Source organism: Streptomyces sp. NPDC047117 (assembly GCF_040643545.1).
Lineage (GTDB): Bacteria > Actinomycetota > Actinomycetes > Streptomycetales > Streptomycetaceae > Streptomyces.
This window is the reverse complement of sequence record NZ_JBEYUN010000002.1, coordinates 343904-400337: the sequence shown is the minus strand read 5'-3', so window position 1 is coordinate 400337 and position 56434 is coordinate 343904. Positions and strand designations below refer to the sequence as shown.

51 protein-coding genes and 1 riboswitch (2 of these 52 cut by a window edge) are annotated in these 56434 nt (G+C 70.4%); of the genes, 27 read left to right on the top strand and 24 right to left on the bottom strand.

Going from position 1 to position 56434, the window contains the following annotated elements:
- From yidC to ABZ840_RS04870, 6 genes are all read left to right on the top strand, one after another.
- On the top strand, nt 1-300 hold the end of the coding sequence (gene yidC / locus ABZ840_RS04895) for a membrane protein insertase YidC (RefSeq protein ID WP_361553356.1). The gene continues 891 nt to the left of window position 1, outside the view; only the last 300 of its 1191 coding nucleotides appear in the window; its start codon lies beyond the left edge, outside the window; its stop codon occupies nt 298-300.
- Nucleotides 301-312: 12 nt separating this feature from the next.
- Nucleotides 313-819, top strand: coding sequence for a R3H domain-containing nucleic acid-binding protein (locus tag ABZ840_RS04890; RefSeq protein ID WP_361553353.1), 507 nt, complete (start codon nt 313-315; stop codon nt 817-819).
- 132 nt (nt 820-951) lie between these two features.
- On the top strand, nt 952-1677 hold the full coding sequence (gene rsmG, locus ABZ840_RS04885; protein WP_361553350.1) for a 16S rRNA (guanine(527)-N(7))-methyltransferase RsmG: 726 nt from the start codon (nt 952-954) through the stop codon (nt 1675-1677).
- A gap of 341 nt (nt 1678-2018) precedes the next feature.
- Nucleotides 2019-3089, top strand: a complete 1071-nt coding sequence (locus ABZ840_RS04880; RefSeq protein WP_361553347.1) for an AAA family ATPase — start codon at nt 2019-2021, stop codon at nt 3087-3089.
- Nucleotides 3086-4180 (top strand): ParB/RepB/Spo0J family partition protein, encoded by a 1095-nt coding sequence (locus ABZ840_RS04875; protein WP_361553344.1) that lies wholly within the window; start codon nt 3086-3088, stop codon nt 4178-4180. Before ABZ840_RS04880 ends, ABZ840_RS04875 begins: the two co-directional genes overlap by 4 nt.
- 308 nt (nt 4181-4488) lie before the next feature.
- Nucleotides 4489-5106: a GNAT family N-acetyltransferase gene (locus tag ABZ840_RS04870; RefSeq protein ID WP_361553341.1), complete on the top strand. Its 618-nt coding sequence runs from the start codon at nt 4489-4491 to the stop codon at nt 5104-5106.
- A 64-nt stretch (nt 5107-5170) separates the two neighbouring features.
- On the opposite strand, the gene trxA is transcribed toward ABZ840_RS04870, so the two are convergent.
- The 7 genes from trxA to ABZ840_RS04835 all read right to left on the bottom strand — a co-directional run bounded on the left by trxA (nt 5171) and on the right by ABZ840_RS04835 (nt 15275).
- Nucleotides 5171-5497: a thioredoxin gene (gene trxA, locus ABZ840_RS04865; protein ID WP_361553338.1), complete on the bottom strand. Its 327-nt coding sequence runs from the start codon at nt 5495-5497 to the stop codon at nt 5171-5173.
- A 45-nt stretch (nt 5498-5542) separates the two neighbouring features.
- On the bottom strand, nt 5543-6535 hold the full coding sequence (trxB, locus tag ABZ840_RS04860; protein WP_361553335.1) for a thioredoxin-disulfide reductase: 993 nt from the start codon (nt 6533-6535) through the stop codon (nt 5543-5545).
- Between the two features lie 142 nt (nt 6536-6677).
- On the bottom strand, nt 6678-7673 hold the full coding sequence (locus ABZ840_RS04855; RefSeq protein ID WP_361553332.1) for a zf-HC2 domain-containing protein: 996 nt from the start codon (nt 7671-7673) through the stop codon (nt 6678-6680).
- Nucleotides 7670-8353, bottom strand: coding sequence for an RNA polymerase sigma factor SigM (gene sigM / locus ABZ840_RS04850; protein ID WP_361553329.1), 684 nt, complete (start codon nt 8351-8353; stop codon nt 7670-7672). The genes ABZ840_RS04855 and sigM overlap by 4 nt, the downstream gene beginning before the upstream one ends.
- 351 nt (nt 8354-8704) lie before the next feature.
- Nucleotides 8705-10405, bottom strand: a complete 1701-nt coding sequence (locus ABZ840_RS04845) for a protein kinase family protein (protein WP_361553326.1) — start codon at nt 10403-10405, stop codon at nt 8705-8707.
- A gap of 108 nt (nt 10406-10513) precedes the next feature.
- Entirely contained in the window at nt 10514-12850 is a 2337-nt protein-coding gene (gene murJ / locus ABZ840_RS04840) for a murein biosynthesis integral membrane protein MurJ (RefSeq protein WP_361553323.1), read from the bottom strand.
- A gap of 46 nt (nt 12851-12896) precedes the next feature.
- Complete coding sequence (locus ABZ840_RS04835; RefSeq protein WP_361553321.1) at nt 12897-15275, bottom strand: DUF6049 family protein; 2379 nt, start codon at nt 15273-15275, stop codon at nt 12897-12899.
- A gap of 198 nt (nt 15276-15473) precedes the next feature.
- Here ABZ840_RS04835 and ABZ840_RS04830 point away from each other — a divergent pair, with 198 nt between their 5' ends.
- Nucleotides 15474-16949: a CCA tRNA nucleotidyltransferase gene (locus tag ABZ840_RS04830; RefSeq protein ID WP_361553318.1), complete on the top strand. Its 1476-nt coding sequence runs from the start codon at nt 15474-15476 to the stop codon at nt 16947-16949.
- A gap of 29 nt (nt 16950-16978) precedes the next feature.
- Here ABZ840_RS04830 and ABZ840_RS04825 read toward each other — a convergent pair whose 3' ends face one another.
- The 3 genes from ABZ840_RS04825 to ABZ840_RS04815 all read right to left on the bottom strand — a co-directional run bounded on the left by ABZ840_RS04825 (nt 16979) and on the right by ABZ840_RS04815 (nt 20210).
- A complete protein-coding gene (locus ABZ840_RS04825) occupies nt 16979-18301 on the bottom strand; it encodes an MFS transporter (RefSeq protein ID WP_361553315.1) in 1323 nt (440 codons plus the stop codon).
- A gap of 99 nt (nt 18302-18400) precedes the next feature.
- Nucleotides 18401-19483: an inositol-3-phosphate synthase gene (locus ABZ840_RS04820; RefSeq protein ID WP_361553312.1), complete on the bottom strand. Its 1083-nt coding sequence runs from the start codon at nt 19481-19483 to the stop codon at nt 18401-18403.
- 49 nt (nt 19484-19532) lie between these two features.
- Nucleotides 19533-20210, bottom strand: coding sequence for a PadR family transcriptional regulator (locus ABZ840_RS04815; protein ID WP_361553309.1), 678 nt, complete (start codon nt 20208-20210; stop codon nt 19533-19535).
- Nucleotides 20211-20575: 365 nt separating this feature from the next.
- Here ABZ840_RS04815 and ABZ840_RS04810 point away from each other — a divergent pair, with 365 nt between their 5' ends.
- Together ABZ840_RS04810 and ABZ840_RS04805 are read left to right on the top strand one after the other, a co-directional pair.
- Nucleotides 20576-23197, top strand: coding sequence for a transglycosylase domain-containing protein (locus ABZ840_RS04810; RefSeq protein ID WP_361553306.1), 2622 nt, complete (start codon nt 20576-20578; stop codon nt 23195-23197).
- Between the two features lie 131 nt (nt 23198-23328).
- Nucleotides 23329-24789, top strand: a complete 1461-nt coding sequence (locus ABZ840_RS04805; RefSeq protein ID WP_361553303.1) for a glycosyltransferase 87 family protein — start codon at nt 23329-23331, stop codon at nt 24787-24789.
- 115 nt (nt 24790-24904) lie between these two features.
- On the opposite strand, the gene ABZ840_RS04800 is transcribed toward ABZ840_RS04805, so the two are convergent.
- The 3 genes from ABZ840_RS04800 to ABZ840_RS04790 all read right to left on the bottom strand — a co-directional run bounded on the left by ABZ840_RS04800 (nt 24905) and on the right by ABZ840_RS04790 (nt 27578).
- Nucleotides 24905-25936, bottom strand: a complete 1032-nt coding sequence (locus ABZ840_RS04800) for an alanine racemase (protein ID WP_361553300.1) — start codon at nt 25934-25936, stop codon at nt 24905-24907.
- A 67-nt stretch (nt 25937-26003) separates the two neighbouring features.
- Complete coding sequence (locus ABZ840_RS04795; protein WP_361553297.1) at nt 26004-27122, bottom strand: peptidoglycan bridge formation glycyltransferase FemA/FemB family protein; 1119 nt, start codon at nt 27120-27122, stop codon at nt 26004-26006.
- Nucleotides 27123-27248: 126 nt separating this feature from the next.
- Entirely contained in the window at nt 27249-27578 is a 330-nt protein-coding gene (locus tag ABZ840_RS04790) for a hypothetical protein (RefSeq protein WP_361553294.1), read from the bottom strand.
- Nucleotides 27579-27808: 230 nt separating this feature from the next.
- On the opposite strand from ABZ840_RS04790, the gene rpsF reads away from it, so the two are divergent.
- The 4 genes from rpsF (at nt 27809) to rplI (ending at nt 29592) form a co-directional block, all read left to right on the top strand.
- Nucleotides 27809-28099, top strand: a complete 291-nt coding sequence (rpsF, locus tag ABZ840_RS04785) for a 30S ribosomal protein S6 (RefSeq protein WP_003978891.1) — start codon at nt 27809-27811, stop codon at nt 28097-28099.
- A 78-nt stretch (nt 28100-28177) separates the two neighbouring features.
- Nucleotides 28178-28768, top strand: a complete 591-nt coding sequence (locus tag ABZ840_RS04780) for a single-stranded DNA-binding protein (RefSeq protein WP_361553290.1) — start codon at nt 28178-28180, stop codon at nt 28766-28768.
- Between the two features lie 122 nt (nt 28769-28890).
- Entirely contained in the window at nt 28891-29127 is a 237-nt protein-coding gene (gene rpsR / locus ABZ840_RS04775) for a 30S ribosomal protein S18 (protein ID WP_003978893.1), read from the top strand.
- 18 nt (nt 29128-29145) lie between these two features.
- On the top strand, nt 29146-29592 hold the full coding sequence (gene rplI / locus ABZ840_RS04770; protein WP_361553287.1) for a 50S ribosomal protein L9: 447 nt from the start codon (nt 29146-29148) through the stop codon (nt 29590-29592).
- Between the two features lie 148 nt (nt 29593-29740).
- Here the strand turns inward: rplI and ABZ840_RS04765 are convergent, their stop codons facing one another.
- Nucleotides 29741-31078, bottom strand: a complete 1338-nt coding sequence (locus ABZ840_RS04765; protein WP_361553284.1) for an MATE family efflux transporter — start codon at nt 31076-31078, stop codon at nt 29741-29743.
- A 476-nt stretch (nt 31079-31554) separates the two neighbouring features.
- Here ABZ840_RS04765 and dnaB point away from each other — a divergent pair, with 476 nt between their 5' ends.
- The 4 genes from dnaB (at nt 31555) to ABZ840_RS04745 (ending at nt 37442) form a co-directional block, all read left to right on the top strand.
- The gene (gene dnaB / locus ABZ840_RS04760; protein WP_361553916.1) at nt 31555-33009 is read left to right on the top strand and encodes a replicative DNA helicase; all 1455 of its coding nucleotides are present in this window, start codon (nt 31555-31557) and stop codon (nt 33007-33009) included.
- Nucleotides 33010-33156: 147 nt separating this feature from the next.
- Nucleotides 33157-34590 (top strand): serine hydrolase domain-containing protein, encoded by a 1434-nt coding sequence (locus ABZ840_RS04755; protein WP_361553281.1) that lies wholly within the window; start codon nt 33157-33159, stop codon nt 34588-34590.
- 157 nt (nt 34591-34747) lie between these two features.
- Nucleotides 34748-35899, top strand: coding sequence for an aminotransferase class V-fold PLP-dependent enzyme (locus ABZ840_RS04750; RefSeq protein WP_361553278.1), 1152 nt, complete (start codon nt 34748-34750; stop codon nt 35897-35899).
- Between the two features lie 640 nt (nt 35900-36539).
- Complete coding sequence (locus tag ABZ840_RS04745; RefSeq protein ID WP_361553275.1) at nt 36540-37442, top strand: helix-turn-helix domain-containing protein; 903 nt, start codon at nt 36540-36542, stop codon at nt 37440-37442.
- Between the two features lie 43 nt (nt 37443-37485).
- Here the strand turns inward: ABZ840_RS04745 and ABZ840_RS04740 are convergent, their stop codons facing one another.
- Nucleotides 37486-37938: a GNAT family N-acetyltransferase gene (locus tag ABZ840_RS04740; RefSeq protein WP_361553272.1), complete on the bottom strand. Its 453-nt coding sequence runs from the start codon at nt 37936-37938 to the stop codon at nt 37486-37488.
- A gap of 167 nt (nt 37939-38105) precedes the next feature.
- Nucleotides 38106-38585: a MarR family transcriptional regulator gene (locus ABZ840_RS04735; RefSeq protein WP_361553269.1), complete on the bottom strand. Its 480-nt coding sequence runs from the start codon at nt 38583-38585 to the stop codon at nt 38106-38108.
- 132 nt (nt 38586-38717) lie between these two features.
- On the opposite strand from ABZ840_RS04735, the gene ABZ840_RS04730 reads away from it, so the two are divergent.
- Together ABZ840_RS04730 and ABZ840_RS04725 are read left to right on the top strand one after the other, a co-directional pair.
- A complete protein-coding gene (locus ABZ840_RS04730) occupies nt 38718-40076 on the top strand; it encodes an MFS transporter (protein ID WP_361553267.1) in 1359 nt (452 codons plus the stop codon).
- 148 nt (nt 40077-40224) lie between these two features.
- Entirely contained in the window at nt 40225-40662 is a 438-nt protein-coding gene (locus ABZ840_RS04725; RefSeq protein WP_361553264.1) for a heme-binding protein, read from the top strand.
- Between the two features lie 51 nt (nt 40663-40713).
- Here the strand turns inward: ABZ840_RS04725 and ABZ840_RS04720 are convergent, their stop codons facing one another.
- Complete coding sequence (locus ABZ840_RS04720) at nt 40714-41325, bottom strand: DUF2269 domain-containing protein (protein ID WP_361553261.1); 612 nt, start codon at nt 41323-41325, stop codon at nt 40714-40716.
- A 225-nt stretch (nt 41326-41550) separates the two neighbouring features.
- Here ABZ840_RS04720 and ABZ840_RS04715 point away from each other — a divergent pair, with 225 nt between their 5' ends.
- The 3 genes from ABZ840_RS04715 to ABZ840_RS04705 all read left to right on the top strand — a co-directional run bounded on the left by ABZ840_RS04715 (nt 41551) and on the right by ABZ840_RS04705 (nt 45393).
- Entirely contained in the window at nt 41551-42186 is a 636-nt protein-coding gene (locus ABZ840_RS04715; protein ID WP_361553257.1) for an HAD-IB family phosphatase, read from the top strand.
- Between the two features lie 390 nt (nt 42187-42576).
- The gene (locus ABZ840_RS04710; protein WP_361553254.1) at nt 42577-44052 is read left to right on the top strand and encodes a globin domain-containing protein; all 1476 of its coding nucleotides are present in this window, start codon (nt 42577-42579) and stop codon (nt 44050-44052) included.
- A gap of 591 nt (nt 44053-44643) precedes the next feature.
- Nucleotides 44644-45393: a pyridoxamine 5'-phosphate oxidase family protein gene (locus ABZ840_RS04705; protein WP_361553914.1), complete on the top strand. Its 750-nt coding sequence runs from the start codon at nt 44644-44646 to the stop codon at nt 45391-45393.
- 199 nt (nt 45394-45592) lie between these two features.
- Here the strand turns inward: ABZ840_RS04705 and ABZ840_RS04700 are convergent, their stop codons facing one another.
- From ABZ840_RS04700 to ABZ840_RS04680, 5 genes are all read right to left on the bottom strand, one after another.
- On the bottom strand, nt 45593-46072 hold the full coding sequence (locus tag ABZ840_RS04700) for an NUDIX hydrolase (RefSeq protein ID WP_030615351.1): 480 nt from the start codon (nt 46070-46072) through the stop codon (nt 45593-45595).
- Nucleotides 46073-46201: 129 nt separating this feature from the next.
- On the bottom strand, nt 46202-47098 hold the full coding sequence (locus ABZ840_RS04695) for a LysR family transcriptional regulator (protein WP_361553249.1): 897 nt from the start codon (nt 47096-47098) through the stop codon (nt 46202-46204).
- A 262-nt stretch (nt 47099-47360) separates the two neighbouring features.
- Nucleotides 47361-48488: a cystathionine gamma-lyase gene (locus ABZ840_RS04690; RefSeq protein WP_361553247.1), complete on the bottom strand. Its 1128-nt coding sequence runs from the start codon at nt 48486-48488 to the stop codon at nt 47361-47363.
- On the bottom strand, nt 48485-49033 hold the full coding sequence (locus ABZ840_RS04685; RefSeq protein ID WP_361553244.1) for a low molecular weight protein-tyrosine-phosphatase: 549 nt from the start codon (nt 49031-49033) through the stop codon (nt 48485-48487). Before ABZ840_RS04685 ends, ABZ840_RS04690 begins: the two co-directional genes overlap by 4 nt.
- A 55-nt stretch (nt 49034-49088) precedes the next feature.
- Nucleotides 49089-49466 carry a phage holin family protein gene (locus ABZ840_RS04680; RefSeq protein ID WP_361553240.1) on the bottom strand — a complete coding sequence of 126 codons (378 nt, stop codon included), beginning with the start codon at nt 49464-49466 and terminating at the stop codon, nt 49089-49091.
- 49 nt (nt 49467-49515) lie between these two features.
- On the opposite strand from ABZ840_RS04680, the gene ABZ840_RS04675 reads away from it, so the two are divergent.
- From ABZ840_RS04675 to ABZ840_RS04660, 4 genes are all read left to right on the top strand, one after another.
- On the top strand, nt 49516-49833 hold the full coding sequence (locus ABZ840_RS04675; protein ID WP_361553237.1) for a cupin domain-containing protein: 318 nt from the start codon (nt 49516-49518) through the stop codon (nt 49831-49833).
- 189 nt (nt 49834-50022) lie between these two features.
- Nucleotides 50023-50244, top strand: coding sequence for a DUF5326 family protein (locus ABZ840_RS04670; protein WP_361553234.1), 222 nt, complete (start codon nt 50023-50025; stop codon nt 50242-50244).
- Between the two features lie 359 nt (nt 50245-50603).
- On the top strand, nt 50604-51380 hold the full coding sequence (locus ABZ840_RS04665) for an IclR family transcriptional regulator C-terminal domain-containing protein (RefSeq protein ID WP_361553231.1): 777 nt from the start codon (nt 50604-50606) through the stop codon (nt 51378-51380).
- A 105-nt stretch (nt 51381-51485) separates the two neighbouring features.
- Nucleotides 51486-51911 carry an SsgA family sporulation/cell division regulator gene (locus ABZ840_RS04660; RefSeq protein ID WP_346096119.1) on the top strand — a complete coding sequence of 142 codons (426 nt, stop codon included), beginning with the start codon at nt 51486-51488 and terminating at the stop codon, nt 51909-51911.
- 16 nt (nt 51912-51927) lie between these two features.
- Here the strand turns inward: ABZ840_RS04660 and ABZ840_RS04655 are convergent, their stop codons facing one another.
- Entirely contained in the window at nt 51928-53325 is a 1398-nt protein-coding gene (locus ABZ840_RS04655) for a YibE/F family protein (protein WP_361553228.1), read from the bottom strand.
- A gap of 70 nt (nt 53326-53395) precedes the next feature.
- Nucleotides 53396-53552: riboswitch (TPP riboswitch) on the top strand.
- Here ABZ840_RS04655 and thiC point away from each other — a divergent pair.
- A complete protein-coding gene (gene thiC, locus ABZ840_RS04650) occupies nt 53547-55328 on the top strand; it encodes a phosphomethylpyrimidine synthase ThiC (protein WP_361553225.1) in 1782 nt (593 codons plus the stop codon). It overlaps the preceding riboswitch by 6 nt.
- A 129-nt stretch (nt 55329-55457) precedes the next feature.
- Here thiC and ABZ840_RS04645 read toward each other — a convergent pair whose 3' ends face one another.
- Nucleotides 55458-56434, bottom strand: the 3' portion of a protein-coding gene (locus ABZ840_RS04645; protein WP_361553222.1) for a hypothetical protein. The gene runs 115 nt beyond the window's last position; only the last 977 of its 1092 coding nucleotides appear in the window; its start codon lies beyond the right edge, outside the window; it ends in the stop codon at nt 55458-55460.

The window sequence follows — 56434 nt, the reverse complement described above, 5'->3', positions numbered from 1 at the left end:
CAGCCCAAGCGCCAGAGCAAGTCCCAGCGGCAGACCGCGGCCCCGGCGGCCGGCGGCACGCAGACCCGTACGCGGGCCCGCGCGGGTGCGCAGGGCGAGGGCTCCACGGCCAAGGACGGCCGGACGAAGCAGTCGCTGGAGAAGGACTCGGGCCAGCAGGCGGACGCGGCGAAGAAGAATGCCGCGCAGAAGTCGCAGGGCGGCAAGGGCAAGGGCAGCTCCGCCGCCGGTTCCTCCCGTAACGCCAAGTCCGGACAGCGCAAGGGCCAGCAGCGGCCCAAGCACCCGTCCAAGAAGTAGAAGGAGTTCTTCGTGACGGACACGACCCCTGCCGCCGAGGGCACCGACACCCTGTCCCGGCTGGAGCAGGAGGGCGAGATCGCGGCCGACTACCTCGAGGGCCTGCTGGACATCGCGGACCTCGACGGCGACATCGACATGGACGTCGAGGCCGATCGTGCCGCGGTGTCGATCATCAGCGACTCCACCGGCCGTGACCTGCAGAAGCTGGTCGGCCGGGACGGTGAGGTGCTGGAGGCGCTCCAGGAGCTGACCCGGCTGGCGGTGCACCGGGAGACCGGCGACCGCAGCCGTCTCATGCTGGACATCGCGGGCTACCGCGCACGCAAGCGCGAGGAGCTCGCGGAGCTGGGTGCCAAGGCGGCCCAGGAGGCGAAGACCTCGGGCGAGCCGGTGAAGCTGAAGGCGATGACGCCGTTCGAGCGCAAGGTGGTGCACGACGCCGTCGCGGCGGCCGGGCTGCGCAGCGAGTCCGAGGGCGAGGAGCCCCAGCGCCGGGTTGTCGTGCTCCCGGCCTGATCCGCCGGCGCTCGCGCGTGTCTTGTGGCCCCGTCTGTTCGCAGGCGGGGTCATGTCTTGTCAGCCTTCTGTGTGGACCGGAATCCGACCGGGCACCGGCAGTATCAGCAGTTCAGAGGAAGGGCGGTAACCGTGACGGAGTCAGCGGCGGAGCTTCCCCCGGCGCCGGAGGCGGCGCGGGAGATGTTCGGTGAGCGCTTCCCGGAGGCCGTACGGTACGGCGAGCTGCTCGCCGACGCGGGCGTGCGGCGCGGGCTGATCGGTCCGCGTGAGGTGCCGCGGCTGTGGGAGCGGCACCTGCTGAATTGCGCGGTGCTCTCCGAGGTGGTTCCCGAGGGTGTCTCGGTGTGCGACGTCGGCTCGGGCGCGGGCCTTCCGGGCATCCCCCTGGCACTGGTGCGCCCCGACCTGAAGATCACCCTGCTGGAGCCGCTGCTGCGGCGCACGAACTTCCTGCAGGAGGTCGTGGAGCTGCTGGGCCTGGACCATGTGACCGTGGTGCGGGGCCGGGCCGAAGAGGTGATGGGCAAGATTCCTCAGGTCCACGTGGTGACCGCGCGTGCGGTGGCACCGCTGGACCGGCTGGCCGGCTGGGGCGTGCCGCTACTGCGGCCGTACGGCGAGATGCTGGCGCTCAAGGGCGACACCGCCGACGAGGAGCTGAAGGGTGCCCGGGCGGCGCTCAGCAAGCTCGGCGTCGTGGAGACATCCGTCGTGCACGTCGGCGAGGGCGTGGTGGATCCGATGTCCACGGTCGTCCGCGTGGAGGTGGGCGAGAGTCCCGGCGGCGTCCGCTTCGCGGCCAAGCGCGCCAAGGCGAACCGCGCCAACCGCCCTGCCAGGGGACGGCGGCGCTAGGCCTCAGCAGCACACAAAACCAGACGCAGACAGGAGCGCTTTCCGTCCGCTGACGGGGAGCGCTCCGGCCGTCCGAGTCCCGTGGTGTCGCTCGAACCGGCCAGGCCCGTGCTCCATACAAACCACCAAAACGACATAAGCCGGAGTGTCGCGGGGGAATGGGACACGGCGCTGGCATCGTGTTTCACGTGAAACGTCGCTCCCTGCTGCATGGAATCATCAGCCGAGGTCGTGCGGCTGCCGCACCGCGAGGCCACCGACCCGGTCGGGTCACGGATGTATCCACAGAGGAGGATTCATCCACAGGAGACAGGGCCTCCCTGGTTCACGACACCGAAACCATGGCAGGCTCTGAGCATTGCGAGCCTGAAGTCGAGGAGAGTGAATCCTTGCGGTCCGACGCCAACATCGCGGGCCCGATGACCGATCCGGTCCCCGGTCCCCGTAGCGAGTCGCTCGGGGACGACGTTTCACGTGAAACGCCGCCCCCTATGGACGACACCCCGATCGGTCGTGCTGCTCAGTTGGCGGTCCAGGCGCTGGGCCGTGCGGGAGAGGGCCTTCCACGCCCCGAGCAGACCCGGGTCATGGTGGTGGCCAACCAGAAGGGCGGGGTCGGTAAGACCACGACCACCGTGAACCTGGCCGCCTCACTCGCCCTGCACGGGGCACGAGTGCTGGTGGTCGACCTGGACCCGCAGGGCAACGCCTCCACGGCCCTGGGGATCGATCATCATTCCGAGGTCCCCTCCATCTACGACGTGCTGGTGGACAGCAAGCCACTCTCCGACGTCGTGCAGCCGGTGCCGGACGTGGAAGGGCTGTTCTGTGCGCCCGCCACGATCGACCTGGCCGGCGCGGAGATCGAACTGGTCTCGCTGGTGGCGCGGGAGAGCCGGCTGGACCGGGCCATCAAGGCCTATGAACAGCCGCTGGACTACATCCTCATCGACTGTCCGCCCTCCCTCGGTCTGCTCACGGTCAACGCCCTGGTGGCCGGTGCCGAGGTGCTGATCCCGATCCAGTGCGAGTACTACGCGCTGGAGGGCCTGGGCCAGCTGCTGCGGAACGTGGACCTGGTCCGCGGCCACCTGAACCCCAAGCTGCATGTGTCGACGATCCTGCTGACCATGTACGACGGGCGTACCCGGCTTGCCTCCCAGGTCGCCGACGAGGTGCGCAGCCACTTCGGCAGCGAGGTACTGAGAACCAGCATTCCCCGCTCGGTGCGTATTTCCGAGGCGCCGAGCTACGGGCAGACGGTGCTCACCTATGATCCGGGCTCCAGCGGATCGCTGTCCTACCTCGAAGCGGCGCGGGAGATCGCGCTGCGCGGGGCACCGGGGACGGCAGGCCAGGGGCTCAGCGTGACCTATGAATCACAGCACAGCATGTCGGAGGGGAATCAGTGAGCGAACGACGTAGAGGACTGGGCCGCGGGCTCGGTGCGCTGATCCCCGCGGCACCGCAGGGTTCGGACAACGCCGGCCCCGCGGTGGGCCGGGGAACGACATCGCCGTCGGCAGTGCCGGTGATGACGTCGGAGCGAGGCGTGGCCGCGGCGAAGGTGGCAGCGATCCCGGACGCCGCCGTTTCACGTGAAACAGAGGCACCGGCCGAACCGACGGCGGAGGCTCAGGAGGCCGAGGTCGCCGGCGCGCACTTCGCCGAACTGCCGCTCGACGCGATCACGCCCAATCCGCGACAGCCGCGCGAGGTGTTCGACGAGGACGCCCTGGCGGAGCTGATCACCTCCATCCAGGAGGTGGGCCTGCTCCAGCCGGTCGTCGTGCGGAGCACCGGCTCGGATCGGTACGAGCTCATCATGGGCGAGCGCCGCTGGCGGGCCTGCCGTGAGGCAGGGCTGGAGAAGATTCCGGCGATTGTCCGGGCGACGGACGACGAGAAGCTTCTCCTGGATGCTCTCCTGGAGAACCTCCACCGGGCGCAGCTGAACCCGCTGGAGGAGGCGGCGGCCTACGACCAGCTGCTGAAGGACTTCAACTGCACGCATGACGAGCTGGCGGACCGGATCGGTCGGTCGCGCTCGCAGATCTCCAACACGCTGCGGCTGCTGAAGCTCTCGCTGCCGGTGCGGCGACGGGTAGCGGCCGGGGTGCTCTCGGCCGGTCATGCGCGGGCGCTGCTGGCCGTGGAGGACTCCGAGGAGCAGGACCGGCTGGCTCACCGCATCGTGGCCGAGGGGCTCTCCGTCCGGGCGGTCGAGGAGATCGTCACGCTCATGGGGTCCGAGCCCAAGAGCACGTCGCGGGCGAAGGGGCCGCGGGCCGGTACCCGCGTCTCGCCCGCGCTGACCGATCTGGCCTCCCGGCTCTCGGACCGCTTCGAGACGCGGGTGAAGGTCGACCTCGGCCAGAAGAAGGGCAAGATCGTCGTGGAGTTCGCCTCGATAGACGATCTTGACCGCATCCTCGGCTCGCTGGCCCCCGGTGAGGGGAAGGTGCTGGAGAAGCAGCTGGAGGAGGACAGCGACGAGGCGTGAGTGGCGCCGCCGTCCGCCAAGGGCGGGTCGCGTGCCGGTCTGGTGGCCGGAACGCGGCCCGCCCTTTGCCTTTGCGCGGTACCCCGGTAGGTGTGTCCCGGTTACGATGCGTTCGGGTATGGCACACATCCACTCGGAGTCACCTCACGACGAGGAGAGGCCATGCGATCGGTGAGCCGCACCGGATTGATGGCAGCGGGGTTCGGTCTGGGCGCAGTCGGCGGCTTCGTCGGCGGTCTGCTCAGTGAGCGCACTCCGCTGACCGGGCCGGGAGGTGCGGTGGGCGAGGGAAGTGAGGACCTGGCTTCATGGGGCGTCGGCTCGTACCGCTCACGCTGGACAACCTTTCGGATGTCCCAAAGCGCTGCCGCTCGTGTGTTTTCTGGGAGCTCGACCCCGTCAGCGGCGAGGCCGCGGTAAAGGGTGGCCGGCCCGAGCTGGAGAAGGAAGCCTGGATCTCGGCCGTGCTGCTGGAGTGGGGCTCCTGCGGCCGGGTCGTCTATGTGGACGAGGTTCCCGTCGGCTTCGTGCTGTACGCGCCTCCGGCCTACGTGCCACGTTCCACCGCCTTCCCGACGAGCCCCGTCTCCCCCGATGCCGTACAGCTGATGACCGCCTGGCTCATCCCCGGCTACCAGGGCCAGGGGCTGGGCCGGGTCATGGTCCAGACGGTGGCGAAGGACCTGCTGCGCCGGGGCTTCAAGGCGATCGAGGCGTTCGGCGACGCGAAGTGGACCGAGCCTGCGTGCGTGCTGCCCGCCGACCATCTGCTCGCGGTGGGCTTCAAGACGGTACGGCCGCATCCCCGCTATCCGCGGCTGCGCCTGGAGCTCCGTACGACGCTGTCCTGGAAGGAAGACGTGGAGCTCGCGTTGGACCGGCTGCTGGGCGCGGTCCAGAAGGAGCCCGTGCTGCGGCCGCTGTAGGCGGACAGCGAAACGGGCCCGCCCCGAAGGGCAGGCCCGTTTCACGTGAAACAGCGTGCGGAGATCAGGCGAGGAAGTCCGCCAGGTCCCGCTCGATCGCGGCCTTGGGCTTGGCGCCGACGATGGTCTTCACGACCTCGCCGCCCTGGTAGACGTTCATGGTCGGGATCGACATGACGCCGTACTTGGCGGTGGTCCCGGGGTTCTCGTCGGTGTTGAGCTTGGCGATGACGATCTCGTCGTGCTCCGCGGCGATGGCCTCCAGGGAGGGGGCAACCTGGCGGCACGGGCCGCACCAGGTGGCCCAGAAGTCGACGAGTACAGGCTTGTCGCTCTTGAGGACGACCTCTTCGAAGTTGTCGTCCGTCACGGTCACCGTGGCACCGGCCATGGCGTTCTCCTTACTGGGTGGGTGTGAACAGCTGACGTTCAGGGCTCAGGCGGTGGGGGTCTGCTCCGGCTCGGCCGGGGTCTGCTCGGGCTCGGCCGGCTCGCTGTCGGACAGCGAGGCGAGGAAGCGCTCGGCGTCCAGGGCGGCGGAGCAGCCGGTGCCGGCGGCGGTGATCGCCTGGCGGTAGGTGTGGTCCACGACGTCGCCGGCGGCGAAGACGCCCTGGATGTTGGTGTGGGTGCTGGGCGCGTCGACCTTGAGGTAGCCCTCGTCGTCCAGCTTCAGCTGACCCTTGAACAGCTCCGTGCGCGGGTCGTGGCCGATGGCGATGAACAGGCCGGTGACCGGGAGCTCGGAGGTGTCGCCGGTCTGGACGTTGCGCAGGGTCAGGGCGGAGAGCTTGTTCTCACCGTGGATCTCGGCGACCTCGCTGTCCCACACGAACTTGATCTTCGGGTCGGCGAAGGCACGCTCCTGCATGGCCTTCGACGCGCGCAGGGTGTCGCGGCGGTGGACGATGGTGACCGACTTGGCGAAGCGGGAGAGGAAGGTCGCCTCCTCCATGGCCGTGTCGCCGCCGCCGATGACGGCGATGTCCTGGTCCTTGAAGAAGAAGCCGTCACAGGTGGCGCACCACGACACGCCACGGCCGGAAAGCTCGTCCTCGCGGGGCAGGCCCAGCTTGCGGTGCTGGGAGCCGGTGGTGACGATCACGGCGCGGGCGCGGTGCACGGTGCCGGCGGAGTCCGTGACGGTCTTGATCGGCTCGGAGAGGTCCACGGCGGTGACATCGTCGGGGATCAGCTCGGCGCCGAAGCGCTCGGCCTGGGCCCGCATGTTGTCCATCAGGTCCGGCCCCATGATGCCCTCGCGGAAGCCGGGGAAGTTCTCCACATCGGTGGTGTTCATCAGTGCGCCACCGGCGGTGACGGCGCCCTCGAACACCAGCGGCTTCAGCGAGGCACGGGCGGTGTAGAGCGCGGCGGTGTAGCCCGCAGGCCCGGAGCCGATGATGATCACGTTACGGACGTCGCTCACGGGTGTCTTCCTTGTCTCTGCCGACTGCGTTGGGTGGGCTGGAGGAACTCTCACCCCACCCAACGGATCCTACGGGGCGAGCATTCCCGCAGTGTTCCAGCGCTGCCGTACCGGCTCTGTGCCCGCCGCGTCAGCCGTCGACTCAGCCGCGGGGGTAGGTCCCGCTGAGCAGAATCTTCCCCGGAGCGGGCGGTGACGCCGAGACGCAGCCCGCGGAGACCACGTAGGCAGAGACCCGGGAGGCGTCCGACGGGTGCGGCAGCACGACGAGGTACGCCTCCTTGCCCCGGTAGGTGTCGCGGGTCGCGGCCAGCGGCTTCTCGGAACGGGCGAGACCTTCCCGTACGCAGGAGGGGATCGTGTCGTCCGCGCCCCGCAGCGGCGTGTTGGGCGAGCTCTGGGTGCCCACGTCCGGCGCCTTGCTGCGACGTGGCTCGTCGAGCAGATCACGGACATGGCTGCCCAGTGTCGCGGAGCTGAGAGACGCGTCACCGTTGTTCGTCTCGGTGGCGTTCACCCCGGGGTCCTGCTCGTGTCCCGGGTTCGCGGAACCATTCTGCAGAAGGATGCCACCGATGCCGAGTACGGCTGCCGCGGCCGCTGTGCCGAGAAGTACCTTGGGCCAGCGGTGCGCGCGCGTGGTGCGGGTGCCGGGTGCCTTCCGGCCGGGGCCCGTGGCGGAGCGGGGATATCCGGCCGGGCGATCGGCGGAACTGCCCCCCGAGCGGGTCGGCGCTGTTTCACGTGAAACACCGCCGCGGCCCGTCTCCGATGTTTCACGTGAAACAGCGCTGTCGTCCGGCCCTGCCGATTGCTGGGCGACGATCCGTGCGCCGTCGCCGGCGGTCGTCGGCACCAGGGCGGGCTCACCCGCGGGGGCCGTGGCATCGAGCAGAGCCTCTGCTGCCAGGGCGGCGTCGATGCGCCCCACGACGTCGTCCGGCATCCGTACGGGCCCGGGCAGCGTGCCGAGCAGACTGCGGATCTCCTCCAGCGAGCTGTGGACGTCCTCACACAGCGGACAGCCGTCGAGGTGCGCGCGGAGATCCGCCGCGCGGCCGGGTGCAAGCAACCCGTCCGCGAGCGCAGAGATCTCCGCGACCTCCGGATGCCCGCCCGTGTCGGTCGTGGATGTCACGCTCGCCCACCTCCGCCCTTCACGGCCCCTGAGTCGTTGGGTCCTGCCGTCTGTGGGACGGATGTCCCCTGCGCCCGGTTCCTTCCCCCGCCTGAGGTGCCCTTATCCCCGTCTTCGGCGCGCAGATGGGTGAGCATCGGGAGAAGCCGGGCCCGGCCGCGCGCGCACCGGCTCTTCACCGTTCCGGTGGGAACGCCAAGTACTTCGGCGGCCTCGGCGACGGGGTAGCCCTGCATGTCGACCAGGACGAGGGCCGCGCGCTGTTCGGCGGGGAGTGTGCGGAGGGCACCGAGCAGTTCGCGGTGCAGATCCTGCCGCTCGGCGGGCACGGCTGCGGACTCGTGCGGCTCGATGAGCTGCTCCAGCCGCTCGGTCTCCGCTACCGGCGAGGTGCGCCGGGAAGCCGCCTTACGTGCCCGGTCCAGGCAGGCGTTGACCGTGATGCGGTGCAGCCAGGTGGTCACGGCCGACTGGCCGCGGAAGGTATGGGCGGCGCGGTAGGCGGACACCAGGGCGTCCTGCACGGCGTCGGCCGCTTCCTCGCGGTCGCCGAGGGTGCGCAGCGCCACCGCCCACAGCCGGTCACGGTGGCGCCTGACGATCTCCCCGAAGGCGTCCGGGTCGCCCTCGACATGACGGGCGAGGAGCGCCTGGTCGGAGGGGCGGGAGTTATCTGTCATGGCCCGCCCCGCAGGAGCCGGCCCGGCGCGGTCCGGGGAGCCAGGACCGCGCGGACGGGATCGCGGGACGCCACCGGTCCGGCGCCGCGCGGGCACGGGCGTCGACCGGGCCAACCGGGTCACCGGCCGAGCCGGTCTCTCCTACGACGGTGGGCATCACTGCGCCATCACGCATAACCGAACCCCTGGCGTCAAGCTGTAGACGGGAGCTTACATACGGGTGCTCGGTGGAACCAGACTCCAGGACGACGGCCGTTGCAGGCGGCCACGGACGCCCGAGGAGGCCCGGGGAGCCCCAGTACGTGCCGGCCGTTGTCCGTGTCGACATCTGGAGCCCCCTGCTGCCCACCCCTAGCTGAGGACCTGGATCTCCTTGATCTGGCCCCGGTAGTTGCCATCGTCCTTCAACGGGAGGTCGGTGAGCCAGACCAATACGTAACGTGTCTTGATCGGCTCCTTGGCGCGCAGGGTGACGGACTCCCCGTTGCCGCTGGCGATCTTCTTGTAGCCGTCCAGGGTCGTGGGCGCATCGCCGCTGTCCTCGGGCGCGGCACGGAAGTCGAGTGAGGTGTCCCCGAGGAGATCGACCTTGATGCTGCCGACCTGCTGGACCTTTTCGAGGTCGAGAACCAGCCCCACGCCGCTCTTCAGACCACCGAAATCCGAGCGGCCGTAGTAGTTCCGGGTGGGCCAGTAGGTGTCGGCGTTGCCATCGGCGGCCTTGGTGGCTTCCTGGGGGTTCTCCGTACCGTCCCCGGCGGGCGGCGGGTCGAAGTCCATCACCTTGTCGATGTGCACCGGCTTGCCCGATGCCGCCTCAGCGTTGCCCCCGGTGGTCTGGGAGCTCCCCGAGTCGTCCTGGTTCCGGTCCTTCAGCAGGGTGTCGGCCAGCTGCCAGCTGCCCAGGCCCAGGGCGGCGATCAGCAGCGCGGAGACGCACCACTTGGCCGCCCTGCCGGTACGGCTCTGCAGCGGGGCCGGCGGTGCGGGAACCGGGCGGGTGGCCGTCGGCCCGGTCCGTCCGGTGCCGGACGTCTGCGCGTACGAGCCCTGCTGGTAACCGGTGCGCTGGTAGGGCGGCGGGGTGGTGAAGGAGGTCTCCGGCGGGCGGATGCGCGGCATGGCGCCGACGGCCTTGGCCAGCTCCTCCGGAGTGGTGCAGGGCTGCTCCTGGCGGGAGGCGGTGGCGCCGTCGTTCACCAGGGCGCGCATGGCCAGCTCGGACAGACCGCGGTGCACTCCGGCCCGCACCTGGTCGGGAGCGATCAGACCGACGCCCTTGGGCAGCCCGGACAGGCCGTACGCGTCGTTCTCGTACGGCCAGCGCTGGGTCAGCGCCGCGTACAGCAGCGCGCCGATCGACTCGGTGTCGGTGCGTTGCGGGTGCTCGCTGGTCAGGCCGCGCAGTGCGGCCATGATGGCCAGGCCCCGGATGCGGTACTGGCCGGAGGAGGTACGCAGGACAGAACCGGGAGTCAGCCGGAGGTGGGCCAGGCCTTCACGGTGGGCGGCGGCCATGGCCTGGGAGACCTGGGTCACGAGCTGGTAGGCGTCGTGCGGTTCGAGGGGGCCGGAGGCGAGGACGGTGGTCAGTTCGGTGGCGTCCGGGAGCCACTCGTGCACGACGTAGACCAGGTCGTTCTCCTCGACGGCGTCGAGGACCTGGACGAAGCGCGGGTCGCCGAGCAGCGCGGCGGACCGTGCGGCGGAGAGCACGGGGCGGGCACGCGGGTGGTCTGCGGGCAGGAGGTGGACACCGACGGCGCGGCGCAGTTTCTCGTCGACGGCACGCCAGCTGCTGAAGCCGTCCAGCCGGGTGACGCATTCCTCCAGACGGTAACGCCTGGCCAGCTTGTGACCGCTGTGCAGTTCGAGCGGCTCAGCCTCGGTTGTCGTGGCACTCTTCGCGCCGCTGTCCGCGGTGTCCTGCGCCGCGTCGGCCACCTTCTCGGCCTTCGTGCCGTCGGTCGTGGCCTCGTCCGCCTTGGCGGCGAGCGGTTCTCCACCGCTCGTGTCGGCCACGTCGACGGCAGCCGTGCTCCGTTCCGCCACCGTCGTTCCTGCCTCCCCATCCGTTGCATGCTCAAAAGAGCCAAGTCAATTGTGCCCACAGACCGCCACTATGCACGACACACAGTGGCGGACGAAGGTTGTGCTCGCTCAGCGCCCCAGCTTGCCGCGCACCATGCCGACCAGGGCGTTCAGTTCTTCGATGCGCATCTTCTTCGCGGCGGCGTAGAAGACCACCAGAAGGACGGCACCGCCGCCGACCAGCGCCACGAGCGATCCCAGAACGCCGGTGCCCAGCCCCTGCATGATCCCGTAGACCGCGGCGCCGGAGAACAGGGTGGCGGGAACGCTCGCGCCGGCCAGCCGGGCGTACGTACGCACCACGTGCGCACCGTCCAAGTCGCCGCCCATCCGCTTGCGCAGCCGTCGCCACGCCACCCCGACGCCGGTGATGTAAGCCAGGCCGTAGGAGGCGGCCATGCCCAGCACCGCCCACCGTTCGGGCAGAAGGAGGTAGCACAGCGCCGAGGCGGCGGCGTTGAAGGCGGCGACGATGAGTGTGTTGTAGAAGGGCGTGCGGGTGTCCTCGTACGCGTAGAAGGCGCGCAGCACGACGTACTGGACGGAGAAGGGGATCAGGCCGAGACCGAAGGCCATGAGCATGTAACCCGTGGAGACGCCGGCTTCGGAGCCGGTGCCGGTGAAGATCAGGGTGCACATGGGGATGCCGAGGGCCAGGAAGCCGAACGCGATCGGCACGATGGCCACGGCGGAAGTGCGCAGGCCCGAGGAGATGTCGTCGCGGACGGCGCCGACGTCACCGTCGTGCGCGGAGCGCGACAGGCGCGGCAGCATGGCGGCCATCACCGAGACGGTGATGATCGCCTGCGGCATGTTCCAGATCAGCTGGGCGTTGGAGTACGCCATGTAGCCGGTGCCGGGGTGGCCCTGCCCGGCGGCCTTCTCGCCGGCCAGGGTGGAGAGCTTGGAGACGACCAGGACGCCGGCCTGGTTGGCGAGCACGAAGAGGACGGTCCACTTGGCGAGCTTGGCGGCCTTGCCCAGGCCGTGTCCTCGCCAGTCGAACCGCAGCCGCAGCTTGAACCCGGCGTCGCGCAGGTAGGGGATCATCGCCAGGGCCTGGACGACCAGGCCGAGCAGCGTGCCGATGCCGAGCAGCCGGATGCCGGCCTCGGGGATCGTCGTCACGCCGATCTGCGAGGAGCTGGCGCTGCCGTAGACCCAGATGAACAGCCCGAATGTGCTGATCATGACGACGTTGTTGAGGACCGGGGTCCACATCATCGCGCCGAAGCGGCCGCGGGCGTTGAGCACCTGGCCCATGACCACGTGGACACCCATGAAGAAGATCGTGGGCACGCAGTACCGGGTGAACGATACGGCGACCTCGAAGCTGGCCGAGTCGGGAGCGAAGCCGGACATCGCCCGCACCAGCCAGGGCGCCGCGAACACCGCCACGACGGTGAGGGCGCCGAGGATCACCATGACCAGGGTCAGCAGGCGGTTGGCGTACGCCTCGCCGCCGTCCTCGTCCTCCTTCATCGCCCGCACCAGCTGCGGCACGAATACGGAGTTCAGGCCGCCGCCGATGGTCAGGATGAAGATCATCGTGGGCAGGGTGTAGGCGACCTGCCACGAGTCGCCGAGGACGGCCGCGCCGAGCGCGGAGGCGATCAGCGCTGATCGTACGAAGCCGGTGAGCCGGGACACCATGGTGCCCGCGGCCATCACTGCGCTGGACTTCAGCAGATTGCCGGCCTTGCCGCCGGTGCGCCCCGAGGGCTCCGGCGACTCCGGTGCGGACACCGGCTCGGGCTCCGCCGGAGGTACGGCCTGCGGCCCGCTCGCCGGTACGTACTGCCTGCCCGTGGGCCCGTACTGCTGACCGGCGGACGGGTACTGCTGACCGTCGGACGGCCGGCCGGGTCCCTGGTACGGGTCCGGGCCGCCGTTCTGGGCCGGCGGCCGCTGCGGCTCCGGTGCCCGCTGGTCGCGGTAGAGGTGCGCGAAGGCGTCGGGCTCCGCGGGCCGGTCGACGGCCTGGGTGATCAGGTCGTCGACCCCGACGAACTGGGTGGTGGCTGTGATGTCGCCGTACGACTGAGGGCGCGCCGGGCCCTGCGCCTCGGGGGCCGGTGCGGGCCAGGCCTGTGGGTCGGCAGCGGGTGCGGCCCAGGCCTGCGGGTCGGCCGCCGGTGCGGGCCACGCCTGCGGGTCGGGGGTGAGCCGGGGGGCCGGCGGCTGCTGGTACGGCGGCTGGGCGGGCCCGGCCTGCGGCGGATGGGCCGCCCGGTCGTGCAGGGCGTCGGCCACCGGGTCGTGGGCCGTGGGGTCCTGCGACGGGAAGGGCGACCGGGAGTACGCGTCCTGCACGTAGGGGTCCGGTGCCTGCGGCGGCTGTGGGGACCGGTCCGCGGCGTCGTCGCCCGCGGCCCGGCCGCGGTCACCGTCGTACGGCGCATTCATAGCTGCCCCACCTCATCCGTCGCCGGCCATCCGGCCCCGCCATGTATCAACGGTCCACTTTCTCACCTGAGCCGGACCCGCCCGTGCTTTCCGAACCGGTGTCCGGCCCCGGGTCACCCGGCTGCCCGTTGCCGCCGTCCGCGGGCCGGCCGTCCCGGCCGGTGCCGTCCTGGTCCGTGCCGTCGCGGTCCGGGGCGCCGTCACCGCCGTCCGAGCCGGCCCCGCCGTCGTCCGTACCGGATCCGCCGTCCGTGCCGCCGTCGTCCTCGCGGGCCGCCGCGCGCTTGCGCTGGAGGTAGATCCGTACGCCGGCGAGCACGAGCAGCAGCACACCGCCCGCGATGACGAGCATGACCGTAGCGGTGATCTCGGTGACGTTCACCTCGAAGGTCATCGCCCGGCCGTACCGCTTGCCGTCCGCCGTGAACAGCTGCGCGGTGACCTGCACCGGTCCGTTCGCGTTCGCGGTGGTGTCGAACTTGAAGGACTGGCTGTGGCCGCCCTCGACGTCGATCGTCTGCGGCTCACCCGTGTCCAGGCGGTTGGGCTGCGACGACGTGAGCCGCAGCGTCATGCCCTTGACGCCCCGGACGAGGTTGTTCTGCACCGTGACCGGAATCGTGGCGCTGCGTCCGGAGAGCGTGGCGTCCGACTTCTGGATCAGATGGACCTTCGTCGTCAGACCGTCCAGATAGCTGCGCACGGACTTGCGGAAGGCCTCGGCGCCCTTGGCGTCGCCGCGCCACTCCGTCGACATCATGCGCATGATCGCGTTGCCGAAGGGCGTCTCCACGCGCCACGGCTCGGCCAGGATGACCTTGAAGTCGTCCAGGGCGGTACGGGTCTCCTGCGCCTGCCGGAAGGCGGCCGCCGGCAGTTCCTGCTTGCGCAGCGAGGCCGGGTAGGAGGCCGCGCCGGGCACCTGGCGGGTGGCGTTGGGGTCGGGCTTGGCCTTGGCCGCGTCGCTGAGGTCCTGCGCCTCGGCCCAGCCGCTGTCGTTCACGGCCCGCACTGCCTTCGCCATCGCCTGGGCCTGGCTCGCGGTGGGCATCCGCTGCGGTGCCACGACGATGCTGCGCTGCCGGGACGGGTCCTGGAGATTGACCATCAGGCTCTGGGCGAGGAAGTTCTGCACCGCCAGGTTCGCGGTCCCGGCCTTGGTCAGGTCGCCGGTGAAGGCGGTGGACAGGCCGGCGTCCGCCACGACGGCGGTGTTGCCGCCGCCGATGGGCCGGGCGGAGGTGGGGGTGTACGACAGGCCGCTCTCCCGCATGCTGTCGCTGCGGGCGATCACGTTGTGGGCGCCGGCGGAGGTGGCCACGTCCACGATGGAGGAGTCCACGGCGCCCTCGACGGGCCAGGTGAAGTCGGTACGCGCCTTCACGCCCGGCAGGACGGTCCCGACGGTCCTCGACGCGAGGTCGGTGGCCGGGCCGAGGTGGCTCAGCGCACTGGGCACGACCTTGCCCTTGTGCGCCAGCGAGGCGATGTCGGGGTCGGCGAACGGCAGCGCGACGACCTCGTGGGCCTGGACGGCCTGCTCCAGGTCGCTCAGCCACTGCTTGGCGACTTCCTGGTTCCGGCCCGCCCTGGTGGTGCCGTTCGGCCCCTCGACCTTGTAGCGGCCCGTCATGGCGTCGACGGTGGCGAGCAGGTCGGGGTCGACGACGAAGGTGACCGGAAGATCCTTGCCGAGCGCGACGAGCTGCTGCAGCCGGCCACCGGGAGCGATCTCGGCCGCCAGCTTGTCGTCGCGGAAGATCGGCGTCTGCTGCTCGTCGCCCTCGGTCTCTGCGGTGAGGTGCGTCTTGGAGATCAGCGGCCACATGTACGTGAGCTTGGTCTTCTTCGACGCCTCGGCCTCCTGCCAGGGCAGGAACGTGCGCTCGATGCCGAGCACCTGCTCGTACGGCGCGCTCTTGGACCGGCCGGAGAAGGAGACGCCGAGCTGGTAGACGCCGTCCTTGCTCAGCCGCAGCTTCTTGACCGGCACACGCAGCGAGAAGGGCTGCGAGACGCCCGGTGCCAGCTTCTGGACCTTCTCGGCCTTCCCGCCGACCTCCTGGCCGTCCAGGCCCGCGGAGTAGCCGGAGCGCCGGGCGACGTTGTCGATGGAGCTGCGGTTGTTCAGCACGGGGCCGCGGCGGAGTCCGACGTGTCCGTCGGTGATCGTCGCTCTGCCCTTGTTGGTGATGCTGCCCGTGACGGTGACCGCATCGTCGCTCCGGCCGGCCGCCGGCGGGCTGAGCGAGTCGATGTCGACGTCGACGGTGCGGGAGCCGGAGGGCGCGGCGTGCGCCTCCTGCGCGGGCGGTACCAGCGCCAGTCCGGCCAGCAGCGGTGTACCGGCGACCAGCGCAGCGGCACGTCGCAGCCATCGACCACGCGGCCGTTCGGTTACCGGAAACCCTGCCGCCTCGGCCACGCGCTCGCCCGTCCCTCGTCGTCGTCAGTGGTCGTCGCTATGTGCGTCCACGCATGGTAACGATGACTGCTGTGGCGAAGTGCTGCGGACTGCTCCACCTGATCGTGCGGTGCCGGTCTCCGCGGGCTTGTCCCCTTTATTCGCGTCCGCTGTCCGCGCGTCCGCCTGCCGCCGCGCGGGCACGTACCCTGTCCTGTTGTGCCGAACGCCAACAATCACACCCACGCCCCGCAGACCGAGCGCAGCGCAGAGACGACGCAGGCGCTGAACCAGGTACAGCGCCGCGCCGTCAGTGAGCTGCTGCGCGTGTCCCCCGTCGCGGACGATCTGGCCCGTCGCTTCCAGGAGGCCGGGTTCACACTTGCCCTGGTCGGCGGTTCGGTACGGGATGCCCTGCTCGGCCGGCTCGGCAACGATCTGGACTTCACCACGGACGCCCGCCCCGAGGACGTTCTGAAGATCGTGCGGCCCTGGGCGGACGCGCTGTGGGAGGTCGGCATCGCCTTCGGCACCGTCGGCTGCAAGAAGAGCTCCTTCGACATCGAGATCACGACGTACCGCTCGGAGGCGTACGACCGCACCTCGCGCAAGCCCGAGGTGTCCTACGGCGACTCGATCGAGGAAGACCTGGTGCGCCGGGACTTCACGGTGAACGCCATGGCGGTCGCGCTCCCGGAGAAGGAGTTCATCGACCCGCACAACGGCCTGGAGGACCTGGCGGCGCGGGTGCTCCGCACTCCGGGCACCCCGCAGGAGTCCTTCTCCGACGACCCGCTGCGGATGATGCGCGCGGCGCGCTTCGCCGCGCAGCTGGACTTCACGGTGGCGCCCGAGGTGGTGGCCGCGATGAAGGAGATGGCGGACCGGATCGACATCGTCTCCGCCGAGCGGGTGCGTGACGAGCTCAACAAGCTGCTCCTGGGGGTGCACCCCCGCAAGGGTCTGACTCTCCTGGTCGAGAGCGGCATCGCCGACCGGGTGCTGCCCGAGCTGCCCGCGCTGCGGCTGGAGCGTGACGAGCATCACCGTCACAAGGACGTCTACGAGCACTCGCTGACCGTCCTGGAGCAGGCCATCGACCTGGAGGAGGACGGCCCGGACCTGGTGCTGCGGCTGGCGGCGATCCTTCACGACATCGGCAAGCCGCGGACGCGGCGGTTCGAGAAGGACGGCCGGGTCTCCTTCCACCACCACGAGGTGGTGGGCGCGAAGATGACCAAGAAGCGCATGATCGCGCTGAAGTACTCCAACGAGATGGTCAAGGACGTCGCGCGTCTGGTCGAGCTGCACCTGCGGTTCCACGGATACGGCACGGGCGAGTGGACGGACTCGGCGGTCCGCCGGTACGTACGGGACGCCGGGCCGCTGTTGACGCGGCTGCACAAGCTGACGCGCTCGGACTGCACGACGCGCAACAAGCGCAAGGCCAATGCCCTCTCGCGGGCGTACGACGGGCTCGAGGAGCGCATCGCGCGGCTTCAGGAGCAGGAGGAACTGGACGCGATCCGCCCGGACCTGGATGGCAACGACATCATGCAGGTACTGGACATTGCACCCGGTCCGCAGGTCGGCAAGGCCTACAAGCACCTGCTGGAGCTGCGACTGGAGCACGGCCCGATGGGCCGGGAGGCGGCGGTCGAGGCGCTCAAGGAGTGGTGGGCCGCACAGAGCTGACCCCTGAGCGGCCGGGTGAGTCCGGCCGCTCATGTTTCACGTGAAACATCCCGCGCATCGCCTCGGTCGTCCCTCGGCCGGGGCGATGTTTCACGTGAAACACGTGCCCGCGCCATGGCGACGGCGAGGGTCAGATGGATCACGGCCACGCCGATGATCAGTGCGGGCGAGCGCCCGTCGAGTGGCAGTACCAGGGCCGCGACCCCGGCCGCGCCGACGAAGGCGGTGTGGAAGAGGACGTCGTAGAGGGCGAAGACCCGACCGCGGAACACGTCGTCGACGGCGTGCTGCACCTCCGTGTCCGTGGCGATCTTCGCGCCCTGGGTGGCGAGGCCGAGGACGAAGGCCGCGATGAGTACGGGCACCAGGACGAAGGACAGGCTGAGCGCGGGGACCAGTACGGCGGCCGTTCCGGCGCACATCGCGATCCAGCCGGTGGCGGTCAGCCGGGCCACCGCCCACGGGGTCACCACCGCGGCGGCGAAGAACCCGACGCCCGAGGCGGCGACCGCCAGGCCCAATGTGGCCATGCCGTCCGGTCCGTTCTGCGGCCAGTAGGCACGGCACAGCATCAGCACCGTGATCGTCAGCGCGCCGTAGCAGAAGCGCATCAGCGCCATCGCTCCCAGGGCACGCGCCGCTGACCGGCGCTTCCGGAGGTGGGCCAGTCCGGCGGTGAGGCCGCGGGCGGTGTCCAGCAGGGCGTCGGCAATCCGCGGGGACGCCCGGCGAGGGTCCGGACCGAGGAGCCCTGCCGGGATGCGTTGCGCGACGCCGGCGGCACACAGGTAGAGGACGGCGCCGAGAAGGACGGCGGCAACGTCCGACTCCCCACCCGCGAGCTGTACGGCGAAGGCGAGCCCACCGCCCGCGGTGGCGGCCAGCGTGCCGGCCGTGGGGGACAGGGAGTTGGCCACCACCAGGGCCTCGGCGTTGTCGACGACCCGGGGCAGTGCGGCCGACAGCCCGGCCAGGACGAAGCGGTTGACCGCGGTGACGCTGAGCGCGGAGACGTAGAAGAGCCAGTCCGGAGCACCGGCGAGGAGCAGCAGAGTGGTCGCACCGGCCAGGACGGCGCGCAGCAGATTGCCGTGGAGCAGGACCTGGCGGCGGCGCCAGCGGTCCAGGAGCACACCGGCGAACGGCCCGAGTACGGAGTAGGGAAGCAGCAGCACCGCCATGGCGGAGGCGATGGCCGTGGGGGAGGCCTGCTTCTCGGGCGAGAAGACGACGTAGGAGGCGAGGGCGACCTGGTACACGCCGTCGGCGGCCTGAGACAGCAGCCGGACGGCCAGCAGCCGGCGGAAGTCGCGGCGGCGGAGAAGTACGCGGAGATCACGCGCGGCGGGCATGGGCCACAGCTTCACACAGGCCGCGGGCCCCTGGGGAGACTTCCCAGGGGCCCGCGGGTCAGGACGGTGCGGTCGCGGCGGCGTCCGCCGGTCGCTGGATCAGCGCTCGACCTCGCCCTTGATGAACTTCTCGACGTTCTCCCGGGCCTCGTTGTCGAAGTACTGCACCGGCGGGGACTTCATGAAGTACGAGGAGGCGGAGAGGATCGGGCCGCCGATGCCACGGTCCTTGGCGATCTTCGCGGCGCGCAGCGCGTCGATGATGACGCCGGCGGAGTTCGGGGAGTCCCAGACCTCGAGCTTGTACTCCAGGTTCAGCGGGACGTCACCGAAGGCGCGGCCCTCCAGGCGGACGTAGGCCCACTTGCGGTCGTCCAGCCAGGCGACGAAGTCCGACGGACCGATGTGGACGTTGTCCTCTCCCAGGTCGCGGTCGGGGATCTGGGAGGTGACGGCCTGCGTCTTGGAGATCTTCTTGGACTCCAGGCGCTCGCGCTCGAGCATGTTCTTGAAGTCCATGTTGCCGCCGACGTTCAGCTGCATCGTGCGGTCCAGGATGACGCCCCGGTCCTCGAAGAGCTTGGCCATCACGCGGTGCGTGATCGTGGCGCCCACCTGGGACTTGATGTCGTCACCGACGATGGGGACGCCCGCCTCGGTGAACTTGTCCGCCCACTCCTTGGTGCCGGCGATGAAGACCGGAAGAGCGTTGACGAAGGCGACCTTGGCGTCGATGGCGCACTGGGCGTAGTACTTCGCCGCGTCCTCGGAGCCGACGGGGAGGTAGCAGACCAGGACGTCGACCTGCTGGTCCTTGAGGACCTGGACGATGTCGACGGGGGTCTCGTCGGACTCCTCGATGGTCTGGCGGTAGTACTTGCCGAGACCGTCGAGGGTGTGGCCGCGCTGGACGTTCACGCCGGTGCGCGGCACGTCGCAGATCTTGATGGTGTTGTTCTCGCTGGCGCCGATGGCGTCGGCGAGGTCGAGGCCGACCTTCTTGGCATCGACGTCGAAGGCAGCCACGAACTCGATGTCACGCACGTGGTAGTCACCGAACTGCACGTGCATCAGACCGGGCACGCGGCTGTCCGGGTCGGCGTCCTTGTAGTACTCGACGCCCTGCACCAACGAGGCGGCGCAGTTGCCCACGCCGACGACGGCTACGCGAACCGAACCCATTCCGGTTGCTCCCTGTTTGTTCTCGACGCGGCTCCGCGGCTGCGGAGCCTCATGTGGCGGTGTCATCGGACGGATCCGGCCGGGATCCACCCCGGTTGCGGGGCAGGCCGCCCGTCTCTCCTGACTCGTTACGGTCCGGGTCTGCGGGGTCCGGGGCACGCTGGTCGCGCCCGGCCCGCTCGCTCTCGATCAGCTCGTTCAGCCAGCGCACTTCGCGCTCCACGGACTCCAGGCCGTGTCGCTGCAGCTCGAGGGTGTACTGGTCGAGCCGCTCACGTCGGGTCAGCGAGGCGCGCATCCTCTCGAGGCGCTCCTCCAGGCGGCTGCGCCGGCCCTCCAGTACGCGCATGCGGACATCGCGCGAGGTCTGCCCGAAGAAGGCGAACCGGACACCGAAGTGCTCGTCCTCCCAGGCGTCGGGTCCCGAGTGGGCGAGCAGCTCTTCGAAGTGCTCCTTCCCCTCGGCCGTCAGCCGGTAGACGATCTTGGCTCGGCGCCCCGCGAGCGATGACGCGGGGGTGCCGGGAGCCGTTCCTCCCCCGGTCTCCTCGGTCAGCCAGCCATGTGCGACCAAGGACTTCAGGCAGGGATAGAGGGTGCCGTAGCTGAACGCTCGGAAGACACCCAGCGAGGTGTTGAGCCGTTTCCGCAGCTCGTACCCGTGCATGGGGGACTCGCGCAACAGACCGAGCACGGCGAATTCGAGGATGCCGGACCGTCTGCTCATCCTCCGCCTCCTCGGTCGTCTGCGTTCTTTATGCCGAGCTGATGTATCGACTCGATACATCCAGACGATAGAACGGCACACCGGGTGGGACAAGGGCGAGAACGGTGAACGGGATCACATCGTCGATTCGACGTAGCCAACGTGACTGATTTGGAGTGAATTCCGAGCCTGGGCAGGTTTTGGCCGTGCGTAGTCTGTGCGGCATGCAGACTGCCGGGAACCAGGTGGCGAGAAGTGGCGTCTCCGTCCCCGGTGTAGTGCGGCCCGCGCGAGAGACCAGTGCGGGCCGTGTTGTCGGGGGGACCTGAAGTGAATTGCCGCCTTCAGGCGATGAATAGCGCGCCTGCCCGAGGAGTAACCGTTCCATGAGCGAGCACCGTCGCAAACCGCCGCAGCCGCAAGGTGGCGGACGTGCCGCGGCCCGACGCGCCGCACAGCAGCAATCAAGTGGCCGCCGCGCTGCGCGCGGCCCGGCGCAGGGGTCTGCCTCCGCCGCCTCCCCGTCCGGCGCGCCTGGGCAGGAGCCTCCGTATCAGGGGCGGGCGGCGGCGCGCAGGGCCGCGCAACGCGGCGGGCGCCGGCGGGCGCCCGAAGCCGCGGCCGGTGCGGGCCGCGGCCGCCGGGGCGGCGGCGCCGGAGGTGACGGCCGGCCGCCCAAGAAGCGTTTCATCGACTACCCGCGCGCGGGCAAGGACGGAGCGCGTCGTTGGGTGCCGTCCTGGCGACTGGTGCTGGGCAGCTGCCTGGGCTTCATCGCCTTCGTGCTCGGGCTGTCGGGCATCGCGCTGGCGTACGTCGACGTTCCCGACCCGCAGAAGCTCTCGCAGGTGCAGAAGAACGTCTACTACTGGAGCGACAACAAGCAGATGGTCGTCGCGGGCGGCGGTGAGCTCAACCGCACGATCGTGCCGATCAGTCAGATCCCGACGGAGATGCAGGACGCGGTGATCTCCGCGGAGAACGCCTCGTTCGAGACGGACTCCGGCGTCGACCCGATGGGCATCGCCCGTGCGGTGGTCAAGATGGCCATGGGCGGCGACACCCAGAGTGGCTCGACGATCACCCAGCAGTACGTGAAGAACACGTACCTGAATCAGGAACAGACGCTCAAGCGCAAGATCACCGAGCTGTTCATCTCGATAAAGGTGGGCACCTCGGAGCCCAAGGACAAGATCCTGGCCGGGTACCTCAACACGGCGTACTACGGGCGGGGCGCCTACGGTATCCAGGCCGCGTCGCGCGCCTACTACAACAAGGACTCCGAGGACCTCACCAGGAGTGAGAGCGCCTTCCTCTCCTCGCTGCTCAACGGTCCCAACCTGTACGACCCGTACGTCACGACGGAGAGCAAGGGCGCGAACCTGAAGCGGGCCAAGGCGCGCTGGTCGTGGACGCTGGACCGGGAAGTCCAGGTGGGCCGGCTGTCCAAGGCCAAGCGGGCTCAGATCACGGACGACGACTTCCCCATGCCGCGGCCGCCGAAGAAGGCGATGGACCTGCGGGGCCAGAAGGGTTACCTCGTCGACCTCGCGAACAACTACATCACCGCCAATACGAACATCTCGGAAGCCGAGCTCAAAAAGGGCGGCTACGCGATTCACACCACCTTCGACCGCAAGAAGATGGGTCAGCTGACCAAGGCGGTCGAGAAGGTCTCCAAGAAGGCGCTGAAGCCCGAGCAGCGTGCGGTCGACAAGTACGTGCAGTTCGGCGGGGCCTCGGTGGAGCCGAAGAGCGGCAAGATCCGTGCGATCTACGGCGGCAAGGACGCCACGGAGCACTACACGAACAACGCCGACTACACCGGCGTCCAGGTCGGCTCCACGTTCAAGCCGTTCGTCCTGGCCGCGGCCATGGACAAGGGCGTGCGGAGTCCGAGCAACCCGGCCATCCGCACCCCCGTGTCGCCGAGCAGTATGTACAACGGCGACAACAAGCTGCGCCTGCTCAACTACGACCGGACCGTCTGGCACGACAAGGACGGCAACGAGTGGCGCCAGGCCAACGACGGCAACGAGGACAAGGGCCGGGTCAGCCTGCGGACCGCCATGCAGTACTCGGTCAACACGCCCTACATCCAGCTGGGCATGGACGTGGGCCCGGAGGTGGTCAAGCAGGAGGCGATCGCCGCCGGTCTGCGGGACGACAACAGCATGGCGCGGACGACACCGACCTTCTCCCTGGGTACCTCGGCGCCCAGTGCGATCCGGCTGGCTGGTGCATACGCCACCTTCGCGGCCAGCGGTCAGCAGACCGACCCGTACTCCGTGGAGTCGGTGACCAAGGACGGCGTGGAGAAGTTCAACCACAGGGAAGTGGCGAAGACCAAGCAGGCCTTCGACCCGAATGTGGCCGACAACGTCACGGATGTCCTCAAGAACGTCGTCAAGAAGGGCACCGGTTCTGCGGCGCAGCTGCCGGACGGCCGGGAAGCGGCCGGTAAGACCGGTACCACCGACGACAACAAGTCGGCGTGGTTCGCGGGCTACACCAAGCAGCTGGCCACCACGATCGGCATGTGGCGCGTCAACGACCAGGCCAAGGTCCAGAAGTTCCTGAAGATGTACGGCGTCGGTGGCCAGGACAAGATCCACGGAGCGTCGTTCCCCTCGGAGATCTGGCGCGACTACATGATGGAGGCCATGCGAGGGGAGCCCATGGAGGCCTTCCCGCCGCCGCAGCAGATCGGCAAGGTCGTCTACGGCGAGAGCGCCAGCCCGACTCCGACGCCGACGAAGACGGAAGAGCCGTCGGAGGAGCCGTCGGAGGAGCCGTCGGAGACCCCGAGCGACGACGCCTCCCCGAGCGCCACGCCGACCGAGACCTGTTCACCCTGGGACATCGGCTGCAAGGACAACGGTGGTCAGAACGGCGGGCCCTCGGGCGATCCCGGTGACCCCGGCGACGAGCCGTCTCCGCCGGAGACCGAGACACCAGGTGGCGATGACGGCGGCTTCTTCGGAGGCCCGAACGGCATGGACAACTGATCGCACGCTGTTTCACGTGAAACGCTCGACCGGTTTCACGTGAAACAGCGAGCAACACGACAGCCCCCGCCCGGCATGCCGGGCGGGGGCTTCGCCGTCTCCGGCACAGGGACGTGCGGCAGGATGACCCCATGACGAGCGTGCGACAGGACGAGCCCGTACGGCCGACGCAACGGGACGAGGTGGCGGCGGCCGGCAGCGAGCTGATCGGAGGCCCCTCCGGCCGCCGCGTACTGCTCGGCGCGAGCTGGTGGACGCCGGTCCGCATCATCGCCCTGGTCGCCCTGGGGATGTTCGCCCTGGGGATGGTGCAGAAGCTGCCCTGCTACAACGGCGCCTGGTTCCTCGGCGCCACCAGCCAGTACACCCACGCCTGCTACTCCGACATCCCGCACCTCTACGTCGGACGCGGCTTCGCCGAGAATCTGGTCCCCTACTTCGACCGGATCCCCGGCGACATGCAATACCTCGAATACCCGGTACTCACCGGGGTGTTCATGGAGGTGGCCTCCTGGGTGACGCCGCACGGCGGCACGATGCAGCACCGGGAGCAGATCTACTGGCTGGCCAACGCCGGGATGCTCATGGTCTGCGCCGCCGTCATCGCGGTCTGCGTGGCCCGCACCCACCGCCACCGCCCGTGGGACGCGCTGCTTGTCGCCCTGGCGCCGGCCTTCGCGCTGACCGCCACCATCAACTGGGACCTGCTCGCGGTCGCGCTCACCGCCGTGGCGATGCTGCTGTGGTCGCGCAGCCGCCCGCTCGCCGCCGGAGTCTTCATCGGGCTGGCGACGGCGGCCAAGCTCTACCCCGTCCTCCTGCTGGGCCCGCTGTTCGTCCTGTGCTGGCGGGCCGGCAAATGGCGTGCTTTCGGAGCGGTGACGGGTGGCGCGGTCTTCTCCTGGCTGGCGGTGAACCTGCCGGTGATGCTGCCCGCCTGGGAAGGCTGGCAGAAGTTCTACACCTTCAGCCAGGAGCGCCCGATCGACTTCGGCTCCGTCTGGCTGCTGATCTCCCAGCGGACCGGCAACGCGCTGGAGCACGCCAACACCTACGCGACGCTGCTGATGATCGTCGGCTGTGGCGCCGTCGCGCTGCTCGCTCTCTACGCGCCGCGCCGTCCGCGCCTGGCCCAGCTGGCGTTCCTGGTCGTCGCGCTCTTCATCCTGACCAACAAGGTCTACTCCCCGCAGTACGTGCTCTGGCTGGTCCCGCTGGCGGTGCTGGCCCGGCCGCGCTGGCGGGACTTCCTGGTCTGGCAGGCCTGCGAGGTCATGTACTTCCTCGGGATCTGGCTGTACCTCGCCTACAGCGGCAGCGGTGACAAGCATCAGGGGCTGCCGCCGGAGGGCTACCAACTGGCGATCACCCTGCACCTGTTGGGCACGTTGTACCTGTGCGCGCTCGTGGTCAGGGACATCCTGTTGCCGGACAGGGACGGGGTGCGCAAGGACGGCACCGACGATCCCTCGGGCGGCGTCCTGGACCAGGCGCCGGACGTGTTCGTCCTCGGACGGCAGCACCACGCCCCGCCGCACACCGTCACGTACGAGGGCGTGCCACGGGTCGAGTGGGGACCGGCGCGGGACTGAGCGCCGGGGCGGGAACCCCGTCGGCAAGAACGGCCGGCGAAACGCGGCGGGCCCGGACGTACGGCAGGAGTGCCGTGCGTCCGGGCCCGGAGTTTTGGTGCCCGAAGACCGCGGGTCAGCGGTCCACGATGCGGTCGAACTGCGTGGTGGTGTGGCGGAGGTGGGCCACCAGCTCCTCACCGACCTTGGGCTCGGGAGCGTCGCTCGGCACGAACAGGATGGAGACCTGCATGTGCGGCGGCTCGGCGAACCAGCGCTGCTTGCTGCCCCAGACGTACGGCGAGAGGTTGCGGTTCACCGTCGCCAGGCCCGCCCGTGCGACGCCCTTGGCGCGCGGCATCACACCGTGCAGCGCCTTCGGAGACTCCAGGCCGACGCCGTGCGAGGTGCCGCCGGCCACCACGACCAAATAGCCGTCGGAGGCCGCCTTCTGCTGCCGGTAGCCAAAGCGGTCGCCCTTGGCCACACGGGTGACGTCCAGGACCGAGCCGCGGTACTCCGTGGCGTCGTGGTCGCCGAGCCAGAGGCGGGTACCGATCCGGGCCCGGAAGCGGGTCTGCGGGAACTGGGCCTGCAGCCGGTGCAGCTCGTCGGCCTTGAGGTGGCTGACGAACATGGTGTGCAGCGGCAGCCGCGCGTTGCGCAGCCGGTCCATCCAGCCGATGACCTCGTCGACGGCGTCGGTGCCGTCGGTGCGGTCCAGGGGCAGGTGGATGGCGAAGCCTTCCAGCCGTACGTTCTCGATCGCCGAGGTCAGCATCGGCAGCTCCTCCGGCGTGACGCCGTGCCGCTTCATGCTGCTCATGACCTCGATCACGACCCGGGCGCCGGCCAGGCCGCCGAGCCCCTGGACGGAGGAGACCGAGCGGATCGCCCGGTCCGGCAGCGGCACCGGCTCCTCGCCGTGCCGGAACGGCGTCAGGACGAGCAGGTCACCGCTGAAGAAGTCCTTGATGCGGGCTGCTTCGTAGGTGGTGCCGACGGCCAGCAGGTCGGAGCCCAGGCGGGTGGCCTCGTCGGCGAGGCGCTCGTGCCCGAAGCCGTAGCCGTTGCCTTTGCAGACCGGGACCAGTCCCGGGAACTGCTGCAGCACCTGCTGCTGGTGCGCCCGCCAGCGCGCGGTGTCGACGTAGAGGGTGAGCGCCATGGCCGGCCCGTGAACCTTTCTCGTGGCTGTGGTGCGTGGATCTGTGGGGAACGTCGCAGGCGAGTGGTCAGCGCCGCGACATGTAGATGTCCAGCGCCTTGTGCAGGAACTTGTTCAGCGGGAAGTCCCACTCGCCCAGGTACTCCGCCGCCTGCCCGCCGGTGCCGACCTTGAACTGGATCAGACCGAAGAGATGATCCGTCTCGTCCAGCGAGTCGCTGATGCCGCGTAGGTCGTAGACGGTCGCGCCGAGCGCGTAGGCGTCCCGCAGCATCCGCCACTGCATCGCGTTGGACGGGCGGACCTCACGGCCGATGTTGTCGGACGCGCCGTAGGAGTACCAGACGTGCCCGCCGACGACCAGCATGGTCGCCGCGGAGAGGTTCACCCCGTTGTGGCGGGCGAAGTACAGCCGCATGCGGTTGGGGTCCTCGCTGTTGAGGGCCGTCCACATGCGCTGGAAGTAGCTCAGCGGCCGCGGGCGGAACTGGTCACGCACCGCGGTGATCTCGTACAGCCGCTGCCACTCGGCGAGGTCCTCGTAGCCGCCCTGGACGACCTCGACGCCGGCCTTGTCGGCCTTCTTGATGTTGCGGCGCCACAGCTGGTTGAAGCCCTTGTGGACGTCCTCCAGCGAGCGGTTCTCCAGCGGCACCTGGTAGACGTAGCGGGGCTGTACGTCACCGAAGCCCGCGCCGCCGTCCTCGCCCTGCTGCCAGCCCATGCGGCGCAGGCGGTCGGCGACCTCGAAGGCGCGCGGCTCGATGTGGGTGGCCTCGACGTCCCGCAGTCGCTTGACGTCGGGGTCCTGAATGCCGGCCTTGATCGCGGCCGCGTCCCAGCGGCGGATGATGACCGGCGGGCCCATCTTCACGGAGAAGGCACCCTGGTGCTTCAGATGCGCGAGCATCGGGCGCAGCCAGTCCTCCAGGTTCGGGGAGTACCAGTTGATGACGGGGCCCTCGGGCAGGTACGCGAGGTACCGCTTGATCTTGGGCAGCTGGCGGTAGAGGACCAGCCCGGCGCCGACGAGCTGCCCGGTGGAGTCGAACCAGCCCAGGTTCTCCGAGCGCCACTCGGACTTCACGTCGGCCCAGGCCGGAACCTGCATGTGACTCGCCGCGGGCAGGCTCTGGATGTATGCCAGATGCTGCTCTCGACTGATGGTCCTCAGGGTCAGGCTCATGCGGGGCGCTCCTCGGCAGGTTTGTCCCCGTGGTCGGGGCTCCGGCTCTCGCGCCGAAGCCTACTGCGCCAAGGGAGCGCCCCGTCTGGGCCTACGGGCGCACACGCCCGTACGTCATCGGTGCGGTCAGCCCAGTACGCCTCCGAAGAGGCCTCCGTGCGCCATGCCGAGGAAGAACCCGAGCGCCGCAGCGCCGAGGCCGATGATCAGCAGGAAGCGCTCTCCGGTGGTCACGGAGATGAACTGTCCCCAGGCGCCCGTGGCGATACCGGCGAGGCCGGCCCAGGAGCTGAGCAGGTGCAGATGGGTGAAGGCGGCGGAGATCACGGCGATGAGCCCCAGTACGAGGGTGGCCGCGGCGAGGGTGTTCTCGACCGGATGCGCCTTGCCGTCGCTGTTCAGCACGGAGAGCAGGCCGTGCTGCTGGGACTTCTGGGGCTGTACTGCATGTGCCATGCGGCACCTCCGTAGACAGGGCGGCGCACTGTAACGCCGCTCACACCCGTTGTGTTCCAGATTGAGGGGATCCCCGGCCTGATTTCAACCGGAAGCCTTCCGGCAGGTACTCTGTACGGTCTGCGCCCATGTCTGTCCGCATTCGCTGTACGGGCCGGGCGCGGAACGCATCACGACCCTCCTGCCACGGAACGACCGTGGCCGCTGAGTCCAAAGGAGGTGGGTTCCACATGCGTCACTACGAGGTGATGGTCATCCTCGACCCCGATCTGGAGGAGCGCGCTGTCTCCCCCCTGATCGAGAACTTCCTTTCCGTCGTCCGTGAGGGCAACGGCAAGGTCGAGAAGGTCGACACCTGGGGCCGTCGTCGTCTCTCGTACGAGATCAACAAGAAGCCCGAGGGCATCTACTCGGTCATCGACCTCCAGGCCGAGCCGGCCGTCGTCAAGGAGCTCGACCGTCAGATGAACCTGAACGAGTCGGTCCTCCGGACCAAGGTCCTCCGTCCCGAGACCCACTGACCGCGTAAGCGTTCAGCGGACATCGGGTTCGAGTAGCAACACAGCAGCCAGCAGCACACCCGCCGAGAGGTTCCCCTAATGGCAGGCGAGACCGTCATCACGGTCGTCGGCAATCTTGTCGATGACCCCGAGCTGCGCTTCACCCCGTCCGGTGCGGCGGTCGCGAAGTTCCGCGTCGCGTCCACTCCCCGCACCTTCGACCGTCAGACCAATGAGTGGAAGGACGGCGAGAGCCTGTTCCTGACCTGCTCGGTGTGGCGTCAGGCGGCGGAGAACGTCGCCGAGTCCCTCACGCGGGGCACCCGCGTGATCGTGCAGGGCCGCCTCAAGCAGCGGTCGTACGAGGACCGCGAGGGCGTGAAGCGCACGGTCTACGAGCTCGACGTCGACGAGGTCGGCGCGAGCCTGCGCAATGCCACGGCCAAGGTCACCAAGACCAGCGGCCGGGGTGCCCAGGGCGGCGGCTTCGGCGGCGGCCCGCAGGGCGGCGGCCAGGGTGGCGGCGGCTGGGGCGGCGGCCCCGGCGGCCAGCAGGGCGGCGGGGGCGGGGCTCCCGCCGACGACCCCTGGGCGACCAGTGCTCCTGCGGGCGGTGGCCAGCAGGGTGGCGGCGGTGGCGGCTGGGGCGGCGGCTCCGGCGGCGGCTACTCGGACGAGCCGCCCTTCTAGGCACGTACGTCTGGCACGTACACGCGGGGCTGTTTCACGTGAAACACGGTTTCACGTGAAACGTGGGCCCGGCGGCCTGAGGGCGCCAGCACAAACTTCTTGAAACTCACTGGAGAGAGACAATGGCGAAGCCGCCTGCTCGCAAGCCGAAGAAGAAGGTTTGCGTGTTCTGCAAGGAGAAGATCTCCTACGTCGACTACAAGGACACGAACCTGCTGCGGAAGTTCATTTCCGACCGCGGCAAGATCCGTGCCCGCCGGGTCACCGGCAACTGCACCCAGCACCAGCGTGACGTCGCCACGGCCGTGAAGAACAGCCGTGAGATGGCGCTGCTGCCCTACACCTCCACCGCGCGATAAGGGAAGGGTGACCGAAACATGAAGATCATCCTCACCCACGAGGTCTCCGGCCTCGGCACCGCCGGCGACGTCGTTGACGTCCGTGACGGTTACGCCCGTAACTACCTGGTCCCGCGCGGTTTCGCGATCCGCTGGACCAAGGGTGGCGAGAAGGACGTCGAGCAGATCCGCCGCGGTCGCAAGATCCGCGAGATCGCGTCGGTCGAGCAGGCCAACGAGATCAAGGGCCAGCTCGAGGGCGTCAAGGTGAAGCTGGCCGTCCGCGCCGGCGACGCCGGCCGCCTGTTCGGCTCCGTCACCCAGGCCGACATCGCCTCGGCGATCAAGGCCGCCGGTGGCCCGGACGTGGACAAGCGTCGCGTCGAGGTCGGTTCGCCGATCAAGACCCTGGGCGCGCACCAGGTCTCCGTGCGTCTGCACTCCGAGGTTGTCGCCAACCTCGGCGTCGAGGTCGTCGCTGCCTGAGGCAGTCCGATCGCACGGCCTGATCACCGGCCGCGGGCAGCAGCCCGCTGACGCGGCACGGTGAGCGAGTCACACAGCAGGGGCCGCATCCTTCCGGGATGCGGCCCCTGCTGCTGTCCGGCGGGCCGGTGGGCCCTGCGGCCCGTACTCAGCGGGCGGCGCCCGTCACGATCCAGCGGCCGGAGCGGGTACGGATCCACAGGGTCAGCATGCGGACCAGCATCATCAGCGCCATCGACCACCACAGGGCCGTCAGCCCGCCGCCGAATGCCGGCACGGCCAGGGCCACCGGTGCGAAGACCGCCAGCGTGACCAGCATCGCCCCGGCCAGGTACGGCCCGTCCCCCGCACCCATCAGCACGCCGTCGAGGACGAAGACGATGCCGGAGAAGGGCTGGCTCACCGCCACCACCAGCAGGGCCGGCAGCAGGACGTCCTTCACGGCCGGGTCGGCGGTGAACAGCGGGATGAACAGCGGCCGGGCCAGCGCGACCAGGACGCCCAGCACCACTCCCGCGGCGATCCCCCACTCGACCATGCGGCGGCAGGCGGCCTTGGCTCCGTCCACGTCTCCCGCGCCGAGATAGCGCCCGATGATGGCCTGGCCCGCGATGGCGATCGCGTCCAGCGCGAAGGCCAGCAGCGACCACAGGGTCAGGATGATCTGGTGGGCGGCCACATCGGCGTCGCCGAGCCGTGCGGCCACCGCCGTCGCGATCATCAGGACGGCACGCAGCGAGAGGGTGCGCACGAGCAGCGGCACGCCGGCCTGAGCGGAGGCGCGGATGCCGGCGGCGTCGGGGCGCAGCGAGGCGCCGTGGCGGCGGGCGCCGCGTACGACCACGGTGAGGTAGACGGCCGCCATGCCGCACTGGGCGATCACGGTGCCCCAGGCGGAGCCGGCGATCCCCAGGCCGGCGCCGTAGACGAGGCCGATGTTGAGGACGGCGTTGACCGTGAAGCCGCCGATGGCGACGTAGAGCGGGGTTCTGGTGTCCTGCAGACCGCGGAGCACGCCGGTGGCGGCGAGCACGACGAGCATCGCCGGGATGCCGAGGGCGCTGATGCGCAGGTAGGTGGTGGCGTACGGGGCCGCGGTGGCGGAGGCGCCGAACGCGTCGACCAGCCAGGGGGCGGTGGGCAGTACGACGACGATCACCGCGGCGCCGAGGAGGAGGGCGAGCCAGATGCCGTCCATGCCCTGGCGGATCGCCGCGGAGAGATCTCCGGCGCCGACGCGGCGGGCGACGGCCGCCGTGGTGGCGTACGCGAGGAAGACGAAGACGGAGACGGCCGTCGTGAGGAGGGCTGCGGCGACGCCGAGCCCGGCCAGTTGCGGGGTGCCGAGGTGGCCGATGACGGCGCTGTCGACCATGACGAAGAGCGGTTCCGCGACGAGCGCGCCGAACGCGGGAAGGGCGAGTGCGATGATCTCGCGGTCGTGCCTGCGGCCGGTGCGCCGGGGCTTCGCGGGAGCCTGTGTCATGCACCCAATCTAATCTTCCACAGGTAAGAGACACAACTGCATAGTGCTCCTTACTTTCCGCAGTGCGGAGTACGTGTCTCCACACCGATCGTGGCGATCTTGAACGGGTTGCCGAAGTTTTTCTCCCCCACAGGCTATGGATGAGAAAACCGCAGGTCAGGACCGGTGGAAAGGGGTGATTGTGTGTTTGTCCACACTGATTTCCCCCGCGCCGTGCACAGGATCCGGGGGGTTCTCCACAGGTTGGGGGCGATCATCCACATGGCCTGTGGATAACCAGATTGGCGGACGGTGCCCACAGGCCTACCGTTATGCGGCGCCCCTTCCCCGTGCCGGTCCCTGGATTCATCCGAACTCGTCGCGCCGTAAGCGGAGTCGGGTGACTCGTTTGTCAGAGCAGTGCCGTAAGAAAGAAGGGCACAGCAAGGTCCGCACCGCGGACGGGAAGAGGTGGCGTGGTGAGCATGCCCGAGGCCATGGAGGACCCCTGGGCCGACTCCGGCCCCGGCGACCGGCTGCCCGCTCCCTCCCGCCGGAACGACGGCAAGGGACGCGGCCGCGAGGACCGGTTCGACCGCGAGGACGGCGGCGCGTGGTCCGGCGGTGGCTTCGAGCGGGTCCCGCCGCAGGACCTGGACGCCGAGCAGTCCGTACTGGGCGGCATGCTGCTCTCCAAGGACGCCATCGCCGACGTGGTGGAGGTCCTCAAGGGCCACGACTTCTACCGCCCCGCGCACGAACTGGTCTACCAGGCCGTCCTGGATCTGTACGCCAAGGGCGAGCCTGCCGACCCGATCACCGTCGCCGCCGAGCTGACCAAGCGCGGCGAGATCAGCCGGGTGGGCGGCGCGTCGTACCTGCACACCCTTGTGCAGTCCGTGCCGACCGCGGCCAACGCGGAGTACTACGCCGAGATCGTTCACGAGCGGGCGGTGCTGCGCCGGCTGGTCGAGGCCGGTACGAAGATCACGCAGATGGGATACGCCGCCGACGGCGACGTCGACGAGATCGTCAACAGCGCGCAGGCGGAGATCTACGCCGTCACCGAGCAGCGCACCAGTGAGGACTACCTCCCGCTCGGCGACATCATGGAGGGCGCGCTCGACGAGATCGAGGCGATCGGCTCCCGCCAGGGTCAGATGACCGGCGTCCCCACCGGCTTCTCCGACCTGGACTCCCTGACGAACGGCCTGCACCCCGGCCAGATGATCGTCGTCGCGGCCCGTCCGGCGATGGGTAAGTCCACGCTCGCACTGGACTTCGCCCGGGCATGTTCGATCAAGCACAACATGCCAAGTGTGATCTTCTCGCTCGAAATGGGCCGCAACGAGATCGCGATGCGTCTGCTGTCCGCCGAGGCGCGGGTGGCGCTGCACCACATGCGCTCCGGCGCGATGACGGACGAGGACTGGACCCGGCTGGCCCGCCGTATGCCCGACGTCTCGGCCGCGCCGCTCTTCATCGATGACTCGCCGAACCTCTCGATGATGGAGATCCGGGCGAAGTGCCGTCGCCTCAAGCAGCGGCAGGACCTCAAGCTCGTGGTCATCGACTATCTGCAGCTGATGCAGTCCGGTGGCTCCAAGCGCGTCGAGAGCCGCCAGCAGGAGGTCTCGGACATGTCCCGTAACCTCAAGCTGCTGGCCAAGGAGCTGGAGCTGCCGGTCATCGCGCTCTCGCAGCTGAACCGTGGTCCCGAGCAGCGTACGGACAAGAAGCCGCAGGTCTCCGACCTCCGAGAGTCCGGATCGATCGAGCAGGACGCCGACATGGTCATCCTGCTGCACCGCGAGGACGCCTACGAGAAGGAGTCCCCCAGAGCCGGCGAGGCGGACATCATCGTCGGCAAGCACCGTAACGGCCCCACCGCCACCATCACCGTCGCCTTCCAGGGCCACTACTCCCGCTTCGTGGACATGGCGCAGACGTAATGCGGTAGCGAGCGGGGCGAGGTGCGCCCCCATGTCCCTGCCGTCGGTGCGTCGATGCGTCGGCGGCTCACGTCGTTCATGGCCCCGGGCTCGCCGAATGTCTGTGCTGGGCAGGGGCGTTGCGTGGTGCTCTGCGAGCATGGGGGCATGACGGAGTGGGGTGGCGTGGTGGTGTCCTCGGACGCGGAGCGCGAGGGCGCGGAGCTGTTGGCGGGCACCCGGCGGGAGCTGTGGCGGCGGCTGGCCGTGGGGCAGTCCGAGGGGCGTGCCCCGTCGATGGCCGGTGCCGTCGTACGGGACGGGCGGCCGGTCTGGCTGGGGCTGCGGGGGACGGTCGACGGCGCGGTGCCGCACGGCGATGTGCAGTACCGCATCGGCTCGATCACCAAGACGTTCGTGGCGGTGCTGGTCATGCGGCTGCGCGATGAGGGGCTGCTCGACCTGGCGGACCCGGTCGGCAAGCACCTCAAGGACACTCCGGTGCCGGACGCGACGGTCGCGCAGCTGCTCGCGCACAGTGCGGGCCTGGCGGCCGAGGCGCGCGGGCCGTGGTGGGAGCGCACACCGGGCAGGCTGCGGCCGGGCCCTGGTGACCTCTTCGGCGAGCGGCCGCGCCGCCACCCCGCGGGGCGGCGGCACCACTACTCCAACCCCGGGTACGCGCTGCTGGGCGCGCTCGTCGAGGGGCTGCGCGACGGTACGCACTGGGGCGAGGCGCTGCGGCGTGAGGTGCTGGAGCCGCTGGGGATGACGCGTACGACGCTCGACCCGGTGGCGCCGCACGCGACGGGCTGGGCGGTGCACCCGTGGGCGGACGTGCTGCTTCCCGAACCGGCCGAGGACACCGGCCTGATGGCCCCGGCAGGCCAGCTGTGGTCCACGGCGGCGGATCTGTGCCGGTGGGCGGCGTTCCTGTCCCGCGGCGACGAACGGGTGCTGAGCGCGACGAGCGTCGCCGAGATGCGGACGCCCGCGGTGCCGGCGGAGGGCGACTGGACCACGGGCTACGGCCTGGGCCTGCAGCTGCTGCGGACGGACGACGGCCGGGTGCTGGCCGGGCACACCGGCTCCATGCCGGGCTTTCTGGCGTCCCTGTGGATCGGCGCGGATCCCCATAAGGACGAAGGTCTGGCGGGTCTCGCGCTGGCCAACTGCACGTCCGGCCCGGCGGTGAGCGGCATCGCCGCCGACCTCGTACGGATCGTGGCCGAGCGGGAGCCGCGGATCCCCGCGCCGTGGCGGCCGCTCGCAGGCCCCCTCGACGAGGAGCTGCTGGCGCTGACCGGCCCCTGGTACTGGGGCGCCAACCCGTTCGTCCTGCGGCTGCGTGCGGACCGGGAGCTGGAGCTGGGCCCGGTGTCGGGCGGCGGCCGCAGCTCGCGGTTCAGGCCGTCGGAGGACGGCACCTGGACGGGGCTGGACGGCTACTACGCGGGGGAGACCTTGCGCGCCGTGCGGGCCGGGGACGGCTCGGTGAGCCACCTGGACCTGGGTACGTTCGTGTTCACCCGCGCCCCGTACGAGCCGGCGATGCCGGTGCCGGGCGGCGTCGACCAGGGCGGCTGGCGCACGGAGGGCTGAGACGCCGGTCGAGGCGTCAACGGGAGGCCGGTAGCGGGGTGCCCGTGGGCAGCGGGTGCCGGAGGCCGCGTGGCGGGGCGGACGTACAGTCGAGCCAGATATCAGGAGTGCCCGGGAGCCGCCGTCGTGCGGGGCCCGCTACCGCTGGAAGGCCACTGTGACTGCCGTGAACGATGCGACCGCGACCGCGAACTCCGACTCCCCGGCGCTGCTCGACCTGCCGCCGCTCACCGCGGCGCACTTCGCGCGGATCGAGGACAAGGTCGCCGCGCTGATGGGGACCGAAGCGGACGTCGTGACGATGCAGGGCGAGGCGCTGCTGCCGCTGGAGGCATGCATCCGCTCGGCCGTCAGGCCCGGCAGCACCGCGCTGAACATCATCACCGGACCGTACGGCGAGACCTTCGGCGGCTGGCTGCGTTCCTGCGGCGCCGACGTCGTGACGATCAGTGCGCCGTTCACCGGTGCGGTCTCGCCGCAGCAGGTGGCGGACGCGCTGCGGGAGAACCCCGCCATCGACTTCGTGAGCCTGGTGCACGCCGAGGCCGCGACCGGCAACACCAACCCCGTGGCCGAGATCGGCGCCGTGGTGCGGGAGCACGGGGCGCTGCTGATGCTGGACGCGGTCGCGTCGGTGGGCGCCGAGCCGCTGCGGACCGACGAGTGGGGCGTGGACCTGTGCGTGATCGGCGGGCAGAAGGCGCTGGCGGGCCCGGCCGGGGTCTCGGTTGCTTCGGTGAGCGCCCGCGCCTGGGAGCGGATCGCAGCCAATGAGCAGGCTCCGCGCCGCTCCTACCTCTCGCTGCAGGACTGGAAGGACCGCTGGATCGACGGCGGCCGTAAGGCTCTGCCGCACGCTCCGGCGCAGCTGGAGATGCTGGCCCTGGAGCAGGCCGTGGACCGGGTGGCGGCCGAGGGGCTGGAGGCTGTCATTAACCGTCACCGTGCGGCGGCAGCCGCGACGCGTGCGGGCGTACGGGCCCTGGGCGGTCTGACGCCGTACGTGCTCCGCGACGAGGACGCGGCGCCGGCGGCGACGACGCTGCGGGCGCCGGAGGGGCTGGACGCCCGCGAGATCGTGGCTGCTGCGCTGGCCGCCGACGGTGGGGTGCCGCTGCAGGCCGCGGCCGGCGCGCTGGCCACGGAGATGATCCGCCTGAACCACTACGGCCGCGCCGCGGACCGTGGAGTGGTGCTGGCCGCGCTGTCCGCACTGGCCGAGGGGCTGCGCACGCTGGACGCCGAGCCGGACGCGGACGCCGCCGTGAAGGCTGCGGGAGCCGCGTGGGACGCGGTGATCGGGGGCTGAACCCTTCGCGTAGGGCGCCCGGGAGGGGACGGCCGGCCTGCAGGCCGCAGTACCGGCCCTGGCTAGGCCAGTCGGGTGACTTTTGGGCCTGTAGGCCGCGATGAGAGCTGAGTGGGGCCGTGTTTCACGTGAAACACGGCCCCACAGTCATGTGTGGACGACGCGGTCACGTTGGCGGGGGGCTGACGGGTGTCCGCCGGGGGGCTGCACGTCCCGGGCAGTCAGGTCCGCGGAGGGCCCGGCGGGTCCTCGTCAGGCGAGCCTCGGGAGCCCGAGGCGGCCGTTCGGCATCCATTCATCTGAAAACGGAACGCTGAACCCTCAACTCCCTTCATTTAACGATCACTTGAGCGGGTAGTTGAGCCGCCAGGGACACCCGGACGAGGGCAGGTGGCACCCCCTTTTTCTTGAGCCGGCTCGCTCGCTCCTCTCGGGGGCAGCCCAGCGGCTGTCCGATAAACGGAATCAGCAGCCCGGTTTGGCGATCGCTGTGATCGCTCTTCTGGCGCTCCTGCGGCGGCGCGTCGGGCCCCGGGTCCACCGGTCACGCATTTGGCGGTGCTTAGAATCGGAACGTCCGGCCCGTTTATCGACACGGTTTCCGAGACAGTGATGCAGCCGTTTCTGAGGAGGCCGGGGAATGCCGGAGAAAGAGGCCTCGGCATTGCGTGCCGACGCGCGGCGCAATCGGGCTCTGGTGTTGCAGGCGGCCCGAACTGCGTTTGAGGAACGCGGGTTGAGCGTTCCGCTTGGAGAGATCGCTCGGCGCGCGGGGGTGGGGGCCGGCACCGTTTACCGTCATTTCCCTTCGAAAGACGAGCTGTTCAAGGCGACGGTCGCGGACCGGCTGCGGCTGTTCACCGACACCGCACGGGACTTGGCCGATGTGCCGGACCCGGGCGAGGTGTTTTTCCGCTTCATTTCCTCGGTGGTCAGGCTGGCCGCGCAGAACAAGGCGATGAGCGCCGCACTGGAAGGCGCGGAAGTGATCCGTGCGCGCCCGGTGGAGCCGGGGCTGGAGCAGGAATTCTGGGCGGCATTGGAAGTGCTGCTGCACAGGGCGCAGCGGGACGGTGCGGTGCGCCAGGATGTGGTTCTGGCCGATCTCCGGGTGCTGTTGACCGGCTGCATGGTCATGGAAGTACGCCGGTCGGGTGAAGGCCGCACAGCGACGGGGGAAACCGAGGCCGGGGCGGAATATCCCCTGGGTGCGGAGCCCGAGGACGGTGCTGTGGGGCGTATGACGGCGCTGATGTGCGACGCGCTGCGCGCTGGGCGAGACGTAACGAAACTACCGTTCGAAGCGGCTGATAGTAACGAAACTCTGTGCGAAGAATGCGGCGTACCTGTACCTTCGGCGCATACCGGCCGGCCCGCCCGCTACTGCGGTGGGGCCTGCCGGCAGAAGGCGCACCGGGCCCGCTCCAGGGTCCGTTCGGGTGACATTGCCGATTCTCCCGGCCCTGTCGATGACGGTACGGACGTCGAGGGTGGCATGGACGCCGAGGGCGTGGGGGTCGGCGACGTTGCGGAGGCCCCTTAGGGGGCACGACCGCTCGCCACAACTGTCACACCAGACACTCAGGTCACAGCTGGCGTTTGAAGCCCAGGTGGGAGGCCTCGAAGCCGATGCGCTCGTAGAAGCGGTGCGCGTCGACGCGGGTCGCGTCGGAGGTCAGCTGGATCAACTGCACGCCGAGCGCGCGGGATTCCTCCACGGCCCAGTCCATGAGCCGGGTGCCCAGGCCGCTCCCCCGCTCGTCGGAGTGGATGCGCACGCCCTCGACGATCGAGCGGGTCGCGCCGCGCCGGGACAGGCCGGGGATGAGGGTGAGCTGGAGGGTGCCCACGACGCGGCCGTCGTGTTCGGCGACCACCAGGTGCTGGTTCGGGTCGTCGGCCAGGCGCTTGTACGCCGTACGGTACGGAGCCGGGTCGTCGGGCGACTCACGGGTGGCGCCCAGCGGGTCGTCGGCCAGCAGCGCCACGATGGCGGGGATGTCCGCCTCGGTCGCCCGGCGGATCTTGAAATCGCTCATGCGCGCGACGATATGCCGTGTGCGGCCCGTGTCCCAGGGGTCCGGCGCGTAGCGCGCACCACTCTTGATCAGGCAGCGGCCCGGGCCGACCCCGGCCGAGCGGTACGCGCCACGGCGGGCCGGGCGTCGGCCGGTACCGCCCGTACGGCCGTGCCTCCCACCGCGGATCAGGCCTCGGCCGGTACCGCTCCCGTGGCCATGCCCTCCACCGCGGCCACCAGCGGGGCCAGCTCCGGCCGGCGGGCGGCTTCCTGCAGCGCCTCGGCCAGCGCGGCGTCGTGCGTCGGGCGGGCCTGCTCCAGCAGCCGGTGGCCCTGCTCCGTGACATTGGTGTAGATGCCGCGACGGTCGTCGGGGCACAGGTAGCGCGACAGCAGCCCGCGCTCCTCGAGCCGGGTGACCAGGCGCGTGGTCGCGCTCTGGCTGAGGACGACGGCGTCGGCGACCTGGTGCATGCGCAGATGGCCGCCCACTCCGTCGTGCTGCTCGCTCAGCACGTTCAGCACGGAGTACTCGCGCACGCTCAGGTCGTGCCCGTCCTGCAGGGCGCGCTCGATGTGCGACTCGATCCGGCCGTGCAGGGCGGAGAGCGCGCACCACCCCTGGGCGAGGCCGGGCGCGCGGACCGTCTGCTGGCACTGCGTCATGAGAACCCTCCTTTGGGTCGTACATCTCAGGGTAGGTCACCCGCGAAATAGCCAGCGCTTGCAAGTAACCCGCGTCTGCAATTATTGTGGACGCATCCAACCTCCCTCTGCAACGTTTTGAAGGGCCCAGTCATGCCTCTCGCACTACTGGCGCTGGCAATCGGCGCCTTCGGAATCGGCACCACCGAGTTCGTGATCATGGGATTGCTGCCGGAGGTCGCCGCCGACTTCGGCGTCTCCATCCCCACCGCAGGCTTCCTGACCACCGGCTATGCGCTCGGTGTCGTGGTCGGCGCCCCGCTCCTGGCCATCCTCGGCGCCCGCGTCTCGCGCAAGCGGATGCTTATGCTGCTGATGGGGCTGTTCGTCGCGGGCAACCTCGTCTCGGCCGTCGCGCCCGTCTTCGGCGTGATGCTCGCCGGCCGGGTGATCGCCTCGCTCGCGCACGGCGCGTTCTTCGGCATCGGCTCGATCGTGGCCGCGGGCCTGGTCGCGCCGCACAAGAAGGCCGGCGCGATCGCGATGATGTTCACCGGCCTGACCGTCGCCAACGTCGTCGGCGTCCCGGCCGGCACCTTCATCGGCCAGAGCATCGGCTGGCGCGCGACGTTCTTCATCGTGGCCGCGCTCGGCGTCCTCGGGCTGCTGGGCATCGCCGCCCTGGTACCGGCCGACCGGCGCGAACCCGCCCGCGAGGCGGGCTCCGGCACGAACCTCCGGCGCGAGCTGGCCGCCTTCCGCAACCCGCAGGTCCTGCTGGCCATGGCCATGACCGTGCTGGGCTTCGGCGGTGTGTTCGCCGCGATCACCTACATCGCGCCGATGATGACCGAGGCCGCCGGGTACGCCGACTCCTCCGTGACCTGGCTGCTCGTCCTCTTCGGCGTCGGGATGGTGATCGGCAACCTGATCGGCGGGAAGTTCGCCGACCGCGCGCTGATGCCGATGCTGTACGTGGCGCTCACGGCGCTGGCCGTCGTGCTGGGCACCTTCACGTTCACCGCGTACGACAAGGTCGCCGCGGCGGTCGCCATCCCGCTGATCGGCGCATTCGGGTTCGCGACCGTGCCGCCGCTGCAGAAGCGGGTGCTGGACCAGACCGCTGACGCGCCCACGCTGGCCTCCGCCGTCAACATCGGCGCCTTCAACCTCGGCAACGCGATCGCCGCCTGGCTCGGCGGGATGGTCATCTCGGCCGGCTTCGGCGTCACCGCCCCGAACTGGGTCGGCGCGCTGCTCGCGGCGTCCGCGCTGGTCCTGGCCTTCTGGTCGGCCGCGCTGGAGCGCCGGGACCGGGGCGCCGGCGGGTCGCGCGGCCGGGCGGCCGACGCCGGAACCGACCGGATCGTCGCGACCGCGACCGCGGCCTCGGCGAAGCGCTCGGCGGGGGAGCACGCGGCGACGCAGCGGGCGGCCGAGCAGGCCCCCGCGCAGGACGCCCTGGCAGGCGGCCTGGCGCAGGGCAGCCCGGCGGAGACCACGCGGACGTAACGGCGCGGCGGCACGGAGTCGCGGGACCCGCCTCTGAGCAGCCTCTGAGCACTACGAGGCCCCGCAAAACACCCTTCAGCACCACTCAGCCCCACACCGCACAACCTCACACCCCACACCGCAACCCCCACCAAGGGAGCACCACCCCATGAGCACCCCCGAGACCGTCACCGCCGTTCGCCCGCTGACCACCGGTGACGCCGACGCCCTCGTCGAGGCCGCGCGGCGGGCCGCCGACGGCGAAGGCGTACGCGGCAGCGTCACCGTCCTGGACGCGGGCGGCCATCTGCTCGCCTTCCGGCGGGACGACGACGCCGTCCTGATCTCCGGCGAGACCAGCACCCGCAAGGCGTACACCGCGCTGCAGCTGGACGCGCCGACCGCGGACCTGGTCGACCTGGTCCGCCCCGACGGCCTCTTCCACTCGCTGCCGACCGCGCTCGACCGGCCGCTGCTGTTCATCGCGGGCGGCGTACCGCTGCACCGCGACGGCCGGCTGATCGGTGCGATCGGCTTCGGCGGCGGCGCGCCCGAGCAGGACCACCGGATCGCGACCGCCGCCCGTGGGGCCGCCGGCCTGGAGTGATCACTCCCCTGCGGTGATCACTCGCTTGTGACGATCACTCCCTTGCGGTGATCACTGCTTTGCGGTGATCACCGCACGGCCGCCCGGCCCGCCCTCCGGCCGCCGCCCGCGCTCTTCGCGCAGGCGGCGGCCGCGTGCTGTCGGCCCCCAGGGCTTCAGCACCGAGACGGCGGTCAGGAAGACGTACAGCGTGAGCGCGACGGCCGGCGCCGCGACGAGGTCGACCTCCGGCGGCACCGGGCGGCCCGCCGTCACCGCGGCTGCCGCGCCGTTGACCTGCGTACGCAGCGCGAACACGGTCGCGGCGACCGCGCCCAGGGTCAGCCAGAACTTGGTGACCACCCACCGGTGCCGGGCCAGCCCCCACGGCGTACCGAGCGACAGGACGAGGCCGGTCACGAGGGTGAGCAGCGCGAGCGGGACGATCAGCCAGTCGACGAAGATCTTCATCGAGCGGTAGGCGGCCCCGGCGAGGTCCACGGCAGCGCCGGACGTCCCCGTGCCGCCGGACGTACCCGCACCGCCGCCGGACGCACCGTCCCCCACGGCCGCCGCCGCGATGCCGAGCGCCAGGAGGCCGAGCGTGAGCCCGAGCCAGGCGACGGAGACGACGACGTGGACGACGAGGGTGGCCCGCCGTGCGGGCCGGCTGAGCTGCTGCATGCCCCCACCGTCCCGCCCACCGGCCGGCAGCGCGTCTGACGGCGGGAGTATCCGCCCGTACGCGCGGACGAGTACGCCGTACCCGACTCGGCCCGGCAGCCCGACCCGGCCCCGACAGCCCCAACCCGACTCGACAGCCTCAACCCGACCCAAACCGGCCCAACCGATTCAACCCGACCGACCCGGCCCGCCTGCCCAAGACGGCGACGGCCTACCCTCGCCCCCATGGCCAAGCTGCACCTTTTTGACCTGGACGGGACGCTGCTCTACCGATCGGCCGCCGCCGTGGAGATCGCCCGGCAGCTCGGGCTGGAGCGGGAGACCGGCGAGCTGGAGCGCGCGTTCGCGGCCGGCGAGCTGACGCCGCCGCGCTTCGCCCAGCTGGCCTGTGACCTGTGGACCGAGCTCACGCACGCCGATGTCGCGGCCGCGTTCGAGGCGGCGCCCTGGCTGGCCGGTATCCGTGAGGTGTGGGCGGACATCCGTGCACGCGGTGAGCGCTGCGCGGTGATCTCCCTGTCGCCGTCGTTCTTCGTGGAACGGCTGCTGGACTGGGGCGCGGACGCTGCGCACGGCTCGCAGTGGCCGGCGGTGCCGTTCCGGGAGCGGGTGGACCCGGCGGGCATCCTCTCCGCCGGGGCGAAGGTGCGGATCGCCGACGAGCTGTGCGCGTCGTTCGGGCTGAGCCGGGCCGACTGCGTGGCATACGGGGATTCCCGGTCCGACACGGAACTGTTCGCGGCCGTTCCGGCGTCCGTGGCGGTGAACGCCGACCACCACGTCAGCGATCTCGCGACCTTCGCGTACGGCGGCCGGGACCTCCGGGAGGCGTACGCGCTGACGCTCGGGAGCGCCGCATAGGGCATGGAGGGCCGCACCATCGGCCGCTTCACCGTACGCTCACCGGCGCTTCACCGGGGCGTCGGTGGAGTGCGGGGAAACGGGGCTTGTGGATTCGACCGCTGCCGGTATGGTCGAATCCGGATTCAGTGGACGGACACGTCGTGGGAGGCCCGACGGACGTCCGGAGCCCGCCAGACTACCGGCAACGGCCTTGCGGCCAACCGGACTTCGGGCTGTCCGCCAGGGTGTGCGGGTGCGGGCTGACATGCTGCGAAGGCGTGCGGAGACGGGAACTGCGTTGGATGTCACATCAGTCGGAGGTGCCCCGCTTTCTTGGGTATTGCCCGGCTAGCGGTTTCCGATCAAGATTGCGAAGACATTCCCCGACCGTTCGAGGCGAGGCAGACCATGGACGCTCCGACCACCGCGTCGGCCGGTAACGGCGCCGACGGTGACAGTGGCGCATGGAGTTGGTTCACCCCCTCTCCCGCCAAGTCACCGGAGAGGCCCCCGGAATCACCGCAGGGGCCCGAGGAATCCCCGGAGAGGCCCGCGGAATTCGCGGAAGGGCGTGATCCGGAGCCGCCGGCGACTCCGGCCGACAGCCCCGCCGCCGCGCACACGGGCGGCGGCCGCGGAACGGCCACGCTGCCGCCCCGCCGCACGGTCCCGCCGGCGGCCGGCCCCGCGCCCGAGTCCGCCCTGGAGGCGTCCCTCCGCACGCCGCATCCCGCCACGCCCGAGGCGTCCGCCGACGCGCTGCTCATCCGGCGCACGATGGCGGAGATCGAACCGGTGGCGGACCAGGTCACCTCGTACTTCTACGCACTGCTCTTCGTCCGGTACCCCGAGCTGCGGCAGCTCTTCCCGGTATCGATGGACGAGCAGCGCGACCGGCTCTTCAAGGCGCTGCTGACCGCCGCCCAGCGGGTCGACGACGACGCGTCGCTCACCGAGTTCCTGGCGCACCTCGGCCGTGGGCACCGCAAGTACGGCACGCAGCCCGAGCACTACCCGGCGGTCGGCGAGTGCCTGCTCGGCGCCCTGGCCCGGCACGCGACGTTCAGCTGGGACGACCAGGCCGAGGCCGCCTGGATCCGCGCGTACACCAAGATCTCGCAGACCATGATCGATGCCGCCGCCGAGGACGAGGCCACCGCGCCCGCCTGGTGGGACGCCGAGGTGGTCGCGCACGAGCTGCGCACCTCCGACATCGCGGTCGTGACCGTGCGTCCCGACCAGCCGTACCCGTTCCTCGCCGGGCAGTACACCAGCGTGGAGACGCCCTGGTGGCCACGGGTGTGGCGGCACTACTCCTTCGCGGCGGCGCCGCGCTCGGACGGGCTGCTCTCCTTCCACGTCAAGGCGGTACCGGCGGGCTGGGTCTCCGGCGCGCTGGTGCACCGGGCGCGGCCCGGCGACGTCATCCGGCTCGGTCCTCCGGGCGGTTCGATGACCGTCGACCACACCACCGACAACGGGCTGCTCTGCCTGGGCGGCGGCACGGGCATCGCCCCCATAAAGGCGCTGGTCGAGGATGTCGCCGAGCGCGGCCGCCGGCGTCCGATGGAGGTCTTCTACGGCGCGCGCAGCGACCACGACCTCTACGACATCGACACGATGCTGCGGCTGGAGCACGCCCACCCGTGGCTGTCCGTACGCCCGGTGATCTCCAGCGGGCCGACCGGCGGCACGCTGCGCAGCATCAGCGGTCAACTGCCGGACGCGGTACGGGAGTACGGGCCGTGGGGTGAGTACGACGCGTACGTGTCGGGGCCGCCCGGCATGATCCGCAACGGTGTGGACGCGCTGGTCGGCGTCGGGGTCCCGTCGGACCGCATCCGGCACGACGCACTGGACGAGCTTGTCGCTGCGGGGGAGTAGTTCTTGAGCACCGAAGACAGCAACCGCTGGGGGTACCCGGCGGAGTACGGCGGCTGGGATCCGGCTGTCGGCCACCCGGCCCGGCAGCCGGACGAGCGCCCGGGAGGCCATGCGGGCCACTACCCGGATGCCCATGCCGTTGACTACCCGGGCGGGCCCACCGGCGGCTACGCGGACGAAGTCCTTCTCCCATACCCGGGCGAGCCCGTCCCCCGGTACCCGGGCGAGCCAGTCCCCCGGTACCCGGACGAGCAGTCCGTCGGCCGGTATCTGGACGATCCGGTCGGCCGGTATCTGGAGGAGGGCCTGCCCGCCGGCCACCCTCCCGCCGGTCACCACCCCGACGGGCACCCTCCCGCCGGTCACCACCCCGACGGGCACCCTCCCGCCGGTCAGCACCCCGACGGGCAGCAGAATGCCTCCCCCGGCGATCCCCGGACGAGCGCCCGGGAGGCCACGCAGGCCACTCCCGGCGCTCGCCGGATCGAGGACCCGGCCCGGTACGCGCACGATGACCGCTACGCGCACGACGACAGGTACCCGCACGACGAGCGCCCCGGCAGCGACGGCGAGCACGTCGTGCAGCGGGAGATGGGGACGACCGGCCGCGCCGACCGCTTCTACCGCGACCAGGTGCTGGACCACCTCAACGCCCGCATGCAGGAGTTCGTCGGCCGCCAGGAGATGTTCTTCCTGGCCACCGCCGACCGGCACGGCGAGTGCGACTCGACCTTCCGGGCCGGACCGCCCGGCTTCGTCCGGGTGCTGGACGAGCGCACGCTGATCTACCCCGAGTACCGCGGCAACGGCGTCATGGCCTCCCTCGGCAACATCTCCGAGAACCCGCGGCTGGGCATCCTCTTCGTCGACTTCCTGCGTGACCGGATCGGCCTGCACGTCAACGGACGGGCATGGGTCGTCCCGGACGAGGAGATGCGGGTGCGCCACCCCGACCTGCCGGTCGACCCGGTGCCCGGGCGGCGCGCCCAGCTGTGGGTGGCGGTCGAGGTGGAGGAGGCGTACATCCACTGCGCCAAGCACATCCCGCACCTGCAGAAGGTGCCCCGGCAGGAGCGCGGTGAGCGTGACTGGGGGACGGACGACGTCAAACGCAAGGGCGGCGACTTCTTCGGCTCGGCGGCCGAGGCGGCGGACCGGGCGCCGTTCCGGCGGCGCGAGAACGCGCCTGTGCCCCAGTCCCCGTCGGCCCCCACGCCCCAGCCCGAGCCTGCCGGTGCCGCGTCCCGCTCGGCCTTCCAGGAGGAAGCCGAACGGGTCCTTGCGCTCGTGCAGCAGCGGGCAGCGGCCGACTCGCAGGAGTTCCGCGGCTGGTTCGGCTGATTCGGGTCTTCGGCCGACCGGTAAAGCCAGCGCAGCCGATCGCACGATGTTTCACGTGAAACACGCTGTTTCACGTGAAACGCGTGAAACAGCGAAAGCGTGCGATCACGGAGAACGCAGAGAACACGGCGGTTTCGCGGATTCTGCATGTATCGCGGTTACCGCACGTTTCGCGTGTTTCACGTGAAACATGCGGACCTCAGCCCAGATCGGGTGCGTGCAGCGCCCGGACGCCCTCGATGTTGCCGTCGAGGTAGTGGCGCAGCGAGAGCGGTACGACCTCGACGGACGCGATCCCGACGCGGGTGAACGGTACCCGCACGATCTCGTACTCGCCGCACGGCTCCTCCACCTCGGGGCCGTGCCGCCGGCTCAGATCCATGGAGTCGAGCCGGCAGACGAAGAAGTGCTGCACCTTCACGCCGTCCACGCCGCCGTCCGTGACGTGCTCGACCGTGTCGACGAATACCGGGACCACGTCCTTGACCTTGGCGCCCAGCTCCTCGTCCACCTCCCGGTGGAGGGCATCGATGACGGTGGCGTCCTCGGGCTCCACACCGCCGCCCGGCGTGATCCAGTACGGGGCCCGTCCCGGCTTGGTGCGCTTGATCAGGATGAGGTCGTCACCATCGAGCAGGATCGCGCGGGCGGTGCGTTTGACGACTGGCCGTACGGTCATAGGGGACAGATGCCGCTTTCGACGGCTGGTGAAACCCGCGACTTGCGGGACGCGTGACTTCCGGACCGCTCGCGCCGGAGCAGCGCAGAAGCCGCGCCGGTCGCTGTCGGAACGCGCTCCTCCGCCCTTTCACCACGCCGCCGCGGCCCGCAGCAGCCATTCATGGGCCCGGGCGATGTGCGGCAGGGCGAGCGTTCCGGTGCGGACGACGAGGAAGTACGTACGTAAGGGCGGCACCGGCGGGTCCAGCAGGGAGACGACCTCGCCGCGGTCCAGCGCCGGCGCGGCGAGGTAGCGGGGTACGACGGCGATTCCGGCGCCGGCCGCCGCGCAGGCCAGCACCGCGCGCAGGTCGCCGGCTATGACGGCGGCGGGGGCGGTCGGCCGGGCGTCGAAGACGGCGGACCAGTAGCGGGTGACCAGCGGCAGGGTCTCGTGGACCTCGACCACGGGGACGGGGTCGAGCGCCTTGGGGCCGCGGTCCTGGAGGGCGGCGGGGCCGCCGAGCCGGGCCGCCCAGCGGGGCGCGCCGACCAGGACGTGTTCCTCGTCGCAGAGCGGTGTCGCGGTGAGCAGGCCGCCGCGTGGCCGGGTGGTGGTCACGGCGAGGTCGTGGTGACCGGCGGCGAGCCCGTTGAGCAGCTCGTCGGCCGAGCCGAAGGAGGTGCGGACGGCGAGGCCGCGGTCGATGAGGGGAGCCAGGGCTGGGAGGGCGCGTTCGGCGGCGAATTCCGGGGGCCCGGCCAGGTGGAGTGTGCGGGTGACGGATTCCTCGTCGAGGCCGGCTTCGGTGATCTCGGTGAGTGCGTCGAGATGTGGGGCGATCTTGTGGGCGAGTTCGTCGCCGACGGTGGTGGGGGTGACCCCGCGCGGCCTGCGCAGGAAGAGCGGGCGGCCGAGCTGGCGCTCCAGGGACCGTATCTGGCTGGTCACCGCGGGCTGGGAGAGGCCGAGGAGGGCGGCGGCGCGAGTGAAGGAGCCGGCCCGGTGCACGGTGACAAAGGTGCGCAACAGCGCCAGATCCATCCATTCCCCCTTCGCCTGGGAGGCCTGCTCGCGGGCCAACTATAAATTTGTCGATAGGGCTGTGTCGCTAGCGTGATTGGACACTGACGCTGAGTCAACTAGCCTTGATTGTGCGGTTCGTTGCACATTGAACCGACGGCGGTCCGAGCCAAGAGGGGGGAGGCTCGGACCGTCTGCTGTGCGTACGGCGGGATCCGCCCGGCGTGGCTGCCCGGACATGCTGCCGGGCCCGGGCCGAGTACCCGTGCGCCGCCGGGGTCAATCAGCCCCGGGACGCCCGGTCCAGCGCCCGGAGCACGTCGGCGACCAGGTCGTCGTGGTCCTCGACGCCGACGGAGAAGCGGATGAAGCCGTCCGGTACGGCGTCGCCGCCCCAGCGCCTGCGGCGTTCCGCCGTGGACCGTACGCCGCCAAAGCTCGTCGCGTCGTCCACCAGGGTCAGTTCGGCCAGAAAGCGTTCCGCGTGTTCCTTGTCCGGCAGCACGAAGGAGACGACGCAGCCGAAGCGCCCGGGCCGCATCTGGGCCACGGCGCCCTTGTGCGAGGGGTCGGTGGGCAGGCCGGGGTGGCGCAGCCCGGTGACCTCGGGGCGATCGCGCAGCGCCTCGGCGAGCGCGAGCGCGCCCGCCGCCTGCCGTTCCACGCGCAGCGCGAGCGTGGCCAGCGAACGGTGCGCGAGCCAGGCCTCCATCGGCCCGGGGATCGCGCCGACGACCTTCCGCCACTGCCGCACCGCCTCGGCGAGGGGCTGGTCGCGCGTGGTGACGTAGCCCAGCAGGACATCGCCGTGGCCGGTCAGCGCCTTCGTACCGCTCGCGACGGAGAAGTCGGCGCCGAGGTCGAGCGGCCGCTGGCCGAGCGGCGTGGCGAGGGTGTTGTCGACGGCGACGAGGATGCCCCGGTCGTGCGCCGCCTCGGCGAGCCGGCGGATGTCGCAGACGTCCAGGCCGGGGTTGGACGGCGTCTCGATCCACAGCAGCTTGGCGCCCTCCAGGACGTCGAGCTGCGCGTCACCGGCGGTGGGGGCGGTACGTATCACCACGCCGTAGCTCTCCAGGCGCTCCCGCACGGCGGGCATGAGCTGGTAGCAGTCGTTCGGCAGCACGACGACGTCGCCGGTGCGGACCTGGGAGAAGAGGACGGCGGAGATCGCGGCCATGCCGGACGCGAAGACCGCGGTGTGGGCCGGCTCGCCGGGCGACTCCAGTTCGGTGATGGCCTCTTCGAGGAGGGTCCAGGTCGGGTTGGACTCGCGGCCGTAGGTGTACGGCCCGGTGGCGTCGCCCGGCAGGTGGTAGTGGGCCGCGAAGACCGGTCCGGGGAGGGTCGGCCGGTACGCCTCGGCCTCGGGGAGGCCGGCCCGTACGGCCCGGGTGCTGTCGCCTGTCATGCGCTCGTCTCCGCCTTCTCGTCGTGCGTGTCCCGCCCGGCCAGTGCCGCGCGGACCACCGTGAGCAGATCCTCGCTCGCGGCCTCCACCATGGCCAGGCAGTCCTCGAAGCCTGACATGCCGCCGTAGTACGGGTCGGGAACGTCCGGATCCAGGACGGACGTGGCGTACGCGGGGTCCGGGGCGGTACAGGCGCGCAGCAGCCGGACCTTGGCCGCGTCCGCCTCCGTGGGAGCCATGCCGCGCAGGTCGGCGAGGTGCCCGGAGTCCAGCGCGATGATCAGGTCCAGCCGCTCGAACCACTCCGGACGGAACTGCCGGGCGCTGTGGTCCGCCGCGTACCCGGCCTCCCGCAGGACGGCCAGGGTGCGCGGATCGGCGTCGTCGCCTTCGTGCCAGCCGCCGGTGCCGGCGCTGTCGACCACGACCCGGTCGTCGAGGCCCGCTTCTTCGATACGGGCCCGGAAGACCGCCTCGGCCATCGGGGAGCGGCATATGTTGCCGGTGCAGACGAAGCAGACGCGCAGGGGCGGGGAGGAGGTCACGAAGAGTCCAGAGGTGCGGAGGGGCGTGTGCTGCGGGGCGGGCGCGCGGCCCGAGTCAGTCCTCGTCGGGCAGGATCACGTGCAGCGCCCAGGAAACGATCGAGACGATGAAGCCGCCCAGGACCGCGGTCCAGAAGCCCTCGACGTGGAAGGCGAGGTCGAGCTTCCCGGCGAGCCAGGACGTCAGCAACAGCATCAAAGCGTTGATCACGAGCGTGATCAGGCCCAGGGTGAGGATGAAGAGCGGGAACGAGAGCAGCTTCACCACGGGCTTCACGATGACGTTGACCACGCCGAAGATCAGCGCCACCAGGATCAGCGTCCACACCTTGTTGCCGGTGCTGGCCCCGGTCAGCGTGATGTCGCTGAGCAGCCAGATGGCCACCGCGAGTGCCGCGGCGTTGGCGATCGTCTTGACCAGAAAATTTCTCATGGTGGGATCGTCGCAGACACGACGGAACGAGTGAGGGGTGCCGCGGGTGATGAAGGCGTTCAGGCTGGAGGAGCTGGAGGCGGAACGGGCCGCGAACGACGGCGCCTATCTGCAGTTCCTACGGGAACGCAATATGTCGGCCGGGCTGTACGCGCTGGACGCCGGCAGCAGTGATCCGCAGTCGCCGCATGCCCAGGACGAGGTCTACCTCGTGGTGAGCGGGCGCGCGTCGATCACGGTGGGGGTGGAGACGACGCAGGTCGCGCGGGGCAGCGTGGTGTACGTACCGGCGGGGGTGCCGCACAAGTTCCATCACATCACCGAGGACCTGCGGGTCATGGTGATCTTCTCGCCGCCGGAGGGCTGAGGCCGCGGGGGCCGCCTCCCCCTGCAAGCCGAGGCGCGCCCTCCGTATCCCGTAGGGGACGGTTCAGGGGACGGCCGGGGACTGCGAGCCCCCATGTGTCCGACGGCCGCCCTAGCATCGAGGGTGCAGGGGAGAGATCGGACAGGTGCCGGGCGGACCGGGCGACGACGAAGAAAGCGGGGCAGAGCAATGGCCGTGAAGGAGATATTCGCGGGACTTCCGTGGTGGGTGAAGTGGGTCGCGGTGCCCGTCATCCTGGTGGTCGTCTTCGGCGGGCTGATCGGCAGCGTGGTGGGTTTCCTCATCGGACTGCTCTTCAAGATCCTGCTGGCCGTGGCGCTGATCGCCGGAGTCGTCTACCTGGTGCGCCGGTTCACCGGTTCGTCCTCCTCGTCGCGCGGCGAGTGGTGAGTTCCGTACGCGGCGGTCGATGAGTGCCGCCGCGCCGAAAGGCCGGGCGTCCCGTTCCCTCTCCGGGGAACGGGACGCCTTTTCTCTGTCCCTGCGAACAGATGTCCGGGGCGCTCGCGTCGGGCGGGCTTCCGGATCGGTCAAGAAATGCGCCGCCTGAGGTAATTCGCAAGCTAATCGACCTGCCGTCCGCGGGCTCACGTTAGAGTGCGGACGCGGGGCATCTTCCGGATGCCGGCGTTACGGAATGTCCGGCTGTTGCCGGGCGGAACGTACGGGCTTCCGGGGAGCGCACGCGGCACGGGCGCGGGGCCCGGGCCCGGGGTCCCGGCTCCGGCGACCTGTCCTGGGGGTTGGTCTTGGTCATCGCGAACGACGCATCCACGACTCCCCCGACCCTGATCGGCTCCGTGCAGCGGGCGCTCCGGCTGCTGGAGGCGGTGGCCGCGCATCCACGCGGCGCCCCCGCCAAGCAGCTGGCCAGAGAGACCGGTTATCCCCTGCCGACCACGTACCACCTGCTGCGCACGCTGACCCACGAGGGCTATCTCCAGCGGGAGAACGGGGTGTTCGTCCTCGGGGAGGCAGCCGAGCTGATCAGCAGGGCCGGGGCCCGCCGCCGGCGGCACACCCGGATCTCCGACGCGCTCTCGGACATCGGCCGGGAAGTGGGCGCCGCGGTCTACTTCGCGGTGTACCGCGCGGGCGAGGTGGAGGTCGTGGCGGTGAGCGACGATCCCGACCGGCCGCCGGTGGACGAGTGGGCGGACTTCCGTACGACTGCTCACGCGCACGCGATAGGCCAGTGCCTGCTCGCCCAACTCGACGAGGAGGCGCGGAAAGACCACTTGGCGCGCTATCAAGTCCAGTCGCTCACGCCGCATTCCGTGCGCAGCGAAGATCATCTGCTGCACCGTTTGGATACGGTGCGTAAGTCCCAACTCGCCGTCGAACGGGAGGAATATGCCGTGGGCACCGTCTGTGCGGCAATTCCCATTCACGTCGGTTCGGCGGCGGCCACGGTGGCGATTTCCCTCCCCGCAGGTGAGGGCGATCGACTGCCGTCCGTAACCGAAAAGGTACAGAGGATGGCAGAGTCGACCCTTATGACGCTGGCCTTCTCTATCAGTATCTGAAAAATTACTCCTTGTGATCTGTCGGCAACTGGTCGACGATGGCGTCAATAGCGGTCGGCGGATCATTACCGGCCACTTCGATCAAGTAGTGCGGGGCAGTGGTTGATGAGCCAGACAGTTCAGGCAGAAGTGATGATGAGCTTCATCGTCTCCGAGGAGCTCGCCTTCCGGATCCCGGTGGAGTTGGATTTCGACAGCGCCGATCCCTACGCCGTGCGCTTCACGTTCGACCTCCCCGGCGACACCCCGGTCACCTGGGCGTTCAGCCGGGAACTCCTCCTGGACGGCCTGAGCCGGCCGGCCGGCGAGGGAGACATCCACGTGGCGCCGGTCTCGGGCGCGCACCTCAGCGACGTCTTCGTCAGCCTTCAGGTGGGTGCCGAGCAGGCGCTCTTCCGCGTCGGCGCGGCACCGATCGTCGCCTTCCTGGACCGTACGGACCGGCTGGTCCCGCTCGGCCAGGAGCAGGTCTGCGGCACGCTCGACGCGGAGCTGGACCGGATCCTCGCCAACGCCCGGCAAGCGGGCTGACCGCCGGTCCGGCCCGTCAGCGCTTGCGGCGGCGGCCCCGGCCGCCGCGCCTGCTGCCCGGCTGCCCGGGCCCCGGACCGGCTGCCCGGCCGGACTCCGTCCGCCGCCCGACCGCACCGGTGCGGTCCGCCGAGACCACCAGCACGGCCAGCAGCGTCGTCAGCGGTACGGACGCGACGAGCCCGATGCTGCCCACCAGCGTGCGGACGATCTCCTCGGCCACCACCTCGCTGGTGGCGACCGTACCGACACTGCTCCGCGCGATCGAGAAGAGCAGCAGAAGCGGCAGGGCCGCGCCCGCGTACGCCAGCACCAGCGTGTTCACCACCGACGCGATGTGGTCCCGGCCGATGCGCATCGCCGCGCCGTAGATCCGCCGCCGGCTCGCCGTCGGATCGGCGTCCCGCAGCTCCCACACGGCCGCCGTCTGGGTGACCGTCACATCGTCCAGCACGCCCAGTGAACCGATGATGATCCCCGCCAGCAGCAGACCGCGGATCTCGATGCCCGGGAAGAGGCTGTGCACGAGACCCGTCTGGTCGTCGGTGTTGCCCGTCAGCTGCGCCCAGCCGATGAAGACCGACCCCAGCAGGCCGATCAGCAGCAGCGACGCGAGCGTGCCGAGCACCGCGACCGACGTCCGGGCGGTCAGCCCGTGGCACAGATACAGCGCGATGAGCATGATCGCGCTGCCTCCGATCACCGCCACGAGCAGGGGATTCGACCCTTGCAGGATGGCGGGCAGGATGAACACCGTGAGCACCGCGAAGCTCGCCGCCAGCGCGACCAGCGCCAGGATTCCGCGGAGCCGGCCGACGACCACCACCGCCAGGGCGAACACCGCCGCCAGCACCCACATCGGGAACGAGCGGTCCACGTCGGTGACGGAGTACTGCAGGTTCCGCGGCGCCTTGGGTGCGTACGCCACCACGACGCCCTGGCCCTCGGTGTAGCGGCGTGAAGCGTCCGGCGTCACCACGGTCTTGAAGCGGTGTCCGGTGTCCTTGCCGCTGGTGACCTCGATGGTCGCCTGCTCGCAGCTCTGCGCCTGCTGCTGCTCACCGCCGGACGGGCCCGACGGCTGCTGTTGCTGTTGCATCTGTTGCTGCTGCTGGGCATTGACGTCCGCGCAGTTCACCTTCGTCAGGCGGACGACACGCGCGGTCTGGGTCTCCTGGTCGAAACCCACCCCGGACGGCTTGTGCGAGGGCGCGCCGCCGGGCCACAGCGCGATCAGCCCCACGCCCACTGCCAGGGCGAACGGGATCAGTACCGCGGCGATGACCTTGCGCAGGTGCCGGGACACGGGGGTCGCGGGGCCGTGGCTGTGTCCATGGCTGTGGCCGTGTCCTTGCGGGGTGCCGGACGCGGGGGAATGGCCGTGCGGCTGGTGCTCGGGCTCGTTGGAGGTCACCGCCCGATCATCCAACAACTCACCGGGCCCCCTGTTCACCACGCGGCATCGGCCGCTACCGTGGTGGCACCTTTGCAATCGCGGGAGCTCGGAGCACCGGGCTGAGAGGGCGCTGATCTCCGTCCCAGCGAGGTTTCACGTGAAACCTCAGCAGACGGAAACCGCTGCGTCGACCGCCGAACCTGTTACCGGGTAATGCCGGCGTAGGGAGTGGGTCTTCAATGACTCTGCAGGATGCACGCACGCCCGAAAACGGTGGCACCGACGAGTCTGCCGAGACGCAGCAGATCGGCTGGCACAAGGGCTACATCTCTGGTTCGCGCCCCGACCTGCGGGTGCCGGTCCGGAGGGTGCACCTCACCAATGGCGAGCACGTGACGCTTTACGACACGTCAGGCCCGTACACCGACCCCCAGATCGAAACCGACGTCCGCCGTGGCCTCGCGCCGCTGCGGGAGAATTGGATCATCGCCCGCGGCGACACCGAGGAGTACGCGGGCCGGCCGCTGCGTCCGGAGGACGACGGCCTCAAGCACACCTCGCCGCGCGGCGGCCTGAAGAACCTCGACGCGGTCTTCCCCGGCCGTCCCCGGCAGCCACGCCGGGCCCGCGAGGGCGCCGTCTCGCAGCTCGCGTACGCGCAGCGCGGCGAGATCACCGCGGAGATGGAGTACGTCGCGGTCCGTGAGAACTGCACGCCCGAGTTCGTACGGGACGAAATCGCGGCGGGTCGCGCGGTATTGCCGGCCAATGTCAACCACCCGGAGATCGAGCCGATGATCATCGGCAAGAACTTCCTGGTGAAGGTCAACGCCAACATCGGCAACTCCGCGGTGACCTCCTCCATCGAGGAGGAGGTGGAGAAGATGACCTGGGCGACCCGCTGGGGCGCCGACACGGTCATGGACCTCTCCACCGGACGCAACATCCACACCACCCGCGAGTGGGTGCTGCGCAACTCCCCCGTCCCGATCGGCACCGTCCCCCTCTACCAGGCGCTGGAGAAGGTCGACGGCAAAGCCGAGGACCTGACCTGGGAGATCTACAAGGACACCGTCATCGAGCAGGCCGAGCAGGGCGTCGACTACATGACGGTCCACGCCGGCGTGCTGCTGCGGTACGTACCGCTCACCGCCCGCCGTAAGACCGGCATCGTCTCCCGCGGCGGTTCGATCATGGCGGCCTGGTGCCTGGCGCACCACAAGGAGTCGTTCCTCTACGAGAACTTCGAAGAACTCTGCGACATCCTCGCGTCGTACGACGTCACGTTCTCCCTCGGAGACGGGCTGCGCCCCGGTTCCATCGCGGACGCCAACGACGAGGCGCAGTTCGCCGAGCTGAAGACGCTCGGTGAGCTGAACACGATCGCCAAGGCACACGGCGTGCAGACCATGATCGAGGGCCCGGGACACGTCCCGATGCACAAGATCAAGGAGAACATCGACCTCCAGCAGGAGATCTGCGAGGAGGCGCCGTTCTACACGCTCGGCCCGCTGACCACCGACATCGCGCCCGCGTACGACCACATCACCTCCGGTATCGGCGCCGCGATGATCGCCTGGTGGGGCACGGCGATGCTCTGCTACGTCACGCCCAAGGAGCACCTGGGCCTGCCCGACCGCGACGACGTGAAGACCGGTGTCATCACATACAAGATCGCGGCACACGCGGCCGACCTGGCGAAGGGCCACCCGGGCGCACAGGAGTGGGACGACGCCCTCTCCGACGCGCGCTTCGAGTTCCGCTGGGAGGACCAGTTCAACCTGGCCCTCGATCCGGACACCGCCCGCGCGTTCCACGACGAGACGCTCCCCGCGGAGCCGGCCAAGACCGCGCACTTCTGCTCCATGTGCGGCCCGAAGTTCTGCTCGATGAAGATCTCCCAGGACATCCGCCGCGAACACGGTGGTGACCTGGCGATCGACCCCGAAGCGGGCATGGCCGAGAAGTCCAAGGAGTTCGCGGCAGCGGGCAACCGGGTGTATCTGCCGATCGCGGAGTGACCTGAGCGCGGCCACCGCGCACCGCCCGTCCGCCGAGGGGCCCTGGCACGAGCCGGGGCCCCTCGGCGCTGTCCTGCCACAGCCGCCGGGCGGCGCGGCAGCACCCGTGCCGGCGGAGCCCGCCGCGGCTCACTCCGGCTGGTGGTCCGGGCCGCCGTAGTCCGGGCTCGTGAAGTCGGGGCTGGTGAAGCGGGGGCGGACGGCGGCGCGGTGATCGTCCTCCGGGCCGGAGAAGCGCGGATGGGTGTAGCCGAGCGGCGGCATGCGTCCGACGTCCGAGGTGCGGTGGACGACGAAGCGGCCGGCGGCTTCGGGCGCCGCGGGCGACGAGGGCGCGGGCGGATTTCTGTCGGTGTCGCCGTCGGCGGGCTCGCCGGCCGGCGGGCCGGGGGCGGCCGGGCCACCGGGACCGGACGTCGGGGCCGTACCGGGCGCACGGTCGGCAGCGCCGGCCGGGGCGGCCGGCGTGCCCGGTCGCGGCGGGCTCGCGGGCTTCTCCGCGGAGGAGCCGGGGTGCGGGCCCGGTGGCGCTTCCGGTGCCGTCAGGGCCTCCAGCAGGAACGGGCGCAGGCCGCGTTCGAGGAGGGCCTCGCGCCACTTCTCCCGGGCCCGGTCGACCTCCTGGGCGAGCTCGCTCGGGCGGGAGGCGCGCAGGGACGTGGAGCCGTTCCGGAGCGCGGTGACGAGCAGGCCCCCCATCGCGATGAGGATCGTCGCCGCGGTCAGACCGGCGAACGCCCAGCCGACGCTGATCAGCGGCTGCGCCAGGGCCTCGTCGGGGCTGACGGTGTGCAGGGCGTAGCCGATGAGGAGGAAGAGGACCGCGGCGATGCCCGCCAGGACGGGCGCGAGGACCGTGACCATCGCGGCCAGCCCGGCGCCCGTGGTTTCGGCGACCTCGCCCATCGCGGCGAGGTTGACGCCGGCGCCGCCCGCGCCGTTCCCACCGCCCTCGCCCGCTTCGGTACCGGCCGTGGCCGGGCGCGCGGACGCGGGCGAGCGCAACTCCGCGCGCAGCGAGACGTAATGCTGGTATTCGGCCGTCGCGCACGCGGCGATGGCGGTCGTGGCGCTGAGCGCCATGGTGCGCAGCTGCTCAGTGTTGA

What these genes read in the sequence shown, in the direction of transcription:
- ABZ840_RS04735 (WP_361553269.1), bottom strand. Translation starts at nt 38,585, where the DNA reads ATGACGCAGTGCCAGCAGACGGTCCGCGCGCCCGGCCTCGCCCAGGGG.
- thiC (WP_361553225.1), top strand. Translation starts at nt 53,547, where the DNA reads ATGACTCTGCAGGATGCACGCACGCCCGAAAACGGTGGCACCGACGAG.
- ABZ840_RS04825 (WP_361553315.1), bottom strand. Translation starts at nt 18,301, where the DNA reads ATGCCCGCCGCGCGTGATCTCCGCGTACTTCTCCGCCGCCGCGACTTC.
- ABZ840_RS04800 (WP_361553300.1), bottom strand. Translation starts at nt 25,936, where the DNA reads ATGGCGCTCACCCTCTACGTCGACACCGCGCGCTGGCGGGCGCACCAG.
- ABZ840_RS04720 (WP_361553261.1), bottom strand. Translation starts at nt 41,325, where the DNA reads ATGCAGCAGCTCAGCCGGCCCGCACGGCGGGCCACCCTCGTCGTCCAC.
- rpsF (WP_003978891.1), top strand. Translation starts at nt 27,809, where the DNA reads ATGCGTCACTACGAGGTGATGGTCATCCTCGACCCCGATCTGGAGGAG.
- ABZ840_RS04705 (WP_361553914.1), top strand. Translation starts at nt 44,644, where the DNA reads ATGGGGACGACCGGCCGCGCCGACCGCTTCTACCGCGACCAGGTGCTG.
- ABZ840_RS04730 (WP_361553267.1), top strand. Translation starts at nt 38,718, where the DNA reads ATGCCTCTCGCACTACTGGCGCTGGCAATCGGCGCCTTCGGAATCGGC.
- ABZ840_RS04805 (WP_361553303.1), top strand. Translation starts at nt 23,329, where the DNA reads ATGACGAGCGTGCGACAGGACGAGCCCGTACGGCCGACGCAACGGGAC.
- ABZ840_RS04820 (WP_361553312.1), bottom strand. Translation starts at nt 19,483, where the DNA reads ATGGGTTCGGTTCGCGTAGCCGTCGTCGGCGTGGGCAACTGCGCCGCC.
- ABZ840_RS04700 (WP_030615351.1), bottom strand. Translation starts at nt 46,072, where the DNA reads ATGACCGTACGGCCAGTCGTCAAACGCACCGCCCGCGCGATCCTGCTC.
- ABZ840_RS04790 (WP_361553294.1), bottom strand. Translation starts at nt 27,578, where the DNA reads ATGGCACATGCAGTACAGCCCCAGAAGTCCCAGCAGCACGGCCTGCTC.
- ABZ840_RS04815 (WP_361553309.1), bottom strand. Translation starts at nt 20,210, where the DNA reads ATGAGCAGACGGTCCGGCATCCTCGAATTCGCCGTGCTCGGTCTGTTG.
- ABZ840_RS04780 (WP_361553290.1), top strand. Translation starts at nt 28,178, where the DNA reads ATGGCAGGCGAGACCGTCATCACGGTCGTCGGCAATCTTGTCGATGAC.
- ABZ840_RS04725 (WP_361553264.1), top strand. Translation starts at nt 40,225, where the DNA reads ATGAGCACCCCCGAGACCGTCACCGCCGTTCGCCCGCTGACCACCGGT.
- ABZ840_RS04740 (WP_361553272.1), bottom strand. Translation starts at nt 37,938, where the DNA reads ATGAGCGATTTCAAGATCCGCCGGGCGACCGAGGCGGACATCCCCGCC.
- ABZ840_RS04745 (WP_361553275.1), top strand. Translation starts at nt 36,540, where the DNA reads ATGCCGGAGAAAGAGGCCTCGGCATTGCGTGCCGACGCGCGGCGCAAT.
- ABZ840_RS04880 (WP_361553347.1), top strand. Translation starts at nt 2,019, where the DNA reads ATGGCAGGCTCTGAGCATTGCGAGCCTGAAGTCGAGGAGAGTGAATCC.
- ABZ840_RS04755 (WP_361553281.1), top strand. Translation starts at nt 33,157, where the DNA reads ATGACGGAGTGGGGTGGCGTGGTGGTGTCCTCGGACGCGGAGCGCGAG.
- ABZ840_RS04680 (WP_361553240.1), bottom strand. Translation starts at nt 49,466, where the DNA reads ATGAGAAATTTTCTGGTCAAGACGATCGCCAACGCCGCGGCACTCGCG.
- ABZ840_RS04695 (WP_361553249.1), bottom strand. Translation starts at nt 47,098, where the DNA reads ATGGATCTGGCGCTGTTGCGCACCTTTGTCACCGTGCACCGGGCCGGC.
- ABZ840_RS04670 (WP_361553234.1), top strand. Translation starts at nt 50,023, where the DNA reads ATGGCCGTGAAGGAGATATTCGCGGGACTTCCGTGGTGGGTGAAGTGG.
- trxA (WP_361553338.1), bottom strand. Translation starts at nt 5,497, where the DNA reads ATGGCCGGTGCCACGGTGACCGTGACGGACGACAACTTCGAAGAGGTC.
- ABZ840_RS04810 (WP_361553306.1), top strand. Translation starts at nt 20,576, where the DNA reads ATGAGCGAGCACCGTCGCAAACCGCCGCAGCCGCAAGGTGGCGGACGT.
- ABZ840_RS04715 (WP_361553257.1), top strand. Translation starts at nt 41,551, where the DNA reads ATGGCCAAGCTGCACCTTTTTGACCTGGACGGGACGCTGCTCTACCGA.
- ABZ840_RS04870 (WP_361553341.1), top strand. Translation starts at nt 4,489, where the DNA reads ATGGGGCGTCGGCTCGTACCGCTCACGCTGGACAACCTTTCGGATGTC.
- ABZ840_RS04795 (WP_361553297.1), bottom strand. Translation starts at nt 27,122, where the DNA reads ATGAGCCTGACCCTGAGGACCATCAGTCGAGAGCAGCATCTGGCATAC.
- sigM (WP_361553329.1), bottom strand. Translation starts at nt 8,353, where the DNA reads ATGACAGATAACTCCCGCCCCTCCGACCAGGCGCTCCTCGCCCGTCAT.
- ABZ840_RS04690 (WP_361553247.1), bottom strand. Translation starts at nt 48,488, where the DNA reads ATGACAGGCGACAGCACCCGGGCCGTACGGGCCGGCCTCCCCGAGGCC.
- ABZ840_RS04675 (WP_361553237.1), top strand. Translation starts at nt 49,516, where the DNA reads ATGAAGGCGTTCAGGCTGGAGGAGCTGGAGGCGGAACGGGCCGCGAAC.
- rplI (WP_361553287.1), top strand. Translation starts at nt 29,146, where the DNA reads ATGAAGATCATCCTCACCCACGAGGTCTCCGGCCTCGGCACCGCCGGC.
- ABZ840_RS04710 (WP_361553254.1), top strand. Translation starts at nt 42,577, where the DNA reads ATGGACGCTCCGACCACCGCGTCGGCCGGTAACGGCGCCGACGGTGAC.
- rpsR (WP_003978893.1), top strand. Translation starts at nt 28,891, where the DNA reads ATGGCGAAGCCGCCTGCTCGCAAGCCGAAGAAGAAGGTTTGCGTGTTC.
- ABZ840_RS04660 (WP_346096119.1), top strand. Translation starts at nt 51,486, where the DNA reads ATGAGCCAGACAGTTCAGGCAGAAGTGATGATGAGCTTCATCGTCTCC.
- murJ (WP_361553323.1), bottom strand. Translation starts at nt 12,850, where the DNA reads ATGAATGCGCCGTACGACGGTGACCGCGGCCGGGCCGCGGGCGACGAC.
- ABZ840_RS04765 (WP_361553284.1), bottom strand. Translation starts at nt 31,078, where the DNA reads ATGACACAGGCTCCCGCGAAGCCCCGGCGCACCGGCCGCAGGCACGAC.
- dnaB (WP_361553916.1), top strand. Translation starts at nt 31,555, where the DNA reads ATGGAGGACCCCTGGGCCGACTCCGGCCCCGGCGACCGGCTGCCCGCT.